General features: G+C 70.3%; 48 protein-coding genes. 20 read left to right on the top strand and 28 right to left on the bottom strand.

Going from position 1 to position 57,671, the window contains the following annotated elements; translation table 11 throughout:
- Positions 1–125: 125 nt before the first annotated feature.
- Positions 126–446: a ferredoxin gene (gene fdxA / locus ACIRQH_RS28925; protein ID WP_030573070.1), complete on the bottom strand. Its 321-nt coding sequence runs from the start codon at positions 444–446 to the stop codon at positions 126–128.
- Between the two features lie 110 nt (positions 447–556).
- On the opposite strand from fdxA, the gene ACIRQH_RS28920 reads away from it, so the two are divergent.
- The 5 genes from ACIRQH_RS28920 (at position 557) to ACIRQH_RS28900 (ending at position 6,250) form a co-directional block, all read left to right on the top strand.
- Positions 557–1,693 (top strand): GNAT family N-acetyltransferase, encoded by a 1,137-nt coding sequence (locus ACIRQH_RS28920; protein WP_404227549.1) that lies wholly within the window; start codon positions 557–559, stop codon positions 1,691–1,693.
- A 17-nt stretch (positions 1,694–1,710) separates the two neighbouring features.
- Positions 1,711–2,562, top strand: a complete 852-nt coding sequence (locus ACIRQH_RS28915) for a tetratricopeptide repeat protein (RefSeq protein WP_388866941.1) — start codon at positions 1,711–1,713, stop codon at positions 2,560–2,562.
- Between the two features lie 235 nt (positions 2,563–2,797).
- Complete coding sequence (locus tag ACIRQH_RS28910; RefSeq protein ID WP_356177560.1) at positions 2,798–3,208, top strand: hypothetical protein; 411 nt, start codon at positions 2,798–2,800, stop codon at positions 3,206–3,208.
- 55 nt (positions 3,209–3,263) lie between these two features.
- Complete coding sequence (locus ACIRQH_RS28905; protein ID WP_388866945.1) at positions 3,264–3,971, top strand: ABC transporter ATP-binding protein; 708 nt, start codon at positions 3,264–3,266, stop codon at positions 3,969–3,971.
- The gene (locus ACIRQH_RS28900) at positions 3,968–6,250 is read left to right on the top strand and encodes an FtsX-like permease family protein (RefSeq protein ID WP_404227545.1); all 2,283 of its coding nucleotides are present in this window, start codon (positions 3,968–3,970) and stop codon (positions 6,248–6,250) included. The genes ACIRQH_RS28905 and ACIRQH_RS28900 overlap by 4 nt, the downstream gene beginning before the upstream one ends.
- Before the next feature lie 21 nt (positions 6,251–6,271).
- Here ACIRQH_RS28900 and ACIRQH_RS28895 read toward each other — a convergent pair whose 3' ends face one another.
- From ACIRQH_RS28895 to ACIRQH_RS28855, 9 genes are all read right to left on the bottom strand, one after another.
- Positions 6,272–6,886 (bottom strand): response regulator transcription factor, encoded by a 615-nt coding sequence (locus tag ACIRQH_RS28895; protein WP_358815580.1) that lies wholly within the window; start codon positions 6,884–6,886, stop codon positions 6,272–6,274.
- Complete coding sequence (locus ACIRQH_RS28890; RefSeq protein ID WP_358815775.1) at positions 6,883–8,106, bottom strand: sensor histidine kinase; 1,224 nt, start codon at positions 8,104–8,106, stop codon at positions 6,883–6,885. Before ACIRQH_RS28890 ends, ACIRQH_RS28895 begins: the two co-directional genes overlap by 4 nt.
- Before the next feature lie 5 nt (positions 8,107–8,111).
- Complete coding sequence (locus ACIRQH_RS28885) at positions 8,112–8,852, bottom strand: ABC transporter permease (protein WP_358815579.1); 741 nt, start codon at positions 8,850–8,852, stop codon at positions 8,112–8,114.
- Positions 8,849–9,802 carry an ABC transporter ATP-binding protein gene (locus ACIRQH_RS28880; protein ID WP_388866951.1) on the bottom strand — a complete coding sequence of 318 codons (954 nt, stop codon included), beginning with the start codon at positions 9,800–9,802 and terminating at the stop codon, positions 8,849–8,851. Before ACIRQH_RS28880 ends, ACIRQH_RS28885 begins: the two co-directional genes overlap by 4 nt.
- A 279-nt stretch (positions 9,803–10,081) precedes the next feature.
- Positions 10,082–12,307, bottom strand: coding sequence for a hypothetical protein (locus ACIRQH_RS28875; RefSeq protein ID WP_404227541.1), 2,226 nt, complete (start codon positions 12,305–12,307; stop codon positions 10,082–10,084).
- Between the two features lie 160 nt (positions 12,308–12,467).
- Positions 12,468–12,893, bottom strand: a complete 426-nt coding sequence (locus ACIRQH_RS28870; RefSeq protein ID WP_358815576.1) for a DUF6113 family protein — start codon at positions 12,891–12,893, stop codon at positions 12,468–12,470.
- 46 nt (positions 12,894–12,939) lie between these two features.
- The gene (mshB, locus tag ACIRQH_RS28865) at positions 12,940–13,851 is read right to left on the bottom strand and encodes an N-acetyl-1-D-myo-inositol-2-amino-2-deoxy-alpha-D-glucopyranoside deacetylase (protein WP_404227538.1); all 912 of its coding nucleotides are present in this window, start codon (positions 13,849–13,851) and stop codon (positions 12,940–12,942) included.
- Positions 13,852–14,009: 158 nt separating this feature from the next.
- Complete coding sequence (locus ACIRQH_RS28860; protein ID WP_404227535.1) at positions 14,010–14,996, bottom strand: helix-turn-helix domain-containing protein; 987 nt, start codon at positions 14,994–14,996, stop codon at positions 14,010–14,012.
- A gap of 200 nt (positions 14,997–15,196) precedes the next feature.
- A complete protein-coding gene (locus tag ACIRQH_RS28855; protein ID WP_388866964.1) occupies positions 15,197–15,682 on the bottom strand; it encodes an ATP-binding protein in 486 nt (161 codons plus the stop codon).
- 155 nt (positions 15,683–15,837) lie between these two features.
- Here ACIRQH_RS28855 and ACIRQH_RS28850 point away from each other — a divergent pair, with 155 nt between their 5' ends.
- Positions 15,838–16,713, top strand: a complete 876-nt coding sequence (locus tag ACIRQH_RS28850; RefSeq protein ID WP_358815572.1) for a helix-turn-helix transcriptional regulator — start codon at positions 15,838–15,840, stop codon at positions 16,711–16,713.
- Complete coding sequence (locus tag ACIRQH_RS28845) at positions 16,710–16,934, top strand: DUF397 domain-containing protein (protein WP_404227531.1); 225 nt, start codon at positions 16,710–16,712, stop codon at positions 16,932–16,934. Before ACIRQH_RS28850 ends, ACIRQH_RS28845 begins: the two co-directional genes overlap by 4 nt.
- On the opposite strand, the gene ACIRQH_RS28840 is transcribed toward ACIRQH_RS28845, so the two are convergent.
- Positions 16,924–17,118, bottom strand: coding sequence for a hypothetical protein (locus tag ACIRQH_RS28840; protein ID WP_081219228.1), 195 nt, complete (start codon positions 17,116–17,118; stop codon positions 16,924–16,926). The genes ACIRQH_RS28845 and ACIRQH_RS28840 overlap by 11 nt on opposite strands.
- 207 nt (positions 17,119–17,325) lie before the next feature.
- Here ACIRQH_RS28840 and ACIRQH_RS28835 point away from each other — a divergent pair, with 207 nt between their 5' ends.
- The gene (locus ACIRQH_RS28835) at positions 17,326–19,455 is read left to right on the top strand and encodes a prolyl oligopeptidase family serine peptidase (protein WP_404227528.1); all 2,130 of its coding nucleotides are present in this window, start codon (positions 17,326–17,328) and stop codon (positions 19,453–19,455) included.
- 164 nt (positions 19,456–19,619) lie between these two features.
- Here the strand turns inward: ACIRQH_RS28835 and ACIRQH_RS28830 are convergent, their stop codons facing one another.
- From ACIRQH_RS28830 to ACIRQH_RS28810, 5 genes are read right to left on the bottom strand one after another with little or no spacing between them, the layout of a single operon-like run.
- Positions 19,620–20,681 (bottom strand): dipeptide ABC transporter ATP-binding protein, encoded by a 1,062-nt coding sequence (locus ACIRQH_RS28830; protein ID WP_358815569.1) that lies wholly within the window; start codon positions 20,679–20,681, stop codon positions 19,620–19,622.
- Positions 20,662–21,648: an ABC transporter ATP-binding protein gene (locus tag ACIRQH_RS28825; protein WP_358815568.1), complete on the bottom strand. Its 987-nt coding sequence runs from the start codon at positions 21,646–21,648 to the stop codon at positions 20,662–20,664. The genes ACIRQH_RS28830 and ACIRQH_RS28825 overlap by 20 nt, the downstream gene beginning before the upstream one ends.
- A 5-nt stretch (positions 21,649–21,653) precedes the next feature.
- Positions 21,654–22,673: an ABC transporter permease gene (locus tag ACIRQH_RS28820; protein WP_388866979.1), complete on the bottom strand. Its 1,020-nt coding sequence runs from the start codon at positions 22,671–22,673 to the stop codon at positions 21,654–21,656.
- Complete coding sequence (locus ACIRQH_RS28815; RefSeq protein WP_358815567.1) at positions 22,666–23,589, bottom strand: ABC transporter permease; 924 nt, start codon at positions 23,587–23,589, stop codon at positions 22,666–22,668. The genes ACIRQH_RS28820 and ACIRQH_RS28815 overlap by 8 nt, the downstream gene beginning before the upstream one ends.
- Positions 23,590–23,643: 54 nt before the next feature.
- On the bottom strand, positions 23,644–25,275 hold the full coding sequence (locus ACIRQH_RS28810; protein WP_388866982.1) for an ABC transporter substrate-binding protein: 1,632 nt from the start codon (positions 25,273–25,275) through the stop codon (positions 23,644–23,646).
- Positions 25,276–25,834: 559 nt separating this feature from the next.
- Here ACIRQH_RS28810 and ACIRQH_RS28805 point away from each other — a divergent pair.
- The 5 genes from ACIRQH_RS28805 to ACIRQH_RS28785 all read left to right on the top strand — a co-directional run bounded on the left by ACIRQH_RS28805 (position 25,835) and on the right by ACIRQH_RS28785 (position 31,954).
- Positions 25,835–26,863 (top strand): ABC transporter permease, encoded by a 1,029-nt coding sequence (locus ACIRQH_RS28805; protein WP_358822604.1) that lies wholly within the window; start codon positions 25,835–25,837, stop codon positions 26,861–26,863.
- Between the two features lie 81 nt (positions 26,864–26,944).
- Positions 26,945–28,702, top strand: coding sequence for an ABC transporter substrate-binding protein (locus tag ACIRQH_RS28800; protein WP_388866986.1), 1,758 nt, complete (start codon positions 26,945–26,947; stop codon positions 28,700–28,702).
- A 102-nt stretch (positions 28,703–28,804) separates the two neighbouring features.
- On the top strand, positions 28,805–29,785 hold the full coding sequence (locus tag ACIRQH_RS28795) for an ABC transporter permease (protein ID WP_358822606.1): 981 nt from the start codon (positions 28,805–28,807) through the stop codon (positions 29,783–29,785).
- A 58-nt stretch (positions 29,786–29,843) separates the two neighbouring features.
- A complete protein-coding gene (locus ACIRQH_RS28790; RefSeq protein ID WP_358822607.1) occupies positions 29,844–30,881 on the top strand; it encodes an ABC transporter ATP-binding protein in 1,038 nt (345 codons plus the stop codon).
- A gap of 26 nt (positions 30,882–30,907) precedes the next feature.
- Positions 30,908–31,954, top strand: coding sequence for an ABC transporter ATP-binding protein (locus ACIRQH_RS28785; protein ID WP_388866990.1), 1,047 nt, complete (start codon positions 30,908–30,910; stop codon positions 31,952–31,954).
- A 168-nt stretch (positions 31,955–32,122) separates the two neighbouring features.
- Here ACIRQH_RS28785 and ACIRQH_RS28780 read toward each other — a convergent pair whose 3' ends face one another.
- Entirely contained in the window at positions 32,123–32,515 is a 393-nt protein-coding gene (locus ACIRQH_RS28780) for a VOC family protein (RefSeq protein WP_358822609.1), read from the bottom strand.
- A 3-nt stretch (positions 32,516–32,518) separates the two neighbouring features.
- Entirely contained in the window at positions 32,519–33,037 is a 519-nt protein-coding gene (locus tag ACIRQH_RS28775) for a DinB family protein (protein WP_358822610.1), read from the bottom strand.
- A gap of 104 nt (positions 33,038–33,141) precedes the next feature.
- On the opposite strand from ACIRQH_RS28775, the gene ACIRQH_RS28770 reads away from it, so the two are divergent.
- Positions 33,142–34,182, top strand: a complete 1,041-nt coding sequence (locus tag ACIRQH_RS28770) for an amidohydrolase family protein (protein WP_388866994.1) — start codon at positions 33,142–33,144, stop codon at positions 34,180–34,182.
- A 222-nt stretch (positions 34,183–34,404) separates the two neighbouring features.
- Positions 34,405–35,139 (top strand): methyltransferase domain-containing protein, encoded by a 735-nt coding sequence (locus ACIRQH_RS28765; RefSeq protein WP_358822613.1) that lies wholly within the window; start codon positions 34,405–34,407, stop codon positions 35,137–35,139.
- A gap of 88 nt (positions 35,140–35,227) precedes the next feature.
- Here ACIRQH_RS28765 and ACIRQH_RS28760 read toward each other — a convergent pair whose 3' ends face one another.
- The 7 genes from ACIRQH_RS28760 to ACIRQH_RS28730 all read right to left on the bottom strand — a co-directional run bounded on the left by ACIRQH_RS28760 (position 35,228) and on the right by ACIRQH_RS28730 (position 46,761).
- Positions 35,228–36,385: an ABC transporter ATP-binding protein gene (locus tag ACIRQH_RS28760; RefSeq protein ID WP_404227519.1), complete on the bottom strand. Its 1,158-nt coding sequence runs from the start codon at positions 36,383–36,385 to the stop codon at positions 35,228–35,230.
- Between the two features lie 13 nt (positions 36,386–36,398).
- A complete protein-coding gene (locus tag ACIRQH_RS28755; protein ID WP_358822639.1) occupies positions 36,399–37,460 on the bottom strand; it encodes an ABC transporter ATP-binding protein in 1,062 nt (353 codons plus the stop codon).
- A gap of 9 nt (positions 37,461–37,469) precedes the next feature.
- Positions 37,470–38,450 carry an ABC transporter permease gene (locus ACIRQH_RS28750; RefSeq protein ID WP_358822640.1) on the bottom strand — a complete coding sequence of 327 codons (981 nt, stop codon included), beginning with the start codon at positions 38,448–38,450 and terminating at the stop codon, positions 37,470–37,472.
- A 94-nt stretch (positions 38,451–38,544) separates the two neighbouring features.
- On the bottom strand, positions 38,545–40,353 hold the full coding sequence (locus tag ACIRQH_RS28745; RefSeq protein ID WP_358822641.1) for an ABC transporter substrate-binding protein: 1,809 nt from the start codon (positions 40,351–40,353) through the stop codon (positions 38,545–38,547).
- A 149-nt stretch (positions 40,354–40,502) separates the two neighbouring features.
- On the bottom strand, positions 40,503–41,537 hold the full coding sequence (locus ACIRQH_RS28740) for an ABC transporter permease (RefSeq protein ID WP_388867000.1): 1,035 nt from the start codon (positions 41,535–41,537) through the stop codon (positions 40,503–40,505).
- Between the two features lie 842 nt (positions 41,538–42,379).
- Positions 42,380–44,287, bottom strand: a complete 1,908-nt coding sequence (gene typA / locus ACIRQH_RS28735) for a translational GTPase TypA (protein WP_358822643.1) — start codon at positions 44,285–44,287, stop codon at positions 42,380–42,382.
- Between the two features lie 179 nt (positions 44,288–44,466).
- A complete protein-coding gene (locus ACIRQH_RS28730; RefSeq protein ID WP_404227514.1) occupies positions 44,467–46,761 on the bottom strand; it encodes an ABC transporter family substrate-binding protein in 2,295 nt (764 codons plus the stop codon).
- Between the two features lie 485 nt (positions 46,762–47,246).
- Here ACIRQH_RS28730 and ACIRQH_RS28725 point away from each other — a divergent pair, with 485 nt between their 5' ends.
- Genes ACIRQH_RS28725 through ACIRQH_RS28710 form a run of 4 tightly spaced genes read left to right on the top strand, consistent with a single transcriptional unit; the run spans position 47,247 to position 51,167 of the window.
- Positions 47,247–47,570: a hypothetical protein gene (locus ACIRQH_RS28725; RefSeq protein WP_358822085.1), complete on the top strand. Its 324-nt coding sequence runs from the start codon at positions 47,247–47,249 to the stop codon at positions 47,568–47,570.
- 46 nt (positions 47,571–47,616) lie between these two features.
- Entirely contained in the window at positions 47,617–48,438 is an 822-nt protein-coding gene (locus ACIRQH_RS28720) for a hypothetical protein (protein ID WP_404227511.1), read from the top strand.
- An 18-nt stretch (positions 48,439–48,456) separates the two neighbouring features.
- Positions 48,457–50,400: a fumarate reductase/succinate dehydrogenase flavoprotein subunit gene (locus tag ACIRQH_RS28715; protein WP_404227508.1), complete on the top strand. Its 1,944-nt coding sequence runs from the start codon at positions 48,457–48,459 to the stop codon at positions 50,398–50,400.
- A complete protein-coding gene (locus ACIRQH_RS28710) occupies positions 50,397–51,167 on the top strand; it encodes a succinate dehydrogenase/fumarate reductase iron-sulfur subunit (RefSeq protein ID WP_358822082.1) in 771 nt (256 codons plus the stop codon). The genes ACIRQH_RS28715 and ACIRQH_RS28710 overlap by 4 nt, the downstream gene beginning before the upstream one ends.
- Before the next feature lie 90 nt (positions 51,168–51,257).
- Here the strand turns inward: ACIRQH_RS28710 and ACIRQH_RS28705 are convergent, their stop codons facing one another.
- Both ACIRQH_RS28705 and ACIRQH_RS28700 read right to left on the bottom strand, forming a co-directional pair.
- Positions 51,258–51,554, bottom strand: a complete 297-nt coding sequence (locus ACIRQH_RS28705; RefSeq protein ID WP_404227505.1) for a hypothetical protein — start codon at positions 51,552–51,554, stop codon at positions 51,258–51,260.
- Between the two features lie 93 nt (positions 51,555–51,647).
- On the bottom strand, positions 51,648–52,961 hold the full coding sequence (locus ACIRQH_RS28700) for a hypothetical protein (protein ID WP_404227502.1): 1,314 nt from the start codon (positions 52,959–52,961) through the stop codon (positions 51,648–51,650).
- A gap of 105 nt (positions 52,962–53,066) precedes the next feature.
- On the opposite strand from ACIRQH_RS28700, the gene ACIRQH_RS28695 reads away from it, so the two are divergent.
- A complete protein-coding gene (locus tag ACIRQH_RS28695) occupies positions 53,067–54,683 on the top strand; it encodes a hypothetical protein (protein WP_404227499.1) in 1,617 nt (538 codons plus the stop codon).
- Between the two features lie 48 nt (positions 54,684–54,731).
- Here ACIRQH_RS28695 and ACIRQH_RS28690 read toward each other — a convergent pair whose 3' ends face one another.
- On the bottom strand, positions 54,732–57,410 hold the full coding sequence (locus tag ACIRQH_RS28690) for a SpoIIE family protein phosphatase (protein WP_388867021.1): 2,679 nt from the start codon (positions 57,408–57,410) through the stop codon (positions 54,732–54,734).
- Positions 57,411–57,671 lie beyond the last annotated feature (261 nt).

The following is a 57,671-nucleotide window of genomic DNA, read 5'->3' as shown; positions in this document are numbered from 1 at the left end:
CGTACGGGCCGGAACGGCAAATGCCTCGGTCCCGTACGGCGATCGGAGCGATCGGGGCCGTACGGGACCGAGGCGGCGCTCCTCGAGCTACCGCCGGGGATACCCCGGCGGTCCGCTCACCGGTGCTACTGGTTCTGCGGCGGAAGGGCTGCGATGAAGGCGTGGTCGCGCTCGATCAGGCCGAGCTTGCTGGCGCCGCCGGGCGACCCGAGCTCGTCGAAGAACTCGACGTTCGCCTTGTAGTAGTCCTTCCACTCCTCCGGAGTGTCGTCCTCGTAGAAGATCGCCTCGACCGGGCACACCGGCTCACAGGCTCCACAGTCGACGCATTCGTCCGGGTGGATGTACAAGGACCGGGAGCCCTCGTAGATGCAGTCGACCGGGCACTCCTCGATGCACGCCTTGTCCTTGACGTCGACACAAGGCTGCGCGATGACGTAGGTCACGCTGTCGTTCCTCCTCGATAGGGCGCTGGCGGGCCTGCGTAGGCTCCGCCGCCTGGCGCGCGGGAGCGCGGCGTCGTCGATGCCCGCCCCTAGTATCTCCGTTCTTGGGCATGATCCGAACAGGAGGGGTGGACCGACCTGTGGAAATCTCTGCTTCCGGCCGACTCGAGGTCCGTATCACCGCTGCTGACGTGGGGAAACGCGTCTCCGTGCGCCGCATGACCGACGATGGAGACACGGTGGAGAAGTTCACCGATACGGTCGGTGTTCTCACATCATGGGACGACGGTGTGCTGCTGATCACACGACGGACCGGTGAGCGGGTCCGGATCGCGGAGTCGATGCTGGTCGCGGGCAAGGTCGTCCCGTCCGCTCCGGCTCGTCGGCGCGGTCCGGCCGCGTCGTACGAGGAGCTGGCGCGGGTCGCCGCCCGGGCCTGGCGCCCCGTGGAGAGCGAGCGGCTCGGCGACTGGGAGCTGCGCGCTGCCGCCGGGTTCACCCGGCGCGCCAACTCCGTGCTGCCGCTGGGCGACCCGGGCGTGCCGCTGGACGACGCGCTGACCCTGGTCCGGGACTGGTACGGCGACCGTGGCCTCCCGGCCTACATCCAGACCAGTACCGGTGCCGAGGGCACGCAGGAGCTGCTGTGCGCGGAGCTGGAGGCGCGCGGCTGGTCGAACGAGGTGACCGCCGAACTATGGATCGGCGCCCTCGCGCCGCTCGCCGAGCGCGAGGCCCCCGAGGTGACGCTCTCCCGGACGGCGGACGCGTCGTGGCTCGGCCGCTACCAGCGCAGGGGAGTGGGCGAGGTGGCCCTGCGGGTGCTGGGCAGCGGGCCCTCGGTGTGGTTCGCGACGGTTCCGGGTGCGCAGGGTGAGCCGCCGGCCGCGATCGGGCGGTGCGTGGTGGACGGCCGCTGGGCGGGTTTCGCGGCCGTGGAAGTGGACCCGGCACACCGGCGCCGGGGCCTCGCCGGCGCCGTGATGTCCGCCCTGGCCGACCGCGCCCTGACCGAAGGCGCGTCGGCGGCCTGGCTCCAGGTGGAGACGGACAACACGGCGGCCCGCGCCCTGTACGCCGGCCTGGGTTTCGCCGCCCACCACGCGTACCACCACTACCGGTGGACGCCGGGCGAGGAAGCCGCGGAGGGCGCGGGCGTGGCCGGAGTGGAGCGGGACACCTCCGAGGGCGCGACCGCCACGGCGGCGGACACGTCCGGCGGTGCCGAGATGTATCGATCGGCGTGAAGGGGCACGAACCCGCTATGTCTTCCCCGCAGCCCCCGGAGATGGAGCGCGCCGACGAGGTGCGGCGTCGGTTCGCCGAGGAGGCGCGGGCCGAGCGTCCCGATCTCGCGCTGCTCTGCCTGCTGGTGGGAGCCGCCGCGGACGGCACGCTCGACGAGGCGGCGATCGACGCGGCGCAGATCGAACTGGACGACCTGGCGGGGCGATTGCCGTTCCGCCCGGGCGGCCCCCGCTCCTGGGCGGCCGCGCTGGCCGGACTGCTCGGCGGGCGCTGCGGTTTCCGGGGATCACCGGCCGCCTACCAGCGGCTGGAGTCGTCGCTGCTGCACACGGTGCTGCGACGGCGCCGCGGGCTGCCCATCCTGCTCTCCGTGGTGTGGATGGAGGTCGCCCGCCGGGCCGGCGCGCCGGTCTACGGGGTCGCGCTGCCCGGCCATTTCGTGGTGGGCTTCGGACCGCCCGAGGAGCAGGTGCTCGCCGACCCCTTCGACGGCGGGCGGGTCCTGTCCGGGGCGGACGCGGAACTCCTCGTCGCGGGTGCGACCGGCGCTCCGCTGGATCCGTCGATGCTCTCCCCCGCCGACCCGCTCGACGTGGTCCTGCGCATCCTCAACAACATCCGCGCCTGGGCCACCGCCCGCCCGGAACGCTCCGACGTGGCCCTCTGGGCCGTCGAACTCTCCCTGCTGCTCCCGTCCCACCCGGCCCGGCTCCGCTACGAGCGCGCGCAACTCCTGGTCCAGAGGGGCGACTTCCTGACCGGTGCGGCCGAACTCGACGCCTACGCCGACGTGGTGTCGGCGGTCGACGAATCCGCTGCCACCCGCGTCCGCCAACAGGCCCTGGCCGCACGGGCGATGCTCAACTGACGGGCCCTGAGGGGACGGAGGAACCCCACCCCCGGTTGCCTCCGCAATGAACATCTTCCGGTCAAGCTCGGGCAAGATCCCAGAAAAGCAATCCCCGCGGCCGGGCCGATCACGCACACCAAATCACCAACAGCCGTACGTACACGGTGTTTTCACCCCGCGACCCCTTGTTACTCTCCGCCACGGCCCTGAACGCAACATGACCACCAGGGCCGACAAACAACGGGAGAATCAAGTGCGGAAGTTCGCAGTAGGGATCCTGGCGGCCGGCCTGTTCGCGGCCGGTGCCGGAACCGCGTTCGCAAGCTCGTGGCACGCCATTCCGAAGCTCACCACCGGTGGCGCCGAACTCAACTCCGGCCAGTACACGTTCTGGCCCGCCGGCACGAACCACGGCGCCTTCGAGTGGAAGGGCAACCTCAAGGACGCCGACAACGGCGACGGGCACAACGTGTACACGCAGGTACGCGTCGAGGGCTACAGCTGGAGCCGGTACAACGGCAAGCAGAAGAAGACCGTCCCGCAGGACTACCTGAACTGGAGCGGTGACGAGCGCTACACGTCCGACGCGTACATACGTGTCTGCCGTGACCGGGGCTCTCTGCACCCCGACAACTGCTCCGTGACCAAGCACTACCGACGGTAGGCCGCAGGCCGCACGACCGAGGGCCCAGGGGTGCACACCTGGGCCCGTTCGCTTCTTGGGGGAAGCCATCAGCAGTCCGGAAGTCCATGCCCCGGAGATCCTCTCGGCCAGGGGAGTCGACCTCTCCTACGGTGCTCAGCCCGCCGTGCGGGACGCGTATCTCTCCGTGGCGCGCGGAGAGGTCGCCGCCATCACCGGGCAGAGCGGTTCGGGGAAGTCCTCGCTCCTGTACTGCCTGGCGGGCGTGCTGCCCGTCGCCCGGGGCCAGGTGCGGTTCGAGGGGCGCCCGCTCGGCGGGCTGAGCGACGACGAGATCAGCACGCTGCGCCGCGAACGCTTCGGATTCGTCTTCCAGTACGGCGAGTTGCTTCCCGAGCTGACCATCGAGGAGAACACCGCCCTGCCCCTGCGGCTGGCGGGACAGCGCAAGGGTCCCGCCCTCGCCGCCGCCGGTGAGGTCCTCGGCAGGCTCGGACTCGGCGGACTGCGCGAGCGCCGGCCGTCGCAGGTGTCCGGCGGACAGAGCCAGCGCGTCGCCGTGGCCCGGGCCCTGGTCCACCGCCCGGCCGTCGTCTTCGCCGACGAACCCACCGGCTCGCTCGACAGCGCCAACGCCTCGGCCGTGCTGGAGGAGTTCCTCGGTCTGGCCCGCTCGCAGGGCACCGCGGTCGTCCTCGTCACCCACGATCCGGCGGTGGCCGCGCAGGCCGACCGGCGCTACTCGATGACCGACGGAGTCCTGTCCCCGGGGGAGCCGCTGTGAAGGAGTTCCTGCTCGGGCTGCGCCTGCTGCTCGGTGCCGGACGCGGCAACCGTGTCCGCTTCCTGCTGATGGCCGCGGGCGGCTCCCTCGGGGTGTGCTGTCTCGCGCTGGTGCTGACCATCCCGGCGATCCTGGACGCGCACGACGGACGGGCCGCCGCCAGGGAGCCCACCACGTCCTCACGCGCCCCTTCCGCGCGGTCGAGTCTGGTCCTGGAGCGCTCGGACCCGCACGGTTCGAAGGCCTTCACCCGCGTCTTCGTCGCCCGCGGCACGGACGCCGCAGCCCTCCCGCCCGGCCTGCGCGAACTCCCGGGCCCGGGCGAGGTGTTCGTCTCCCCCCGGGTCCACGCCCTGCTGCGGGAGGAGCCCGCCCTCAACGGGCTGCTGCCGGGCCGCGAGAAGGGCCTGATCGGCGCCGCCGGCCTGACCAACCCGGACGAGCTGTACGCGTACGTCGGCACGACCCGTGCCCAACTCGGCGGCAAGGCGCGCGTTCTGACGGGATTCGGCTACGGCTACGCGCCGATCCCCGCCGTCGATCCCTCCACGCTGACCATTCTGCGCTTCGCCCTCGCCACCATCGTCCTGCTGCCCCTGGGTGTCTTCCTCTCGGTCTGCGCGCGGCTCTCCGCGGCCAGCCGCACCCGGCGTCTGGCCGCCCTGCGCCTGCTCGGACTGAGCGTGAAGGGCACACAGCGGGTGAACGCCGCCGAGACGGTCATCGCCTCGCTGCTCGGCGCCGTGCTGGGCCTGGGCGAGTACGTGCTCCTCAACCAGGTGATGTCACGAACCGGGCTGCCGGAGCTGCGGTGGTACCCCGCGGACGGCGCCCTCTCGCCGACGACCGTCGGCGTCTGCCTGATCGGCTGTCCGGCGCTCGCCTGGTTCGTGGGACGGGCGAGCGCACGCAGCGCGGCGACCAACCCGCTCGCCGTCCGCCGTACCGCGCTGCCCAAGGCGCCCTCGCGATGGGGCGCTCTCCTGCTGGTCACCGGCCTCGGCATCGTGACCGGCTACTGCGCGACCGGCCTGACGACCCACCCGGCTTCGAGCGACGGCCCGGCCGCGCTCCTCGTCCCGGCCGGTGTGCTGCTGACCGGCGCCGGGCTGGTCCTGACCCTGCCGTTGCTCTCGTACACGCTCGCCCGGAAGGTCGCCGGCGCCACGCAGTCGCTCACCCTGAACCTGGCGATGCGCCGCAACGAGGTGGAACCGGGCAGCACCATGCGCGTGGTCACGGGACTCGTGCTCCTCGTGTACGCCGCCTCGCTGGCCCAGGGCATCCTGATCGAGGAGAACCAGGTCACCCGGCCCGACAGCCCCACCCAGGACTACTCCATCGCCCTGTCGGGGCTCACCTCCCGCCAGCAGAGGGACCTCGCGGACGTGCCGGGTGTCCGGGCCCACGCCCTGACGATGGATTCGTGGGTGTCGCTCAAGGGCGGCTCGCAGGTGGAGCCGCAGGTCACCGCGCTCGTCGCCACCTGCGCCCAACTTCGGCAGTTCGTCGAGCACTCCGCGGGCTGCGTGGACGGCAAGGTCCTGCGGCTCGTCGACCCGAACACCGCCGCGGACCCGGGGGTGCGCCCCGGCGCCGCCTTCCCCTTCAGGATCCGGAGGGACGGACAGCGCGCCACGCTGTCCCTCACGCTGCCGTCCGACCGCATCGTCTACGGCGCCTACGACCCCTCGGCGGTCGGTGGCGCCGCCGTGCTGGTCCCGCCCTCGCAAGTGCCCGCAGCGGCACGCCCGGAGTCGGCCCGCTACGTCCTCACGGGCAGCTCCGATCCGGATGCCGTCCGCCGGGTGCTCGACGGGATCGGCGCGGCCGCCCCGACCGCCGACGTCGACCCCATCGGCGTCAACATCGACGGACTCCAGCAGATCGGCGTCATCGAGACCCTGCTCGGACTCGGCATGGTGATGGGGCTGGTCATCGGCATCGCCGCGTTCCTGGTCTCCGTCACGGACCGTGCCGTCGAACGCCGGGCGCACGTGACGGCCCTGACCCTGATCGGGGCACGGGCCAGAACGCTGCGGGCCGTCCAGTGCGCCCAGGTCGTCCTGCCGCTCGCTATCGGGCTCGCCCTGGCACTCGTCGCGGGCAGGCTCGCGGAGTCGAGCTATCTCGTCACCGGCGGCGGCGAGGTCTTCTGGGACACGGCCGGCCTGCCCCTGCTCGTGCTCGCCGCACTCGGTGTGGTGGGGGCCGCGGCCTTGGGGACGCTGCCCCTCGTGGGCCGGGACATCAAACCGGAGCTGATCAGGCGCGATTGACGGCCCAGCGCGTCGCCGCCCTCAAAGCCACCCCTTCTCCCGAGCCGTCCGTACCGCTTCCGCGCGGTTGCGGACCGCGAGTTTCTGAATGGCTGTGGAGAGGTAGTTGCGGACCGTGCCCTGGGAGAGGTGGAGGGCGGTGGCGAGTTCGGCGTTGGTGGACCCGTCGGCCGCGGCGCGGAGGATCTCGCGTTCGCGGTCGGTGAGCGGATTGGCGCCGCCGGCGAGTGCGGCGGCGGCCAGGGTGGGGTCGATGACGCGCTCGCCGGCGAGCACCTTGCGTACGGCCGCGGCGAGTTGGGCGGCCGGGGCGTCCTTGACGAGGAAGGCGTCGGCGCCGGACTCCATGGCGCTGCGGAGATAGCCGGGACGGCCGAAGGTCGTGAGGATGAGCAGCTTGATGCCGGGGAGTTCCCGGTGGACCTCCGCCGCCGCCTCGATGCCCGTCATGCCCGGCATCTCGATGTCGAGGAGCGCCACGTCCACGTCGTGGGCGCGGGCGGCCGCCAGCACCTCGTCACCGCGGGCCACCTGGGCGACCACCTCGATGTCCGGCTCCAGTCCCAACAGGGCGGCCAGCGCCTCGCGGACCATCGACTGGTCCTCGGCGAGCAGGACCTTGATCGTGCGGCTCATGCACCGGATCCTACGGTGTCGTCCGCCGGGCCCAAAGGGGCCCGATCGCCGGTGAGGGGGACGCGGGCGACCAGCCGGAACCCGTGCCGGGTGCGGCCCGCCTCCAGTGACCCCGCCTCCTTCTCCAGGCGTTCGGTCAGCCCCGTCAGGCCGTTGCCGGGGGTGCCGCCGGCGGAACCGCCCGAGCCGTCGTCCTCCACCGACAGTTCGAGGACGGGACCGTCCAGGGTCTGGCGGCGCATGAGCTCCACCGTGCAGCGCCGGGCACCGCTGTGCCGTACGACGTTGGTGACGGCCTCGCGCAGCGTCCAGGCGAGCGCGGACTCGCTCTCCGTGGGCACACCGTGCAGGTCGGGTTCGGCCGGCAGGTCGGCGACGACGCCCGCGGCGGTCAACGCGACCTGTGCTCCGGCGAGTTCACCGGCGAGCCGGGGCCGCCGGTAACCGGTGACCGCCTCGCGGACGTCGACCAGGGCCTGGCGGCTCACCTGCTCGATGTCGGCGACCTGCTGGGCCGCCTTGTCGGGGTGGTCGGGCAGCATCCGCCCGGCCAGTTCGCTCTTCAGCGTGATCAGCGACAGCGAGTGGCCGAGCAGGTCGTGCAGGTCCCTGGCGAGCCTCAGGCGCTCCTCGTTCGCGGCGAGTTGGGCGACGGTTGCGCGCGCCCGCCGCAGTTCCACCGTGGTGCGCACCAGTTGGCGTACACCGGTCATCGCGTAGCCGATCAGGACCACCAGGAGGACGAGGTTTCGCGCGTCCTCCTCGCCGCCGTGCAGGCCGACGAGGAGCATCACCACGGCGGTGAGCGGGATCGTCCAGTACGAGACGCGGAGCGGGAACGCCGTCCCGCAGGCCACCGAGACGTACACGAACAGGCCGAGCCACGGCGGGCCGAGAGTGAAGCAGAGGACGGTGGCGAGCGCGCCGAGGGCGAGGACCATGAGGGCCACGCTCAGGGTGCCGGCGGAGGCCTTGCCCATGTTCCGGAAGACCAGGGTCAGATAGATCGCGACGAAGGCGGCCAGGCCCACCCAGCCGGCCACGACGGCCGGTGTGGTGTGGTCGCCGGAGACGAGGTCGTGGACCGGTGAGCTGAGGAACACCAGCCAGATGACGATCCACACCGACTTCCGCAGGGCCTCGCGGATGTCGCGGGGGGACTCCCCCATCCGCATCAGCCGGTCCGATCGGGCCTGGTCGGGCAGCGGGTCTTCCGTCATGGCACTCACGCCTTCAGCGTGTCCTTCCGGTACAGCCACGCCGCGCCGCCCGCGAAGAGGGCGAAGAAGGCGACGAGGATGGCGATGTCCTTCGCGTGCGGGGCGTCACCGAGTTCGATGGCCTGCCCCAGGGCAGCGTACGCGTGCGTGGGCAGCCACTTCGCGATGTTCTGCAGCCAGTCCGGGAAGGTCGTCGAGGGGATCCACAGGCCGCCGAGCATCGACAGGCCGAAGTAGACGATCATCGTGATGGGGCGGACCGCGTCACCGCTGGCCACGTATCCGATGGCCACGCCGAGCGCGGCGAACACGAAGCTGCCGGCCCAGATCACGCCGGTGAGCGCGAGCCACTGCCAGGCGTCCAGGCGTACGTCCTTCACCGCGGCGGCGACCACGAAGACGATGACGATCGACGGCAGGCTGATCACGGCGGCGCTCGCGGTCTTGGCGAGGACGTAGCCGCGGCCGGGCAGCGTGGTGAGCCTCAACTGCCGTACCCAGCCGCTCTCGCGCTCCTTGGCGATGCGCTCGCTGTTGCCCATGAGCACGGCGGTCAGGGCGCCGAAGGAGGCCATGGAGACCATGAAGAAGGTCGGCAGGGTGAGGCCGGTGCCGTCCACCTTGGTCGTGCTGTCGGCGTTGCCCGCGATCAGCAGGAACAGGGCCGAGGGGTAGATGACCGAGAAGAACAGGAACTTGCGGTTGCGCAGGGCGCGGGTGATCTCCAGCTTGATGAGACTGTTCACTTGGAGGTCGCCTCCTCGGCGGCGGTGCGGTTGGCCTCTTCGGCCGCGGTGATGGCGACGAAGGCCTGTTCGAGACCGAGTCCGGCGACTTCGAGGTTGCGGGGGAAGACACCGAGCCCGTAGAGGGCGTGGACGGTCGCGTCGGCGTCGGCGGACTGGATGCGGACGGTCTGCCCGGACACGTCGATCGAGGTGAGGAAGGGCAGCGCGCGCAGCGGGGTCTCGTCGATGGGGCCCTCCAGGTCGAAGGCGACCCGGCGGGCGCCCGCCCTGGCCTTGATCTCGGCGGCGGTGCCGTCGGCCAGCAGCCGTCCCCGGTGGAGCACGAGGACGCGGTCCGCGATGGCGTCGGCCTCCTCCAGGTAGTGCGTGGCGAAGAGGACCGTGCGGCCCTGGTCGGCCTGCTCGCGCATGGTGGCCCAGAAGGCCTGGCGGGCGGTGACGTCCATGCCGGTGGTCGGCTCGTCGAGAACGATCAGGTCGCTGTCGCCGGCCGTGGCGAGGGCGAAGCGGACGCGCTGTTCCTGGCCGCCCGAGAGCTTGTTGACCTTGCGGGCGGCGATCTGGGTGATGCCGGCGCGGGCGAGGACGTCGGTGACGCGACAGGGCCGGGGGTGCAGGTCGCAGGCGAGCTTGACCAGTTCACCGACCGTGACCTCGTCCATCAGGCCGCCGCTCTGCAGCATGGCGCCCACGCGGCCGGCGACGATCGCCTCGCGCGGGCTGGTGCCGAATACCCGGACCGTGCCGCTGTCGGCGTTCTTCAGGCCGAGCAGCAGGTCCAGCGTGGTCGACTTGCCCGCGCCGTTCGGACCGAGCAGGGCGACCGTCTCGCCCGGGTGCAGGTCGAGCGTCAGGGCGTCCACGGCCCGGACGTCGCCGTAGCTCTTGGTGACCGATTCGAACCCGACCACCGAGGTCGTGGCCGCCGCAGTCGCAGTGATTGTCATGTGATCCATCGTGGCGGCGTAGGGGGTCCCGGCGGCAGTGCGGTGTGTCCTCGGTCCCGGATGACAGATGTCATGTCGCCGCCCCGCGGATCGCCGCGGGCCAGGACGTCCGACCACGGACCGCCACGCCGCCACTCCGCGGGGAAGGGCAGCCGAAGCCCGCATCGCCCCGTGACGTGCGGGAGGGCACCGGGCCGGTGGGATTCCGGCCGGGTGCCCTCGATGCGCGAGGCGCGCCGCTGACGGGCGCTGCGCGGTGCTGCTCGGCGCCGGGCGGCGCTAGCTGGGGTCGGTGGGGATGGTCACGATGCGGTCCGCGGTCGTCTTCCCGAGCAGTGCCCGGCCGACGGCCGAGGCCACCTCCTGGGGGCTGATGGCCTTCTTGCTGCCGTCGCCCTTGGTGACCGTGACGCCGTCGAAGGCGCCGCCGTACAGCGATTTGAGCGCCTTGAGGTCGTAGCGCTCGACGAGTTTGCCGTCGACCGGCTGGACGCTCAGGAACTTCCAGATGGATTTCTCCGGGCTGAAGGAGATGGCGTGGGCGGCGTCCGTGCGGACGGTGATGTTCGCCGACATCGCCGGCGTCGCGAACGACGCCATCTTCTGGTCCACCGCGTCCTTCGACACCGTCGGCTGACGGGTCGTCGTGGCCACCTTCACGGGGGTGGTCGCGTCGGTCTCCACCTGGGCGCGGTACGCGTCCTCGACGGCCTGTATCGAGGGCGCGATGTCGATGCCCTTGCCGACCTTGCCGTAGACGGGAACGGCCTTGCCTGGCTGGAACTTGATCGTGCCGTCGCTCGCCGAACCGGAGCCGCTCGCGGCGCGCTCCAGGGCCGCCTGGAGCTTCTCCTCGTCGACCGGCATGTCCGGCTCCACCACGCGCCGGCGGCCGAACAGCGAGCCGATCACGGAGACCGGGTTGTAGTCGCTGCCCGCGGCGGCGCGGACGGTGGCCTGGGCGTCGAGCTGGAGTCCGGCCTGGTCGGGCTTGAGGGAGACCGTGTCCCCGTCGACGGACAGCTTGAGCGCCTTGTTCGTACGGTCCCCGAACGCGTCGTCGAGCTTCCTGACCGCGTCGTCGCGGGTGCCGCCGCCGATGTCGACGCCGAGCACGGTGGTGCCCTTGGGCACGTCCGAGTGGTTCATGAGCAGGCCCGCGCCATAGGCGCCGCCGGCCAGGACCACGACGAGGGCGCCGAGGAGCGCCGGCTTGTTGCGGCCCTTCTTCTTCTTCGCCGGCCTCGCCGCGGCGGGCGGCTGCTGGACCGGCTCGGGCAGCTTCGGCGGGGTGTGCGGCAGCGGCCCGTCGGGGTGCGAACCGGGCCCGAACGGCGAGTTCTGGCCGGGGTTGATGACGGGGATGCCGCTGGTCAGGGTGTGCCCGGAGACGTTGTCCACGGGAGCGCCGTAGCCGCCGGGGCCCGGGTCGGGTGCCGGCTTCTGCGGGGTGAGGATCGCGGTGTCGTCGCTGAGACCGCCGCTCAGGCCGCCGCCCGGATATCCCTGGCCCGCGCCCGGGTTCGGGTTGCCGGGGCCCGGCGCCGCGGCCAGGCTGCCGGGAGCGACGCCCGGGCCGGCCGGGGGCAGCAGCGGGCCGTCACCGGTGACCGGACCGCCGGTCGCGCCGGACGGGCCGCCCTCGGAGAAGTAGGGGAGGTCGTCGCGGCGCGGTTCGCCGGGACCACTCGGGCCACCGGGTCCACCGTGCGAACCGATGGCCGGGAACGAGCCCGTGTCCCGCAGGGCGCCGGAGACGTCGAAGGACCCCGTGCCGCCGCCGTGGCCGGGAGCCACGGGTCCGGCACCGGTGGCACCGGGCAGCCCGGCGCCGTTGGTGCCGCCGCCGTTCGGGCCGCCGGGGCGGACCCCGCCGGTGATGCCCAGCGGACCGGCGCCGCCGGACGGCGCGGGCCGTCCGGTGCCGGGCCGGTTGCCCGAAGGTCCGCCCTGGCCCGCGGGACCGGCAGCGCCTGCGGGCCCGGCGGGAGCCGAACCGCCGGGCAGTCCCGCCCCGTTGGTCGACCCGCCGCCCTGGCCGCCCTTGGGGGCGCCGGACTTGCGGGGGGCGAACCAGTCGCTGGTCTTCTCCTCGGGCCCACCGGGCTGGTCCCCGGGCTGTGCCGCCGCGGGGGCGGGCACGGACGGGGCCGCGGTGGTGGTGGCCGCCGCGGAGGCGCCCGTGGGCGCGCTCACGCCGCGGGAGGGCTGTGCCGCACCGGTGTTCGCGCCGTCGCCGCCCTGGGCGGGCACGTCGGAGTCCGCGACGGGTGTGCGGACGACCACGGGCGGGATGGGCCGCGATCCGGGGATGTTGATCCGGATCCGGGTCGTCAGGGTGGTCTCGGTCTTGCGCTCCTCCGGCGGCTTGCCGGCGGCCGAACGGCCCGCGTCGGCACCGCTCTCGGAAGCCGCGGGGGTCCCGTACGGCGGCGTCCCCGACGGGTACGCGGCTCCACCGCGCCCGTTGGGCCCGGAGGACGAACTGTCAGTTTCACGACTCAAGGCAGGTTCTCCCGGTTGGCTCCGCCGCCCGTTTCCTCGACCTCATCTCGGGCAGCTCGGCGGCGCGCACCACCATACTGGCCGTGTACGCCGCGCAAACCTCGCCCGATGGGGAAACTCGCACGGGACCCGCACCTGACCGATACGGCGAAGTAGTACGTCACTTGCCAAGTCGGGCGCCGGAGCCGCCCGGTTGCCGCCCCTGACCCAGGGTGGCGCACATCACAGCGACGGCCATCCCTCCGAGGAGGAACAGGTAGGAACCGATCCCGGCGCCGAAGAGGAAGTCCCCTTCGGGACGACTTGCGGTGAGCAGGACGACGGCGAGCACCCAGCCGGCCGCGGGCGCGACGGCCCCCGCCCGGGTTCCGGTGGCCCGGGATCCGCCGAGGAAGAGTCCGGCGCCGCCCGCCAGCGCGAGCAGCAGCCCGAGCGGGAACCAGCCGGGCTGTACCAGCGCCCCGGCGGCCCCGACGACCGCGCCGAGCAGGAAGAGCCCCACGTAGGCGGCGATGCGGCCGCCCGAGGGCCGTGTCAGTGGCTGCGCGAGCATGCTTCCGCCGCCGCGCTGTCCCGTCGTACTCATCACAGATCCGTCCCTTGCCCGGTCGTGCTCGTCGCTCGTGCGTCCCTCACCGGTCGGCCCTCCCGGCCCCCGCGATGTCCTCGATCCCCTCGAAGAGGTCCGTCTCCCGCGCGGCGGGGCGCGGCGCGTTCACCAACTCGTAGTACTCGGTGGTGAAGAGGGGCTGGGCCAGATCGTTCGAGAGGGCGAACCACGGGCCGTCCACGGTGATCTGGGTGGTGTGTGCCCGCATGGCGGCGATCTTGGCGGCGGCGAACGCGGTTCCGTCGATCTCGGTGGTGACGGTCGCCTCGTCGACCACGCCCGGTACGTCGTCGACGGCGGCGGCCCGCTCGAACGGCAGCTCGGGGAGCGCCGCGCGCAGCCGGGTGAAGGCCTCCTCGACGACCGGTCGCGGCATGCGGTTCCAGTAGGTCTTGGTGATCCGCCAGGCGTCGCCGAGGTCGGGGCGGTGGGCGGGGTCGGCGGCCAGTTCGGCTGCGCGGGTGGCGACGCGGTGGGCCTGGATGTGGTCGGGGTGCCCGTATCCCCCGTCCGGGTCGTAGGTGACGAGCACCTGGGGGCGCACCTCGCGGACGACCGCCACGAGGCTGTCCGCGGCCTCGTCCAGGTCGGCGGACCAGAAGGCGCCGGGGCGGTCGTTCTGCTCGACGCCCATCATCCCGGAGTCGCGGAACCGCCCGGGGGCGCCGAGGAAGCGGTGGTCGTGGACGCCCAGCTGCTTCATGGCGGCGCTCAGCTCACCCGTACGGAACGGGCCGAGTCCGCCCTCGCGGTCGGCGGCGAGATGGGCGAGTCCGGGCGGGATGACCTCGCCCTCCTCGCCGAGGGTGCAGGTCACCAGCGTCACATGGGCGCCCTCGGCCGCGTAGCGGGCCATGGTCGCGCCATTGTTGATCGACTCGTCGTCCGGGTGCGCGTGCACCAGGAGCAGACGCCGGTCGGGCAGTTCCGTCATGGGGCCAGCCTACGAGGCAACGGCCGGGGCGGGCTCGGGCAGGCCTGGGAGCGACGAGGAGCTCGTGCCCGTGTCGGCCCGAGTGCCCACGGCGTCCTCCGGAGGGTGCCTCGGGGCGGCCTGGGGTACGAGCGGGACATCGAGGCCGCTACGTGTCGTCAGGCGGCGCTCCGGAAACCCGGCCGGCAGTCCCGGCAGCGGCCCGGTCCCGGCGCCCGGAACGCCCGCTCGCAGCCGTCGCAGGTCTGGAGGGGATGGCGGATGTCCGGTGAGGATGCGGAGGTGCGGAACGGCGGGGGTGGGGGCAGCTGGACCGTGAGCCGGTGAGCCAGGAGCGCTGCCGGGCGCCTGAGCCCTTCGGACGGCAGGTCCCGGGTCAGCGCGAGCCTTACGGCACCGGGGCTGACGTCGCGCTCCAGCCAGGCGGCGACGCCAGGGGCGAGGTGCGCCGTGTCGCGCGCGGAGAGCAGGAGGCGGGGTTCGTGGTGGTGGAGGCCGGCGAGCAGGTCGGTGGCCGCCTGGAGGAGGGCGGGGACGGGCCGGGCCGGGTGGGGCACCTCGGGAAGAACCCTGCCGGGCGCACGCCGTTCGGGCGGCTCCCGCCGTTCTCGCCGCTCGCGCGGGTCCGGAGTCGCCGCCGGACCCGGAGGGGCGGGGTGCTGTTCCGGCTCACCCTCGCCCTCGTGCCCGGCCCCCGCGTCGCCCCGGATCGTGGCCCCGGCCGCCCCACTCCGGATCGGGAGCTCGACCGCACCTCCTCGTCCTGGCTGGTTGCAGGAGACCGTGCGGGTGACGATCCGGCCGCCGGGGACGCGTTCGCGGGTGCGACGGAGGTAGCCGTGGGCTTCGAGTTCGCGCAGCGCGGCGGCGATCCGGGTCGCGCCCTCGGGGAAGCGGCGGGTGAGGGACCTGATGTCGACGGGGTGACCGGCCGGGAGCGACTGGATGTGGGCGCCCAGCCCGATCGCGAGCCCGGACAGGTTCGGGTGCTGCGTGAGGTGGTTGCCGATCACCGTGAAACGGTCGGTGTGGCGGGTGTTGTCGTGGATGACGCCACCGGCCCGCACCGGACGTCCCTTCGCATGCCTGTTGGTGGCAACACGGGACTGGGCGCGCGGGGGCGCGCTAAGGTTTTTGGTGTCCATCAGGAAGGGCCTAACTTCCTCGGTGGTCAGGCCCTCGCCTCGGGATTGCACTCCCCGGCGAGGGCCGTCGCATGTCTGCGGTGGTGTTGCGCCGAGCGTAGGGCAGCCAACGGCCCCCGGATCCAGCCGAGTCGGTGATGTTCACTCGCGCGAGTGAGTTTGCGCCGGGGACGGGAGGGGTGGGGCTTGGCCGGGTCCTTTCACTCGTGAGTTCCTTGGGAAAGACCTCCCCCGGCACCGCAGCACGGGCGGCCGGATTCCGGTGGCAGGTCGATCTCCGCCCATACCGTCTTGCGCGGGGGCGGCCCCGGTACGGCACCCCAGCGGTCGGCCAGGGCGTCGACGAGGACGAGCCCACGGCCGGACTCCGCATCGCCCACCGGGTTCTGGATGCGCGGGACGCGGTCGCCCCGGGTGTCGGCGACCTCGATCCGCAGGGTGGCGCCGACGACGTACAGCGTGAGCCGGAAGTCGCGGCCCGGGACCCTGCCGTGCGTCGCCGCGTTGGCCGCCAGCTCGGCGACGACGTGCGGCGCCCTGTCCAAGGGGATTCCCCAGTCCCGGAGTTGCTCCGTGGCCAGCAGCCGGGCGAGACGGGCTCCCCGCGGTGTCGGCGACAGGAGGACGCTGGAGTTCCTGATGGGCGCCGTGAGCCGGGCCTCGGGGTCGGCGATTTCTTGATTCACGTCACTCAGCGTGGCGGCGTCCACCTACCGTGAACAGTGACGACGCCGGTACGTACGGTGACTGTCCGGAGGTTGTCCGGTGGTGTCCGGGCTGTCCGGAACCGTCGTGCGGGTAGGTCGCGTTGCGGTTCGGCGGTACGGCGGAGGGGTGCGGGATGTCGGTGGACGACGGCGTGAGGCGGCTCAAGAGCGAGGCGGACGAGCCGGGGTGGGAGGTGGACCCTGACGACGACTGGGGCGTCGCGGTGGTCGCGACCGTCGGACGCCAGCTGAAGCTGCGACGCGAGGCGGTGGGGATGCGGGCCGCGGAGTTCGGTGAGGCCGTGGGGTACGGCGAGGACATGGTGTACAAGATCGAGGCGGGCAAGCGGATCCCCCGCCCCGAGTACCTGGACAGGGCCGACGAGGTGCTGGCGGCAGGCGGGTTGCTCTCGGCCATGCGAGAGGACGTCGCGAAGGTCAGGTATCCGAGGAAGGTTCGGGAGCTGGCGAAGATGGAGGCGCAAGCAGTCGAACTTGGGGCTTACGTGGGGCTCAGCCTCCACGGCCTGCTCCAGACGCCGAGCCATGCGCGGGCTTTGTTCGAAGCATGGCAGCCCGCGTACACGCCCGAGGAAGCCGACCGGATGGTCGCCGCTCGTATTGCCCGTACGTCGATCTTCGAACGGCTGCCTGCGCCGGCCCTCTGCTTCGTGCAGGAGGAGGCGACGCTCCGCCGTCCGGTCGGAGGCACAATGGTGTGGCGTCAGCAGCTCGAACATCTGCTGGAGGTGGGCCAGTTGCGCAATGTCACGCTCCAGGTGATGCCGACGAGCGCCGACGCCCACCCCGGACTGAGCGGGAAGATCGAGGTGCTGAAGTTCGCGGACGGCACAGCGGTCGGCCGCTCCGACGGCGCGTACAACGGCCGACCCATCTCCGATCCGAAGCAGCTGCGGATCCTTGAGTTGCGGTATGGCACCATCCGGGCCCAGGCGCTCACGCCACGGGAGTCGCTGGCCTTCATCGAGCAAGTGCTGGGAGAAACATGATCCGCACCACCTCAGCCCAGGACATTTCCGAACTGGCGTGGTTCAAAAGCAGTTACAGCGACGGACCTGACGGCAACTCCTGCGTCGAGGTGGCCACCACCCCCGGCGTCGTCCACGTCCGCGACTCCAAGGACGCCGCCGGCCCCCGGCTCACCTTGGCGCAGGGAGCCTGGGCCGACTTCGTCTCGTACGCGTCCGAGGACCGGCCGGTCAGAACTTGATGCTTCCGATCATCCCCGCGATGTTGGTCGTCAGGTCGTTGATCGTCGGAGCGATCGTCGACGAGGCGAGGTAGAACCCGAGCAGGACACACACCAAGGCGTGGACGGCCTTCAGTCCTGACTTCTTCACCAGGATGAAGACGATGATCGCCAGCAGCACCACCGCCGAAATCGAAAGTGCCACGGCGGCTCACCTCCAAAGTTCCCAGGGACCAGGGGGTTGTACGGGTGACACACAGATCCCCGTACGAGGCTCGTACGGGGTCGGGTACGTCGTTCCAGCAGCCAGCAGGTTCTTACCCACGCAGCGCTAGTGATCATAACTATCCGTACGCGCGCATCGATCGGCGCACGGCCGCACAAGGGGGCGCATGGCCAATATGGTCGGGGGATGACGAACGAGCCTCTGTCCTTCCCGCGCCGGTCCGCCCGGACGCAGCGGTTCACCTCCGGAGCACCACGGGCGTTCACCGTGGCGCCGGACGGTTCCCGCGTGGTGTTCCTGCGGTCTTCCACCGGCACGGACCGGGCGAACCAGCTGTGGGTCCTCGACGTGGCGGAGAGCCGGGAGCGGTCCGCCGCCGACCCGGCGGTGCTCCTCCGGGGCGCCACCGAGCGGCTCCCGGCGGCGGAGCGGGCGCGCCGGGAACGCAGCCGCGAGGGCGGTGCGGGCATCGTCGGATATGCCACGGACATGGCCGTCGAGCTGGCCTCCTTCACCCTTTCGGGGCGGCTGTTCACCGCGGAACTGCGGGCCGGGACGGCGCGGGAGCTCCGGGTCCCCGGTCCGGTGATCGACCCGCGGCCGTCGCCCGACGGGCGACTCGTGGCGTACGTCGCCGGGGGCGCCCTGCGGGTCGTCGGGGCCGGGGGCGAGGACGACCGGGCGCTCGCGGAGCCGGAGCCCACGGAGGGAACGGGGTCGGTTTCGTACGGTCTGGCGGAGTTCATCGCGGCCGAGGAGATGGGGCGTTCGCGCGGTTTCTGGTGGTCGCCCGAGAGCGATCGGCTGCTGGTCGCACGGGTCGACGACTCGCCCGTGCAACGCTGGTGGATCTCCGATCCAGCACGTCCGGAGAGCGAACCGCAGCGGGTCGCGTACCCGTCGGCGGGCAGCGCCAACGCGGAGGTACGGCTCTTCGTCGTCGGGGTGGACGGGGCCCGCAAGGAGGTCTCCTGGGACCGGGCCCGGTACCCGTATCTGGCGCATGCGCACTGGTCAGCGGCGGGTGCGCCGTTGATCCTCGTACAGGCGCGGGACCAGCGCAGCCAGCTGTTCCTGGCCGTGGATCCGGACTCCGGCTCGACCCGGATGGTGCACGCCGACGAAGATCCAATTTGGCTTGATCTTTTCCCCGGTGTGCCGTGCTGGAGCCCCGGCGGACAGCTCGTACGGATCGCCGACGAGGGGGGCGCGCGAGTCCTGGCGTTCGGCGAACGGCCGCTGACCGGGGCGCAGTTGCACGTCCGTGCGGTGCTCGACGTGTCGGCGGACGACGTGCTGGTCGCGGCGTCGGCGGGCGAGGCGGCGGCCCTGCCTGAGACCGGCGAGGTGCACGTGTACCGCGTGAACGAGCTGGGCGTGGAGCGCCTCTCGCAGGAGCCCGGCGTGCACTCGGCGGTTCGCGCCGGGGGCGTGACCGTGCTCGTGTCGTCGGTGCTCGACCGGCCGGGCGCCCAGGTGCAGGTGCTGCGCGGCGGCAAGAAAGCGACGACCGTCACCTCGCACGCCGAACATCCCGGTTTGTCCCCGCGCGTGACACTCACACAGGGGGGCGCACAGAAAATCCCATGCGCCCTGCTTATGCCGAACGACTACGACGGCGACAATCCCCTGCCCGTCCTGCTGGATCCCTACGGCGGCCCGCACGGCCCCCGGGTGCTGGCCGCGCACAACGCGTACCTCACCTCGCAGTGGTTCGCCGACCAGGGGTTCGCGGTGGTCGTGGCGGACGGCCGCGGCACCCCCGGGCGCTCCCCCGCCTGGGAGAAGGCGATCCGCGACGACTTCACGGTCACGCTCGACGACCAGGTCGAGGCGCTGCACGCGCTCGCGGAGCGGTTCCCGCTGGACCTGTCGCGGGTCGCGATCCGCGGCTGGTCGTACGGCGGCTGGCTCGCGGGGCTCGCCGTGCTGCGCCGCCCGGACGTCTTCCACGCGGGCATCGCGGGCGCGCCCGTCACGGACTGGCGGCTGTACGACACCCACTACACCGAGCGGTACCTCGGCGATCCGGCCACGAACGCCGCCGCCTACGCGGGGAGTTCGCTCGTGACCGACGAGGGTCTGTCCACGCCCGCCGAGCCGCACCGGCCGCTGATGATCGTGCACGGGCTCGCGGACGACAACGTGGTGGCGGCGCACACCCTGCGGCTGTCCTCCGCCCTGCTGGCCGCCGGCCGCCCGCACGAGGTGCTGCCCCTGTCGGGCGTCACCCACATGACGCCCCAGGAGACGGTGGCGGAGAACCTGCTCCTTCTCCAGGTGGACTTCCTCAAGCGCGCTCTCGCCCTGACCTGAGCGGAACGCTCCGAGAACGGCAACGAGCCGGGGTGACATGGCGCACCCCGGCTCGTTTACGGCACCCGCACGGCCGTACGGTGTTCACCTTGGCGTGTCCGTATATCGGTACCGCTTCCGTCAAGTTGCCTGCGTGTTAACGACGTTCGCTCACATTTGTGCGGTTATGCCACCCCGCCGGGGGGCTCCTCCGGCGGGACGACCTGCTTCTCCTCGGCGAAGTGGCAGGCGGAGTCGTGGGCGGCCGGACTGTCGCCGATCCGGAACTCGGCCGGCACCGCGAGCAGCGGCACCTCCAGCGCGCAGCGCTCCTGCGCCTTCCAGCAGCGGGTGCGGAACCGGCAGCCCGACGGGATGTTCGCGGGCGACGGGACGTCCCCGGCGAGGATGATCCGCTCCCGGTGCTCCCGGGCCTCGGGGTCCGGCAGGGGTACGGCGGACAGCAGCGCCTGCGTGTAGGGGTGCGTCGGATGGTCGTAGATCTCGACGTCCCTGCCGGTCTCCACGATCCGCCCGAGGTACATCACCCCGACCCGGTCGGAGATGTGCCGCACGATCGACAGGTCGTGCGCGATGAAGACGTAGCTGAGGTCGAACTCGTCCTGGAGCTTCTCCATCAGGTTGATGACCTGGGCCTGCACGGAGACGTCGAGCGCGGAGACGGGTTCGTCGGCCACGATGATCTCGGGCCGCAGCGCGAGGCCGCGGGCGATGCCGATGCGCTGCCGCTGGCCGCCGGAGAACTGGTGCGGATAGCGGTTGATGTACTCGGGGTTGAGTCCGACCACGTCCAGCAGGTCCTGGACCCGCTTCCTGCGGTCGCCCTTGGGCGCGACCTCGGGATGGATGTCGTACGGCTCGCCGATGATGTCGCCGACGGTCATCCGCGGGTTGAGGGAGGTGTACGGGTCCTGGAAGACCATCTGGATGTTGCGGCGTACGGCCTTCAGCGCCTTGCCGGACATCCGGGTGATGTCCTCGCCCTTGTACTTGATCGTCCCCTCGGTCGGCTTCTCCAGGTTGACGAGCATCTTGGCGACGGTCGACTTGCCGCAGCCCGACTCACCGACGATGCCGAGGGTCTCGCCGCGGGCGAGGTGGAAGTCGACGCCGTCGACGGCCTTGACCGCGCCGACCTGCTTCCTGAACAGGATTCCCTGGGTGAGCGGGTAGTGCTTGACCAGCCCGCTGACCTCCAGCAGGGGTTCAGTGGCTGTCTGTGCCATCGAGGCATTCCCTCCAGAAGAAGCAGGCGCTCCCGCGGTCCGCGTCGACCTCCGCGAGCGGCGGCACCTCGGTGCGGCAGATGTCCTGGGCCATCGGACAGCGCGGGTTGAAGGCGCAGCCCGGCGGGATGTGCATCAGGTTGGGCGGCAGTCCCTTGATCGCGTAGAGCTCGGACCCCTTCTGGTCGAGGCGCGGGATCGAGTCCAGCAGCCCCTTCGTGTAGGGGTGGGCGGGCGCTTTGTAGATGTCGTGGACCGGCGCCGTCTCGACGATCCGCCCCGCGTACATCACCGCGATCCGGTCGGCGACGTCGGCGACCACGCCGAGGTCGTGGGTGATGAGGATGAGCCCCATGTTGAGTTCGCGCTGGAGCTCGGCGAGCAGGTCCATCACCTGCGCCTGCACGGTGACGTCGAGCGCGGTGGTCGGCTCGTCGGCGATGATCAGGGCCGGCTCCAGGGCCAGCGCCATGGCGATCATGATGCGCTGGCGCATACCGCCGGAGAACTGGTGCGGGTAGTCGCGCACCCGCTCGGCGGCGGCCGGGATACGCACCCGCTCCATCAGCTCGATCGCCTTGGTGCGGGCCTGCTTGCGGGACATCCCGCGGTGCACGGTGAACATCTCGCCCAGCTGGTCGCCGACGCTGAGCACGGGGTTCAGGGACGACAGCGCGTCCTGGAAGATCATCGCCATCTCGGCGCCCCGCACCTTGCGCCGCTCCTCCTCCTTGAGCTTCAGCAGGTCGCGGCCCTGGAAGAGGATCTCGCCGCCGGTGATCCTTCCCGGCGGGATGTCGAGGATGCCCATCACGGCCTGGGCCGTCACCGACTTGCCGGAGCCGGACTCGCCGAGGACGGCGAGCGTCTCGCCCTCGTCGACGCTGTAGTTGACCCCGTTGACGGCCTTGGCGACTCCGTCCCGTGTCCGGAACTCCACGTGCAGGTCGCGCACTTCGAGCAGCACGGCGGTCACCTCAGCTTCGGGTCGAGGGCGTCGCGCACCGCGTCGCCGAGCATGATGAACGCGAGCACGGTGATCGCGAGGGCGCCGGCCGGCCACAGCAGCATGTGCGGGGCCTGGCGGATGTACGCGGAGGCCGAGGAGATGTCGATCCCCCAGCTGACCGTGGGGGGCTTCAGACCGACGCCCAGGTAGGACAGGGTCGCCTCCAGGGAGATGTACGTACCGAGCGCGATGGTCGCCACGACGATGACGGGGGCGACCGCGTTCGGGGTGATGTGCCGCAGCATCAGCCGGGAGTTGGAGGCGCCGAGGGCGCGGGCCGCCTGGACGTAGTCGTTCTGCTTGGTGGTGATGACGGAGCCGCGGGCGATCCGGGAGATCTGCGGCCAGCCGAGCAGCACCATGAACCCGACGACCGGCCAGATCGTGTTGCTGGTCACCACCGACAGCAGGACCAGGCCGCCGAGGACGACGGGGATCGCGAAGAAGATGTCGGTGATCCGGGACAGGATCGAGTCGCTCACTCCGCCGTAGAAGCCGGCGAGGCCGCCCAGAAGCGAGCCGAGGAGCGCGACCCCGAGCGTGGCGAGCACACCCACGCTGATCGAGACCCGGGTGCCGTACACGGTCCGTGTGTAGACGTCGCAGCCCTGTCCGTCGTAGCCGAAGGGGTGTCCGGGCTGGGATCCCTCCTGGGCCTTGGCGAGATTGCACTGGAGCGGGCTCTGGGAGGTGATCAGCGAGGGCCAGATCGAGATGACGACCAGGAAGACGATGACGAGTCCGGAGATGATGAAGACCGGGTTGCGGCGCAGGTCGTGCCAGGCGTCGGACCACAGGGACCGCGGCTTCTCCCTCGGCCCCGTGCCCTCCGGGCCGCCCGGGGTCCTCTCCAGCGTCTCCGCCTCGCTCGACCCGAGATCCATCGGGCCGCCGAAGCCGGTCGGGGCGATGGCGAGGTCCTCCGGCGGCGGGCCTTCGGGGCCGTGGTGCGGCTCTTCCTCGTACGGCGGCTGCTCAGGCATAGCGGATCCTCGGGTCGAGTACGGCGTACAGGAGGTCGACGAGGAGGTTGGCGACCAGGAAGATCAGGACGAGGATCGTCACGAAGCCGACTACGGTCTGGGTGTTCTGACGCACGATCCCCTGGTAGAGCTGGTAGCCGACACCGTGGATGTTGAAGATTCGCTCGGTGACGATCGCGCCGCCCATCAGCGCGCCGATGTCGGTGCCGATGAAGGTGACCACGGGGATGAGCGAGTTGCGCAGCAGGTGCCGGATGGTCACCCGGCGCCGTGGCAGGCCCTTGGCGACGGCCGTACGGACGTAGTCGGACCGCCTGTTCTCCGCGATGGAGGTCCGGGTCAGCCGGGTCACGTAGGCGAGGGAGACCGAGGCCAGCACCAGACCCGGCACGATCAGCTCGCTGAACGTGGCGTCGGTGGACACCGATGGTTCGATCCAGTGCCACTCGACGCCGAGCAGGAGCTGGAGCACCAGACCGGTGACGAAGACCGGCACCGAGATGACGACGAGGGTGAGCAGCAGGACCAGGGTGTCGACGGGCCGGCCGCGGCGCAGACCGGTGACGACACCGAGCGTGATGCCGATGACGATCTCGAAGAAGATGGCGACGATCGTCAGCCGGATGGTGATCGGGAAGGCGGATCCCAGCAGCTCGGTGACCGGCTGTCCGTTGAACGCGGTGCCGAAGTCACCGGTGAAGATGTTGCCGAGGTAGGTGAGGTACTGCTGCCACAGGGGCTTGTCGAGACCGAAGTCCTTGCGCAGCTGGGCGGCCGTGGCGGGGTCGCACTGCCGGTCACCGCACAGGCCCGCGATGGGGTCGCCCATCACGTTGACCATCAGGAAGATGAGCAGTGTGGCGCCGATGAAGACCGGGATCATCTGCAGCAGACGCCGGACGACGTACCGTCCCATGAGTGCTCCGGAGGTAGTGGGGCGGGCCCGCGCGGCGGGCCCGCCCCGGGCGGCTCAGTTGACGGTGATCTCGTTGTAGACCGGGACGCTGAACTGGTTCAGGGCCACGTTCGAGACCTTGTCCGAGTAGCCGGCGCTGCCGTTCTGGTACCAGAGCGGGATGGCGGCCATGTTGTCCCGCACGACGCCCTCGGCCTGCTGGAAGAGCTTGACGGCCTTGCCGGTGTCGGTCTCCGCGTTCGCCTGGTTGACGAGCTTGTCGAAGTCCTTGTTGGTCCACTGGCCGTCGTTGGAGGAGGCGTTCGTGTAGTACAGCGGCTGGAGGAAGTTCTGGATCAGCGGGTAGTCCATCTGCCAGCCGGCCCGGAACGGACCGGGCATCTTGTGCTGCCCGATCTGGTTGCGGAAGTCGGCGAAGGTTCCGATCGGGTTGCCGACGCACGCCTTGTCGTTGCCGAGGGCGTTGTTGATGGAGTTGCAGACGGCGTCGACCCATTCCTTGTGGGAGCCGGTGTCCGCGTTGTAGCTGATCTTGACCTGGCCGCCGGGCAGGCCGCCGCCCTCCTGGACCAGCTTCTTGGCCTCGGTCGGGTTGTAGTCGCAGGAGTCGCCGCACAGGCCCTTCTGGAAGCCGCCCTTCTCGCCGAGCACCGGCGAGGTCCAGTCGCTGGCGGGGGTGCGGGTCTTCTGGAAGATCGTGTCGGTGATCTGCTGGCGGTCGATCGCCATGGACAGTCCCTGACGGACCTTCTTCGCGCCGCTGGTGTTCCACTTCGCGTCGTAGAACGGGAAGGCGAGCGTCTGGATGATGCCGGCCGGGGTGTTGATGTACCGGCCGCTGAGGTCGTTCTTGGCGTTCTTGAGCTGGGCGGCGGGCACGTCGTCGACGAGGTCGAGGTTGCCGGCCAGCAGGTCGTTGTAGGCGGTGTTGTTGTCCGTGTAGACCTTGAGGGTGACGCCGCCGTTCGCGGCCTTGTCGTCACCGGAGTAGTCGTCCCACTTCACCAGGGACATCTGCGAGCCCTTGGTGTACGAGCCGATGGTGTAGGGGCCGTTGCCGACCGGCTTCTTCACCCAGGCCGCGTGGTCGTCGAAGAACGCCTTGGGCAGCGGCGAGTAGGCCGCGTAGCCGAGGGTGTCCGGGAAGGTCGAGAACTTCTGGTTGAGCTTGACGGTGAAGGTGTCCGTGCCGGTGACCTTCAGCCCGGAGAGGGTGTCCGTGCTCTGGCTGCCCGAGTCGGGGTGGACCTTGTCGTAGCCGTCGATGTACCCGAAGAAGTACGCGTTCTTCTGGTTGTTCTTCAGGCTGGCGCCGTAGTTCCAGGCGTCCACGAAGGACTGCGCGGTGACGGCCTCTCCGTTGCTGAACTTCCAGCCGTCCTTGATCGTGATCGTGAAGTTCTGCGAATCCGAGGTGTCGATCTTGTCGGCGAGCATGTCCTCGGCGGCGCCGGTCTTGGCGTTGTACCGCTTCAGCCCGCGGAAGATCATGTCGAGGACCTTGCCGCCCTGCACCTCGTTGGTGTTGGCGGGTTCCAGCGGGTTCTGCGGGTCGCCCCAGGAGGCACTGACCGTGCCGGAGCCGTCGCCGCCGCCGCTGTCACTCCCTCCGCCCCCGCAGGCGGTCGCCGCGAGGGCTACCGCCACCGCACATGCGGCCCATCTGGCGTGCGTGGCTCCACGCATGGAGTGCCTCCTCAAGAGTGCGCTGTGCCGCCGGCGCCGGGGTCGGGCGTTCGGCTCCGGTGCGTCGTGCCTTTACGGCCCAATATCTGTCCATATGAGCCGTATCGCACATTCACTCCACCCTTCCGGGTGGCGAAGTGGTCCAGATGGATCGCCGGGCATCGATCCGGGAGGGGGCGCTCCGGACGAGGCGTCAGAGGATCACGTAAAGGATCTTGAAGGTCCGGCCAAAGGATCTTGAAGATCCGCGCAATGGATCTGCGCGGTTCGATGCGGAACCGTTCATTTGCGCGCACCACATGTACGCATTCCGAGACTCCACCGTCCGGTTATCGAACTCATTGACCGTTTCGCGCAGTTGGTCCGAATCTGGACACAGTACGGCCACAGTGCGCTACACGCGTAGTTACGCTTGGGTCATGCGGAGGTCAAGAAAGTAAAGAGAAACCCAAGGCGACCGAGATTTTATTGACCTTGCATGAATTGCGTTGAAAAAGTCCGGCGTAGCCCGTAGGGAGCGCCCTGCGGATGCCGTTGACCCCATCGGGCATGGAGCACCATGACACTCCCCACTCCTTCCGCGGCCGCATCGCTTGAGGTGACCGACGAGATCGGATCGATCCCGGATTCGTCCATGAACCCCAAGGGCTCGGAGAGTCGCTCCCCGGGACGACTCGCCTGGAAGCGGTTCAAGCGTGACCGCACCGGTGTCATATCCGCGTACATCGTGATCTTTTTCTTTGCGATCGCGATTCTGGCCCCGCTCATAGCCAAGCTGTACGGGAAGAACCCGTACACGACCTATGCGAGCGACCGTCCGGAACTCCTCGACGCCTTCTCCTACCCGGCCGGCGCCAACGGCGGGATGAGCTCGGAGTTCTGGTTCGGCATCGAGCCGCAGCTCGGCCGGGACGTCTTCACCTTCCTGCTCTACGGCATCCGCACCTCCCTGGGCATCGCCGTCGCGGCGACCCTGGTGACCACGATCGTCGGCGTGATCGTCGGTGTCACCGCGGGCTACCTCGGCGGCCGCACCGACTACTTCGTCGGCCGGGTCATCGACATCCTGCTGTCGTTCCCCTCGACCCTGTTCTTCATCGCCTTCATGCCGGTGGTCTACGGACTGTTCGTCGCACCCGACGACAACATCCCCACCTCGCTGCGGGCCATCTCCCTGATCGTGGTCCTCTCCGGCTTCGGCTGGGCCTCCATCGCGCGTCTGCTGCGCGGCCAGGTCCTCGGCCTGCGTGAACGCGAGTACATCGAGGCCGCCAAGGTCACCGGCGCCTCCTCGCGGCGGATCGTGTTCAAGGAACTGCTGCCGAACCTGTGGACTCCGATCATCATCCAGTCCACCCTGATGCTTCCGGCGTACGTCACCGCGGAGGCGGGCCTGGCCTTCCTCGGCGTCGGCATCATCGACCCGACCCCGGACTGGGGCGTCATGATCCAGCGCGGCGCCCAGTTCTACACCGAGGACCTCACCTTCATGCTCTTCCCGGGCCTGTCCATGGTGATCTTCGTCCTCGCCTTCAACCTGCTCGGCGATTCGGTGCGCGACGCGCTCGACCCGAAGTCCAAGCGGTAGCCACCACAGCTCCACCCGGCCGGTTCAGTGTCGTGCGGCCGGATCATCCGTCTCGATCGTCCCTATAAGGCAGGATTCTCCATGTCTTTCTCCCGTAGAAACTTCCTGATCGCCACCGGCGTGGTCGCGGCCTCGTCGTCCGTGCTGACGGCCTGTGGCGGCGGCAGCGACAACAAGTCGAGCCGCAAGGCCCCGTCGGTCAGCGGCTCCAAGACCCAGGAGATCCTGGTCGGCACGAAGGCCGACTCCACCGGCCCCGCGCCGGAGGTCCAGGGAGCGGTCAAGGGCGGGACGATCTACTCGCTCGACCAGTTCGACATGGACCACATGGACCCGGCCCAGATCTACGTCTCGACCGAGGGCGCCATCACCCGTCCGATCCTGCGTGGCCTCACCGGCTACAAGATCGACGACAAGGGCGGCGCGACGCTGGTCGGCGACGCCGCCACGGACGCCGGCACCACGAAGGACGGCGGCAAGACCTGGACCTTCACGCTGAAGGACGGCGTGAAGTGGGAGGACGGCTCGGACATCTCCGGGGACGACCTCCGCCACACCTTCGAGCGCCTCTTCGCCTCCTTCGTCACCGAGGGTCCCCGCTACGTCCAGCAGTTCCTGGTCGGCGGCGACAAGTACAAGGGCCCCTACAGCGGCAAGAAGCTCGACTCCATCGAGGTCGACGGCAAGACCATCACGTTCCACCTGAACGAGGCCCGTGCCGACTTCAACTTCACGCTCGCCATGCCCGGCTACGGCCTGGTGAGCAAGAAGCACGACACGAAGGAGAAGTACGACAAGCGTCCCTTCTCCTCCGGCCCGTACAAGATCGGCAGCCGTAGCATCGGCAAGTCGCTCACCTACGTGCGCAACGAGCACTGGGACCCGAAGACGGACTCGATCCGGAACAACTACCCGGAGCAGTACATCTTCCAGTTCGGCTTCCAGCCCCTGGCCGCGACGGACCGCTTCATCGCGGACTCCGGCAAGGACCAGCACGCGATGGCCATCTTCAACGAGGTCGCGGCCGAGCGCATCGCCCAGGTGCTCACCAACGCCAAGCTGAAGAAGCGCGTCCTCACCGAGGTCGACACGGTCACCTACTACTGGCCGATCAACACCACCCGCATCACGGACGTCAAGGTCCGTCAGGCCATCAACTGGGCCTGGCCGCACCAGCAGCTCCAGACGATCCGCGGTGGCGCCTCCACCAGCGAGCTGGCCACCACGGTCCTCTCGCCCGTGACCCCGGGTTACCAGAAGTTCGACCTGTACGGCGTGACCAAGAAGCCCGGTGGCGACGCGGCCAAGGCCAAGGCGCTCCTGAAGGAGGCCGGCAAGGTCGGCCAGAAGCTGGTCATCGCCTACCAGCAGTCGGACAACGCCCAGAAGCAGGCTGTCGCGATCAAGAACGCTCTGGAGGCCGCCGGCTTCCAGGTCGTCAACAAGCAGATCGACAAGTCGACCTTCTACACCCAGATCGGCAAGATCGACAACGACTTCGACCTGTTCGCGGCGGGCTGGAGCCCGGACTGGCCGAACGGCTACTCCGTCTTCTACCCCTGCTGGAGCGGCAAGAACATCGGCGACGGCCGCAGCAACTACGCCCAGCTGAACGACCCGAGCATCAACAAGGCCATCGACGCCGCCGCCAAGATCACGGACACCGCGGCCGCGAACAAGGCCTGGGGCGACGTGGACCGCCAGATCATGGAGACCTCCGCCGTGGTCCCGGACTACCACTCGATCCGCAACTGGATGTACGGATCCAAGGTCGGAAACGTCATCTACGACAGCGGCAACACCTGCATCGCGCTCACCAAGCTCTACGCGATGAAGTAAGCCGTACGACCCAGGGGGGCGGCCGTTCGCCCGGCCGCCCCCTCAGGCCCACCCCCCTTCACGCCCCCGGCGACGGCGCCCCGTCCGGAAAGTCACGCCCCCATGTCCCGCTTTCTCATCCGCCGAGTCCTCGGCGCACTGGTCATCCTGCTGATCATCAGTGCCATCACCTTCGGCCTCTTCTACGCCATCCCGCGTGACCCGGCGATGATGTCCTGCGGCAAGAACTGCACGCCCGACATGCTCGCGCAGATCCGGCACAACCTGGGCATCGATCACCCGATCCCGGTGCAGTACTGGGACTGGCTCAAGGGCGTGTTCGTCGGCCGTGACTACGGCAGCTTCGGCAACTGCGACGCCCCGTGCCTCGGGTACTCCTTCGCCAACCGCGAGCCGGTCCTCGGCACGATCCTGGACCGCCTGCCGACGACCCTCTCCCTGGCGTTCGGCGCGGCCGTCGTCTTCCTGATCTTCGGTATCGGCGCGGGCATGCTGGCCGCCGTCAAGCAGGGCAAGTTCCTGGACAAGTTCGCCAGCTCCGCCTCGCTCTTCGGCTCCTCGCTCCAGATCTACTTCGTCGGCTACGTCGCGATGTTCTTCCTGGTCTCCAAGGTGCACCTGTTCTCGCAGCCCTCGTACACGCCGCTCACCGAGGACCCGGTCAGCTGGTTCTCCGGGATGCTGCTGCCGTGGCTGACGCTGGCGATCATCTTCACCGCCAACTACACGCGTATGACCCGCTCGCAGCTCGTCGAGCAGCTCAGTGAGGACTACGTCCGCACCGCCCGCGCCAAGGGCCTCTCCCGTGCGAACGTCTTCTTCCGGTTCGCCTGGCGCGGTGCGATGGGCCCCATCGTCACGGTCTTCGGCATCGACCTGGGCACCCTGATCGGTGGCGCGATCATCACCGAGTCGGTCTTCAGCATCCAGGGCATCGGCCGCCTCGCGGTGGACTCCGTGAGCAAGAGCGACCTGCCCATGCTGCTCGGTGTCACCGTCCTTTCCGCCGGCGCGATCGTGTTCTTCAACATCATCGTCGACGCCGTGTACGCCCTCATCGACCCGCGGATCCGGCTCGCCTGACCCCGGGCACCCCGCCCCCGACAGCAACCCCGGCATCACCCCCCTCAGGAGCGTCCCCGTGACGAGCACCGATCAGCAGCCCTTCCTGTCCGTCAGGGATCTGAAGGTTCACTTCTCCACCGAAGACGGCGTCGTCAAGGCCGTCGACGGTCTCACCTTCGACCTGGCCAAGGGCAAGACGCTCGGCATCGTGGGCGAGTCGGGCTCCGGCAAGTCCGTCACGAACCTGACGATCCTCGGCCTGCACGACCGCGACCGCACCGCCATCGACGGCGAGATCCTGCTCGACGGCAAGGAGCTGCTGACCGCCTCCGAGCGGGAGATGGAGCGGCTGCGCGGCAACAAGATGTCGATGATCTTCCAGGACGCGCTGGCCTCGCTGTCGCCGTACCACACCATCGGCAAGCAGATCGGCGAGACGTACCGCAAGCACACCGGTGCCTCCAAGAAGGAGGCCCGGGACCGGGCGATCGAGATGCTGCGCCGTGTGGGCATCCCGCAGCCGGACATGCGCGTGGACGACTACCCGCACCAGTTCTCCGGCGGTATGCGCCAGCGCGCGATGATCGCCATGGCGCTGGTCTGCGACCCCGAGCTGCTCATCGCGGACGAGCCGACCACCGCGCTCGACGTGACCGTGCAGGCGCAGATCATGGACCTGCTCAAGGACCTCCAGCAGGAGTTCGGCACCGCGATCATCTTCATCACCCACGACCTCGGTGTCATCGCCGACATCGCGGACGACGTGCTCGTGATGTACGGCGGCCGGTGCGTGGAGCGCGGGACCAAGAAGGAGGTGCTGCGGGCGCCGCAGCACCCGTACACCTGGGGTCTGCTGGGCTCGATGCCGAGCCTGGACGGACCGGTCGACGTACCGCTGTCGCCGATCCCCGGTTCGCCGCCGTCGCTGCTGAACCCGCCGTCCGGCTGCCGCTTCCACCCGCGGTGCACCTTCAAGGAGAAGGTCGAGGGCGCGCTCTGCTCCACCGAGCAGCCGCTGCTCCAGGTCACGGACGGGCGCGGTGCCGCCTGCCACCTCACGGCGGACCAGCGCCAGGAATACTTCGCCGACCTCGCCGCGACACGGTCGCACTGACGTAACTGAGACGGGACTTCACGATCATGAGCAACACGAACCCCCTCCTGGACGTCACCGGGCTGACCAAGCACTTCCCGGTGATGGGCGGCTTCCCCTTCAAGCGGAAGATCGGCGCGGTGCAGGCCGTCGACGGTCTCGACTTCCAGGTGGCCGAGAGCGAGAGCCTCGGCCTGGTCGGCGAGTCGGGCTGCGGGAAGTCGACGACGGGCCGGCTGATCACCCGGCTCCTCGAGCCCACCGGCGGCCGGATCAGCTACCGCGGCCAGGACATCACGCACGCCAACCGCAAGCAGCTGGCGCCGATCCGCTCCGAGATCCAGATGATCTTCCAGGACCCGTACGCCTCGCTGAACCCGCGGCAGACGGTCGGCAAGATCATCTCGGGTCCGATGGAGGTCAACGGGATCAACCCGAAGGGCGGCCAGGAGAACCGCGTCCGCGAACTCCTGGAGACGGTCGGTCTCAACCCCGAGCACTACAACCGCTTCCCGCACGAGTTCTCCGGCGGCCAGCGCCAGCGCATCGGTGTCGCCCGCGCGCTCGCCCTGGAGCCGAAGCTGATCGTCGCGGACGAACCGGTCTCCGCGCTCGACGTCTCCATCCAGGCGCAGGTCGTCAACCTCCTCCAGGAACTGCAGAAGGACCTGGGGATCGCGTTCCTGTTCATCGCCCACGACCTCGCGATCGTGCGGCACTTCTCGCAGCGCGTCGCCGTCATGTACCTCGGCAAGATCGTCGAGATCGCCAACCGCGAGGACCTGTACGACAACCCGCGTCACCCGTACACCCGCGCGCTGATGTCGGCCGTGCCCGAGGCGACCGCGGACGACGTCCCGGCCCGCGAGCGCATCCTGCTCAAGGGTGACGTGCCCTCGCCGCTCAACCCGCCGTCGGGCTGCCGGTTCCGCACCCGCTGCTGGAAGGCCACGGACAAGTGCGCGACGGAGGCTCCGCCGCTGGTGCAGATCTCGGGCAGCAACGCCGGTCACCTGACGGCGTGCCACTACCCGGAGACGGCGGAGACCGTGCCGGCCCCGCGTTTCTCCAAGGACCCCGAGGCGGCGGTCTGACACACCCCAACTCGTCAGCCGCCCCCTTTCGGAACTGACCTTCACCGGCCCATTGACCCGAGCCCACGAACGTCGTGTTCCAGGGGAACGAAGGCCCGCGCCCTCCAGGGTGCGGGCCTTCTTCGCGGACCGGGGCCCCGTGGGCCTCCCGGTGGCGTGGAGCGGACCTCAGCCCAGCTCCCCCCGCTCCACGCAGAACTCGTTCCCCTCCGGATCCGCGAGGACCACCCAGCCGCCGCCGTCCGGGCGGGTGTGGTCGGCGATCCTGAGGGCGCCGAGGGCTACGGCACGCTCGACCTCGGCGGTGCGGGTCCGACCGTGCGGCTGGAGGTCGAGGTGGACGCGGTTCTTGGCCGTCTTGCCCTCCTCGACGTGGACGAACAGCAGGGTCGGACCGCCGGACGCGTCGGTGATGACCGCCTCGGGATCGCCCGGCTTGTCGTCGTCGGCGAGCGGCCGGCCGAGCAACTCGCTCCAGAACAGCCCGAGATCGTACGGGTCACCGGTGCAGTCGAAGGTGATGGTGCGGATGGTCGGGTTCAACGCCCCTGTCTCTCCCATGATCTAGTCCCCGGTCCGGCCGTCGGCCAGTTCGCGCAGGATGTCGATGTGCCCGTTGTGGCGGGACGTCTCCTCCACGAGGTGGAGCAGGATCCAGCGGAGGTCGACGTGCCGGCCGTCGCGGATCGTCCGCTCGGCCTTCGCGTCGAGATCGTGCTTGGCGACCAACTCGCGGTATCGCGCGCTCTGTTCCTCGTACGCGTCGAGGATCTCGGCCAGCGGGATGCCGACGGCCATGCTCATCTCGCGGTCGGGTTCCTCGTCCGTCCAGGGCCCCTCGTCCTCCTCTCCGAGGAAGACGACCTGGAACCAGGAGTACTCCACCCAGCGCAGGTGGTTCACGACCCCGCTGAGGGTCATCAGCGGGGACCCGGGCAGCGGCGCCTTGCGGGCGTCCTCCTCGGAGAGTCCCTCGCACTTGGCGCGGGCGGTGGCGCGGGCGTAGTCGAGGAAGGTGGTCAGCTGGGTGCGCTCGTCCCAGGCCGCGGGCGTGTCCGTACGTGTCTGCGAAGTCGAAGTCATCGGGGTGAAGCATCCCGGTCGGGCCGGGCGATGTCGACCGATTAACCGGGCGCCGGGCGAGCGCACTTGCCGGGCTCCCGCGCCCCCGGTCAGACTGTCGCGCCATGGCCTACCACCTGCGCGGAACGGTCCTGCCCGACGGCGCCGTCCGCGACCTCTGGACACTCGGCGACCGGATCACCTTCCAGCGCCCCTCCGTTCCCGCGGAGACCGTCGCCGACGGCGGGTTCCTGCTGCCCGGCCTCGTCGACGTCCACACGCATCCCGGCGGCTCCGCCGCCGACGAGGCGCACTTCGACCCCGAGGTGTTCGCCGAGCAGATCGCCGCGCACCGGGACGCGGGGGTCACGGCTCTGCGCTTTCCCGGGCTGCTGGACGAGATCCCCGAGGGACTGCGCGAGGACCCCGGCTCGCCCCGGATGATCACGGCGGGGCGCTGGCTGGCCTGGGCCGGGCTCTCCCGCAGCGCCGCGTTCCACACGGTGACGGACGACCTGGTCGCCGCGGCGGTGGCCGAGGCGAAGGCGCACGACGGCTGGTGCAAGCTGATGGGCGACTGGGACTTCGAGGCCCCGCCGGTGCCGTACGAGCTGCTGCGGGCGGTGGTGGAGGGGGTGCACGCGGCCGGCGGGCGGGTCGCGGCGCACTGTCAGTCCGCCGCGGGCGTCCTGGGCGCGGCCCGCGCCGGGGTCGACTCGATCGAGCACGGCATGGGGATGCCGGAGGAGTGCGTGGAGCTGATGGCGGGGCACGGCAGCGCCTACGTCCCGACGCTCACCGCCTTCGCGCGCAGTGCCACCCGGATCAAGGACAACTCCCGGGGCCGGCTCTGGCACGAGGGGCACCGCACGATGATCCGCCGGGTCCGTGAGGCCCACGACGCCGGGGTCACCGTTCTCGCGGGCACGGACTCGGCGCCCCACGGCAACGTCGCCTCCGAGGTCGGGCATCTCATCGGGGCAGGCCTTCCTGCCGGGGCGGCCGTCGGCGCGGCCAGCTGGACCGCCCGCGCCTTCCTCGGCCTCCCGGGCCTGACCGAGAACGCCCCGGCGGACATCACGGTCTACCCCACGGACCCCCGCACGACCCCGCTCACCCTCCACCACCCCACCCGCATCATGCTCCGCGGCCGGATCATCCGCTGACCCCCCGCACCACCAGCTCGACCTCGAAGCCGTCGGTGTCCTCCAGATACGCGGCACAGTGACCGACCCCGCCCGCGTGCGGGTGCCGCTCCGGAAAGAGCAGGGCCCATCCGAAGGCGGGTGCTTCACCACTCCAACCTTGCTAAATCTTCACCTGGTTGATCGCTGGATTCCTTGGTGATCACTGTTTCGGACGGACCCGTTGGCTGAGAGACTGCTGCGATGGCTGATCGTTCGTTCAGTGACGTGTCGCTCGCCGCCCTGTACGACCAGCTCAATCCATGGGGGGCCGGCGACGACTTCTATCTGGACCTGGTGATGTCCGCGCGGTCCGTGCTCGATGTCGGGTGCGGGACGGGGCGGCTGTTGGCGAAGGCCCGGGAGGCCGGGCACGGGGGGCGGTTGTGCGGGCTCGATCCCGCCGCGGCGATGCTGGTGCAGGCGCGCCGGCGGGCCGCCGCCGAGTGGGTGCTCGGGGATCTCGGATCGGTGCGCTGGGAGCGGGAGTTCGACCTCGTGATGATGACGGGGCACGCGTTCCAGGTGCTTCTCGGCGACGACGAGGTGGGCACCGCCCTGGCCGCCGTACGGGAGGCTCTCGGTGACGGGGGCCGGTTCGTGTTCGAGACGCGCAATCCCGCCGCGCGGGCGTGGGAGACGTGGACGCCCGACCGGGCGCGCGAGGTGAGTGACGGATGCGGGGGCGTCGTACGGGTCAGTCACCGGGTGGATGGACCGGTGCTCGGGGACCGGGTGACGTTCAGCGAGACGTTCGAGCACCCGGACTGGGAGCGGCCCCGGGTCAGTCGCAGCACCCTGCGGTTCCTCGGGGCGGACGCGCTGCGCGGGTTACTCGGGGACGCCGGGTTCGTCGTGCGGGAGCAGTACGGGGACTGGGGCCGGGAGCCGCTGTCCCCCCACTCCCCCGAGATCATCACCGTCGCCTGCGCCGGCTGAGACGAAGGAAGGGGCGGGCCCGGCCGTGAGGCCGGGCCCGCCCGCGCACCACGAGGGGTGCGTCCCGCTCCGTGTGCCCCCTGTCGCGCTACTCGGCGCCGTCCTGGTCGTCCCGCTCCAGCGCGGCCAGCGCGGGGTCGAGGATGATGTCCTCCGCCCGCGCGGCGACCGACGGCTCCTCCGGGAAGTGGCAGGCCGTCAGGTGGCCGTCGGAGTTGCCTCCCAGCTGGACGAGCGGCGGCTCCTCCGACGCGCACTTGTCCTGCGCCTTCCAGCAGCGGGTGCGGAAACGGCAGCCGGAGGGCGGGGAGATGGGTGACGGCACGTCGCCCGCCAGCCGGATCCGCTCGCGCCGGGCCTCGCCCGTCCCGACCAGTTCGACCTCGGGGACCGCGGACAGCAGGGCGTGTGTGTAGGGGTGCCGGGGCCGGGTGTAGATCGATTCCCGGTCGCCGACCTCGATCACCTTGCCGAGGTACATGACGGCGACGCGCTGCGAGAAGTGCCGCACCACCGCGAGGTCGTGGGCGATGAACAGGAACGCGATCCCCAGTTCCTTCTGGACCTCCTGGAGGAGGTTGACGACCTGCGCCTGGATGGAGACGTCCAGGGCGGAGACCGGTTCGTCCGCGACGATCAGCTTCGGCTCCAGGGCGAGCGCGCGGGCGACACCGATGCGCTGGCGCTGACCGCCGGAGAACTCGTGCGGGAAGCGGTTGTAGTGCTCGGGGTTGAGACCGACCGTCTCCAGCAGCTCGCGGACCCGCTTCTCCCGGCCCCCCTTGGGGTTGATCCCGTTGACCTCCATCGGACCCGAGATGATCTTGCCGACCGTCTGCCGCGGGTTCAGCGACGAATACGGGTCCTGGAAGATCATCTGGATCTCGGAGCGGACCGGCGCCAGCTGTCTGCGGCTGGCGTGGCTGATGTCCTGGCCGCGGTAGGTGATCCGGCCGGCGGTGGGTTCGAGGAGCCGGGTGATCAGCCGGCCCGTCGTCGACTTCCCGCAGCCCGACTCGCCGACGAGGCCGAAGCTCTCGCCCACGTGCACGGTCAGGTCGATCCCGTCCACGGCCTGCACGGCGCCGATGGTGCGCCGGATCGGGAAGCCGCCCTTGACCGGGAAGTGCTTGACCAGTTTCTCGACCACCAGCAGCGGCTCGTCGGAACCGCCGTCCGTGGCCGTGCGCGGAGCGGGCAGCGTGGCATCACCCGTCGGGACGTCCTTCGCGACGTCTTCCTTCATGATGCTGTTCTCCCTAACGCAGCCGGGGCTGGATCTGCTCGATGAAAATGGCCTGCTTCTGCTGGGCCGTGAGGTGGCAGGCGCCGCCCCGGCCCGCGGGCAGCAGCGGAAGTTCGTCCACGCAGCGTGTGCCCCCCACCTCGCCCCGGAAGGTGCACCGGGGGTGGAACCGGCACCCGGACGGCGGCCTCAGCAGGGAGGGGGGCGCGCCGGGGATGGGCGCCAGCGGCGCGCCGAGGTCCGAGTCGAGGCGCGGCATCGAGTTCAACAGGCCCCAGGTGTAGGGGTGCTGGGGTGAGCGGAGCACCTCGCTCACGGAGCCGCGTTCCACCGCCCCGCCCGCGTACATCACCATGATGTCGTCGGCCATGTCGGCGATGACGCCCAGGTCGTGCGTGATGAAGATGATCGCCGAGCCGAACTCCTGCTGGAGGTCCTTCAGGAGGTCGAGGATCTGCGCCTGCACGGTCACGTCGAGGGCGGTGGTCGGCTCGTCCGCGATCAGCAGGTCGGGGTCGCAGACCAGCGCCATGGCGATCATCGCGCGCTGGCGCATACCGCCGGAGAACTGGTGCGGGTAGTCCTTCGCCCGCTCCCTGGGGTTCGGGATGCCGACCTTGCCGAGCATCTCCACGGCCCGGTCCCAGGCGGCCTTCTTCGACGCCCCGGTGTGCTTCATGAACGGCTCGGCGATCTGCCGGCCCACCGTGTAGTACGGGGACAGCGCCGTCAGCGGGTCCTGGAAGATCATGGCGGCCTTGTTGCCGCGCACCTTCTCCAACTCCGACTCGCGGGCGGTGATCAGTTCCTGCCCGTCGAGCACGATCTCGCCCTCGATGGTGGTGAACATCGGGTTGTGCAGGCCGAGGACGGTCAGGTTGGTGACCGACTTGCCGGAGCCCGACTCCCCCACGATGCCGAGGGTCTTGCCCCGTTCGAGGTCGAAGGAGAGCCCGTCGACGGCCTTGACGACACCGTCCTCGGTCTTGAACCGGACGTACAGGTCACGCACCGAGAGGAAGGCACCCGAGTCCGCCGGTACGCCGGCGCCCGATTCCTTGGTCAGAGTGGTCACGGAATGCTCCTAGGACAGCCGCACGCGCGGGTCGATGAAGGCGTAGCAGGCATCCACGATGATGTTGAACAGCAGGATCATGGCGGCGGAGAAGAGCATCACGCCCAGCAGCAGCGGAAGGTCGCTGAAGAAGACCGCCTGGACGGCGAGTTGGCCGAGACCCGGCAGGCCGAACGTGTACTCGGTGATGATCGCGCCGCCGAGCAGCGAGCCGAGGTCGATGCCGAAGATGGTCACGATGGGGATGAGGGAACCGCGCCAGGCGTAGCGGAAGAAGACGTACTTCCGTGACATGCCCTTCGCGCGCGCGGTGCGGACGTGCTCCTCCTGGAGCTGTTCGATCATCGACGAGCGCGCCATACGCGTGTATTGCGAGGCGAAGATCGTGGAGAGGATCACCCAGGGGATGAGCAGTCCGCTGAACCAGGTCACGGGATTGGCGGTGAAGTCGTTGTAGGCGGGCTTGGAGAAAAGGTGGGTCTGGTAGACGAGGGCCGCCAGCGCCAGCGGGCCGAGGAAGTAGATCTGCATCGAGCTGAGGATCATCGCCCCGGCCGTCACCGTCTTGTCGAAGAGCGTGCCCCGCTTCCAGGCGGAGAACATGCCCGTGCCGAGACCGACGAACAGGAAGATGACGGCGGCGCCCAGCGTCAGCGAGACGGTGGTGGGCAGCCGGTCCATGAGCGTGCCCCAGACCTGCTCGTTGGTGTGGTACGAGTACCCGAAGCAGGGCGCGGGGCACGGCCCTTGGGTGAAGTCACTGCTGCCCAGCACGAGGTTGTGCAAGAAGATCCAGTACTGCTCGGGGATCGACTTGTCGAGCCCGAGCACGTGATGGATGTTCTCGAGGTTGGCAGGCGTGCATGTCTTGCCGCACATCAGCAGCCCAGGGTCCCTCGGCATCCCGAAGAACAGCAGGAACGCGACGATACTCAGCAGAAACAGGATGACGACGGCGCCGAGTGAGCGGCGAATGAGGAAGCGCAGCATGACAGGGGCAGCTCTCAGACGTCAGCGGGCCCGGCGGGGCCCGGTGCGTGCGCTCGTCGAGCGGCAGGCGCACCGGGCCCCGTCAGAGCGACGGTTACTTGACGAACAGGCGACGCGGGTCGACGCCACCGATCACGTCGTCGTAGACCAGGCCGCCGACCTTGGAACCGGCGATCTGGGTCTGCTTGTAGTACGCGGTCGGGACGACGTTGACGACGTCCTTGACCAGGTACTGGTCGACCTTCTCCCACGCGGCCGCGGCCTTGACCGGGTCGGTGATCTTGTTGATGCGGTCGATGTCGGCGTTGACCTTGGGGTCGTTGACCTGCGAGTAGTTCTGCGCACCGTCGGCGATACCGCGGCCGTCGTACAGCGGCGGGATCACGGTCGAGGCGGACGGCCAGTCGGCACCCCACGCGGTGTGGAAGATGTCGTAGTTGTTGTCCAGCTTGCTGACCTGGTCGTAGTACGTCTCGGCCGGGATCTCCTGGCGCTGGACGTCGAAGCCGGCCTTCTTCAGACCCGCGGCCATGGCGGTGGAGTACTGCTGGCCCTCGGGGGTGTTGATGTAGCCGAAGGTCAGCTTCATGCCCACCTTGCCCGCTTCCTTCAGCAGGGCCTTGGCCTTGTCCGGGTCACCGGCCGGCTTCTTGCGCTTGCCGAACGGGTCGAAGGAGGCGTCGTAGCCGCTGACGGTCGGGCTGATGAGGCCGCCGGCGACCTCCATCGCGTCGTTGCCGCCGAAGGCACGCACGAACGGCGTGATCGGCAGGGCGTAGGCGATGGCCTCGCGGATCTTCTTGTCCTTGAGGGCCGGGTGGCTCAGGTTGATGTTCATCTGACCGACGTACGGCTGGAAGCCGGAGACGGTGCGGGTCTTCATCTTCGCGTCCGTGAGGACCTTGGACAGGTTGCCCGCGTCGACCTGGTTGTTGAAGCTGATGCCGGCCTGGTCGGCGCCGGAGTCGGCCAGCAGCGTCTTGGTGGACGCCTCGTACTGCTGGTTGAACGTGAAGTTGAACTTGTCCACGTACTGGTGACGGATCGGGTCGGTCTTCGGGTCCCAGTTGGTGTTCTTCACGAGGACCATCGACTTGCCGGACTTGAACGACTGGATCTTGTACGGTCCGGCCGCCACCGGCGCCCGGTCGTACTTCTCCTTGGTGTCACCCTTCGCGGAGACGATCGCGTAGCCCGCCATCGCGAGGGCGTACGGAAGGTCGGCGTGCGGCGACTTGAACTTGAAGACGATGGTCTTGTCGTCCGGCGTCTGCAGGATGCTGTCCGGCAGGTGCTTGCCCTTGTAGGGGCCGTCCTTCAGCAGCTTGCGGTAGTCCGCGCCCGGGCTGTCCGCGAGCCACTGCTGGATGTAGGGCGGGCCCTGGTTGATGAACGGCGCGAAGAGGCGCTCCATGGTCTGGCGGACGTCCTTGGACGTGATCGCCGTGCCGTCCTGGAACTTGATGCCGTCCTTGAGCGTGAACTTCCAGGTCTTGCCGCCGTCCGTCGTGGTGCCGGAGTCGGTGGCGAGGTCGCCGACGACCTCGTGCTTGGAACCGTCGTCGCTCGTGGCCTTGTAGCCGGTCAGGCCGCGGTGGAGCAGCGTCGCGAGGGAGCCCTCGTCGGACACGTAGATCTGACCCGGGTCAAGGTGCGCGTAACTGTCACGCTGGAGGACCTCCATCGTGCCGCCGGTCTTGGCGCCGGGAACCTCGGCCGCGGGGCCGGTGGAGTCGGCGGCGTCGCCGAACTTGATCGACGCCTGCTGCCGCTGCGCGTTCTCCTTGTCCTTCTTGTTGTCGTCCTTGCTGTCGCTGCCGCCCTTGCTGCAACCGGTGAGCACGAGAGCTCCCGCCGCGAGCACGGAGATCGCGGCGTATGCGTGGCGTCCGCCCCTACTCATCACTCAGATTCCTACCCATCTGTGTATCACCAGTGCGAACAAGTGCACCTGCGGTGCTGGTGAGTCGCTTTGGTCGACCAGTGAAGTGCCGTTGATGTGCTGTGGAAGTGCCGTTCGAAATCGGGGCGAAGGCGCCCACAACTCTGTGGTCAGCGAGCCGTCTTGGGATCGAAGGCGTCCCTGACCGAATCCCCGAGCAGGTTGAACGCGACGACGAAGATGATCATCGAGACGCCCGGGAAGAACATGTAGGTGATGTCGTTCTGCAGGACGAGTTCCGTCGAGGCCTTGGAGAACATCTGTCCCCAGTCGGGCGTCGGTTCGACGATGCCGACACCGAGGAACGACAGGCCCGCTTCGATCGTCACGAAGTTCGGGAGCAGGTAGGTGGCCTGCACCAGAAGCGGTGTCACCACGTTGGGCAGCACCTCCTTGCGGATGATCCGCCAGGGGTGCGCGCCGCTCACCTTGGCCGCCTCGATGAACTCCCGTTCTCGCAGGGCGAGTGCGGTGCCCCGCAGAATGCGGGCGAGACTCATCCAGCCGAGCACCCACTGGACCGCGATCAGCGCGACCACGCGGACGTAGGTGGGTGTCTCGTCGCGGGGGCTCACGAAGAGCGAGACCACGACGGGCATGCTCGCGATGAAGAAGAGCTGCGAGGGGAAGGCCAGCAGGAAGTCGATGACGCGGCTGATGCCGTAGTCGACCTTGCCGCCGATGTAGCCGGCGGTGACCCCCAGGAGGATGCCGGTGATCACGACCGCGATCGTCACCGCCACGGAGATCATCAGCGAGGTCCGGATGCCGAAGATCAGCTTGGTGAAGACGTCGTAGCCGTTGCCCGGCTCCAGACCGAACCAGAACTCGCTGCTGATACCGCCGTTGGGCTGGACCGGCACGCCCGCGCTGTCGAAGAGCTCGGGACGCTCGTCCGCGTACACCGTGTAAGGATTCTTGCCGTACATCTTGCCGATCAGCGGCGCGAGGATGGCGATCAGGAAGTAGAACCCCACGACATAGGCGGAGATGACCCCCGAGCGGTCCCGCTTGAAGCGGATCCACATCAACTGGCCGGGAGACCGGCCGACGAGCTGATCGGCCTCGGGTTGCGCGGCCGCCACCTGCCCGTCGCCCACGGCGACCGGTCCAGCGCCGTCCTCAGTCTCGATAGGACTCGTCACAATTCGCCCATTCCGCAAGTGTGGGTGTGCCGTACCCGGACGCGGCCGGTCCGCCGGAGCGGAGGAGGCTGCGCCGAGTCGGCGGCCGTCACCTGGTGTGCCAGGCCGCCGTTCGGTTGAGAAGAGACGTCAATTACCCGGCGGTCGACCGGAACTCCCAGTCGGACGCGCGTAGTTGGAACCACATCGGGGTCCGCCGCCAAGGACGGAAAACCGGGTGGTGCTCAGCGACGCACCGGGCCGGGCCTGCGCCCGGGCCGCGGCGTCAGCGCACGCGGGCACAGAGTCGTGATCGGAACTCCGCCTCGTCGCGGACCGCGGGGGGCGATGTGACCCACATGGTGCTGATGACACCGCACATGGGTACCTCCTCATGACTCAACCGGTGCACGGACAGGAGGGGCACTGCTGACCTCCGACACCCCTGACGGAGGATCAAGCACCCCACTGTGCTCGTGAGTCGGCACTGTCCCCACAGCGCATGACCCATTGACCCGAGCGTTACGCGGCTAACTATCTGACATGAGCCAGATAACCGACCACAGCCTTTAGGTCTCGGTTCCATCACAGCTACCGCGTACATCTTCCAAAATCTGGACAAAATGATCCGCCGGAGAAGCCCCCGAAACGGACGTGTTACATGCGTATCGGTCGAGGGGCTCCGCATTTCGGACATGGTGAGGCGGAAAACGGGTTGCAAAAAGCCCGGGTGCCCCCACGCTTGGGGACACCCGGGCTCGGTCGCCGGTGGATCGGCCCGTCACTCCGGGCGGATCAGCCCGGCCCGGCCGGCCGGCTCAGTGACGGCGCGGCGGGTCGGACAGGGCGCTACGGCCGGTGGATCAGCCGTGCTTGGCGCGGCTCGCGCTGCGGCCGCGCTCCTTCTGGTCCAGGACGACCTTGCGGATGCGAACGGCCTCCGGAGTCACCTCGACGCACTCGTCGTCGCGGCAGAACTCGAGGGACTGCTCCAGCGAGAGCTTGCGCGGCGGAACGATCGCCTCGAACGAGTCGGCCGCTGCCGACCGCATGTTCGTGAGCTTCTTCTCCTTGGTGATGTTCACGTCCATGTCGTCGGCGCGCGAGTTCTCGCCGACGATCATGCCCTCGTACACCTCGGTGCCGGGGTCGGTGAAGAGCACACCGCGCTCCTGGAGATTCGTCATCGCGAACGCGGTGACGGCGCCGGAGCGGTCGGCGACGAGCGAGCCGTTGTTACGGGTCGTCAGGGTGCCGAACCAGGGCTCGTGGCCCTCGTGGATGGAGTGGGCGATGCCCGTGCCGCGCGTGCCGGTCAGGAACTCCGTACGGAAGCCGATGAGGCCGCGGGACGGGACGACGAACTCCAGACGGACCCAGCCGGAGCCGTGGTTCGACATGTTGTCCATCCGGCCCTTGCGGACGCCCATGAGCTGCGTGACCGCGCCCATGTGCTCCTCGGGGACGTCGATCGTCATGCGCTCGACCGGCTCGTGGACCTTGCCGTCGACGATCTGGGTGACGACCTGCGGCTTGCCGATGGTCAGCTCGAAGCCCTCGCGGCGCATCTGCTCGACCAGGATGGCGAGCGCGAGCTCACCACGGCCCTGGACCTCCCACGCGTCCGGACGCTCGGTGTCGAGCACGCGCAGCGAGACGTTACCGACCAGCTCGCGGTCGAGGCGGTCCTTGACCTGGCGGGCGGTGACCTTGCGGTCCTTGACCGCGGCCTTGGCGTCCGCGCCCTTGCCGGTGGCACCGCGGCCGACCATCGGAGAGGTGTTCGTACCGATGGTCATGGAGATCGCCGGCTCGTCGACCGTGATCAGCGGCAGCGCGATCGGGTTCTCGGGGTCGGCGAGGGTCTCGCCGATCATGATGTCCGGGATACCGGCGACGGCACAGATGTCACCGGGGCCCGCCTTCTCGGCGGGCTTGCGGGTGAGCGCCTCGGTCATCAGCAGCTCGGTGATGCGGACGTTCGCCATCGTGCCGTCGCGCTTGATCCACGTGACGTTCTGGCCCTTGCGCAGCTCGCCCTGCTCGACACGGAGCAGCGCGATACGGCCGAGGAAGTTGTCGGCGTCCAGGTTGGTGACGTGGGCCTGCAGCGGCGCGGTCTCGTCGTAGGACGGGGCCGGGACCGACTCGAGGATCGTCGTGAAGAACGGCTCCAGGCTGTCGCTGTCGGCCGGGACGGTGCCGTCCTCCGGCTTGGTCAGCGAGGCCACGCCGTCACGCGCACACGCGTAGACGATCGGGAACTCGATCTGGTCCTCGTCGGCGTCCAGGTCGAGGAAGAGGTCGTACGCCTCGTTCACGACCTCGTCGATGCGCGCGTCCGGGCGGTCCGTCTTGTTGATGCACAGGATGACGGGCAGCCGGGCGTGGAGCGCCTTGCGCAGCACGAAACGCGTCTGGGGCAGCGGGCCCTCGGAGGCGTCGACGAGGAGGACGACCGCGTCCACCATCGACAGGCCGCGCTCGACCTCACCACCGAAGTCGGCGTGGCCGGGGGTGTCGATGATGTTGATCGTGATGGCGTCGCCGCCGGCCTTGGGGTGGTACTTGACCGCGGTGTTCTTCGCCAGGATCGTGATGCCCTTCTCACGTTCCAGGTCGTTCGAGTCCATCATGCGGTCGTCGAGCGACTCGGCGGCGTGCGCGGCGAAGGCACCGGCCTGCTTGAGCATGGCGTCGACCAGGGTGGTCTTGCCGTGGTCGACGTGGGCGACGATGGCGACGTTGCGGATGTCGTGGCGCGTGGCCATATTGAGGCGCTTCTCCCGGAGTGAGTGGACGGCCTCCGCGTCGCGGGGCCTGCCGGGCTGAACACGCCTCGGCCTTACCCCATGGTACGTGGCCCTGGCGGAGGCAACCTCCGCAGGGCCACGGGGGGCGGTTCCGCGCGGGCCCGCCACATGGCGGGCCCGCGCGGTTCATCCGCAGGTCATCCGGTCTTCGAGGGGCTCGCCACGGGGTGGGCGCCCTTCTTCAGGAAGCCCATGTCCTCGTACACCGGGGTCTGGAAACCGAAGGCTCCGGCGTTGGCGAGACCGGTGCGGACGGCGGTCAGCTGGGGACGCTGGTAGAGGGGGATGGAACCGGCCGCGGCCCAGATGCGGGAGTCGGCCTTGCGGACCAGGGAGCGCTCCTCGTCCTCGTTCAGCGTCGACAATGCCTGGTCGAACAGCTGATCCACCTGGTCGGTGCCGACGCGCGTGTAGTTCTGCTCCACGCTCAGCGAGCCGTCTGCCGCCGGGACGGGCTTGGAGTAGATCGGGCGGGCGTCGGTGGCCGGGTAGGCGGATGCCGGCCAGGAGTACAGCGCCAGGTCGTACTGGCCCGAGGCGATGTGGTCCTTGAAGTAGCTCGCGTCGGACACCTTGGAGATGTCCGTGCGGATGCCGATGCGCTGGAGCATCTGCGCGATCTTGTCGGCGACGGCGCGCAGCGACTCGGAGCCCTGACCGGAGGGCAGGACGAAGCGGAGGGTCAGCGGCTTGCCGTCCTTGGCGAGCGCGCCCGACGCGGCCCCCGCGGGAGCGGCTGTGCCCTTCGGCGCGTACGCGCCCGGGGCCCCGCCCTGCTTGGCGTACTGCTTGCCGGCCTGCTGCTCGTCCGCCTGGATGCCGGACTGCGCGCTGGTCCGCCCGTGTGCGCCGGTGTGGTCCTTGGGGTCCTTGCGCAGCTCCCGCTCGGCCTCGGACGGCTTGTTGTCCTCGCCGACGATGTACGTCCCGTCGTCGCCCGGGCTGTCGTCCGTGTCGGCCTTCCTGCCCTTGGACCCGGCGGCCTTCTCCGTCTTCTTCTGCTCGGTGACCGGCCCGCCGGGCACCCATCCGGCGTCCGCGAGGAGCGCACGCGCCTCGGCGGTGTCCTGGCCGCCGAGCGCGCCGCTGTTGTCGGAGTACGCCGCCTGCCCGACGAGGGCGAGGTGGCTGCCGACCGGCTCGACGGGCAGGCCCAGCGGCTTCAGGACCACCTTGGCCAGTTCCTTGCGGTCCAGGGCGCGGGCCACGGCGCGGCGGACCCGCTCGTCGGCGAGGGGGCCCTCGGAACCGTTGAGGGCGAGCTGGGTGTAGGCGGGTTCGAGGGACTTGCGCACCACGAAGGCGCTCAGCGCGGCCTGCTGGTCGGCGGCCTTCGCCTTGCTCCCCTTGGCGCCGCCGGTGTCCGCCTCGTCGCCGTCCGCGGACTCGTCACTCTTGCTCTTGCCGTCGTCCCGGGCCTTCTCGTCCTTCTCGTCCTTGCTCTTTCCGGTCTTCTCCCCGGAGCCGTCCTTCTCGCTCGTGCCCCGCTCGGCCCCCGGCGTGTGCGTGCCGGTCGTGCCGGTGGCGGACGCGCCCTTCAGCGGGCCGGACCTGCCGCGGGCGGCGGTGATGCGCTCCGCGTCCACGGGGTCGATCTCGGCCATGTCGAGTTCGTCGGCGGCGAGCGCGGCGGCCCGCTTGTCGCGGGCCACGGCGACCAGGTCGATCTCGGAGAGCTTGGTGGGGCTGCCCCACCAGCGCGGGTTGCGGGTGAGCTGGACCTCACCGCCCTTGACGTCGACCTTCTTCACCGCGAAGGGCCCGGCGGAGACCTTGAGCTTGCGGCGGGCTCCGTCGTTGAAGGAGTCCGCGGTGCCCATGACGCTCTTCGGGTACAGCGGCGAGAACAGTGACTTCCAGTCGGCGTAGGGCCGCGCGAAGGTGACGCGGACCTCCAGGTTGTTCTTGCCCCGCTCGATCTTCTCGATGCGGTCGTAGCCCGCGTTGCGGGCCGTCCAGTACGCGGAGTCCTTGCCGGACAGGGCGCGCCACTGGGCGGCGAAGTCGGCGGCGCCGATCTCGCGCCCGTCGCTCCAGACGGCCTGCTGGTCGAGCTTGTACAGCACCACCTGCTTGGGCTCGGTGCCGACGACCTTGGCCGACTCCAGGTAGTCGGGGTTGATCTGCGGCCGCCCGTTCGCGTCGAGGCGGTACATCGAGGGCAGGACGGCGCCGGCGACCCGGGAGGTGGCCGCGTCCGCGTCCGCCTGGAACGCGTTCAGCGTCTCCGGGACCGCGTCCACCGCCCAGCGCAGGGTGCCGCCGTCGGCGACCTGGTCTCGGGACGCGGGAGCGATGTCCTGCGCGGCCGCCGGCCTGTCCGCCTCGTCGTCCGCGCTGCACGCGGAGAGGGCGGGTACCGCGAGCACGCCCGCGGTGAGGAATGCGGCCGAGCGCATCACCGCGCGCAGTCCGACGCCGTCGTGGGACATCACTGCAACCTCCGGGGGACGCTCCGCTGTCTGGGGCACGTACTGCTTCTGATCACCATTGGGCTTATTTGGAGCTGATCAGATCTATGCGCCCACTGAAGGCCAGGGAGGGCGGCCGGAAGGGGCGACACGGCGGCAGGGACGCGGAACCCCACCCGTGCGGCGCAATCCAGGGCCCGGCGCCATGGGTCCGGCCCGCCCGCGGGGTCCGCGGGGAACCCCATACGCCGGTGAGCGTCCTCGGCGCGGGGGCGCGCGGTCCCGGCGCGGAGGCGTGCAGTCCCGGCGCGGGAGCGTGCAGTCCCGGCGCGGGGGCGTGCGATACCGGCGCGCGGGCGGGGGCAGCGGTGCGCACGGCGTGATCCGGAGCGTATGAGCCGCCAATCCGTGCACACGCCTTCACACGGGCGTGTGTGACGCGCAACACTCGCAGGCGCATGAACGTTGCCGCCTGGGGCCGCTGGGCCCGGAAGTGAGGGCAAGTCATGTCCGTGCACGACGACCTGACATCGGTCCAGCGCTGCCTCGACGACCTGCAGCGGTCGGTGCGACGCCTGGAACAGCACATGGGCACCGGCCTGGAGATGCGCCGCGTCCGCGCCGACGCCGACCATCTGCGCGAGAGCGTCGCGCTGCTGCGCGAGGCGAGCGCGGGCCCCTCCGGGCTCCCGGCCGTACCCGGACCGGCGGGACCCGCGTCCGGGCTGCGGCCCGACCTGGTGCGGATCCCGGACACCCCGTACGACAGCTCGCTGTGGACCGACTCCGACGACGAGGGTCTCGGCTCGTCCCACGGTCCCACCCACTGAGCGCCCTCGACACCGGCGCGCCCCCGAACCCGACCGGAGTGCGAAGTTGGCCACTGGTACGGAACCCCATCTGAACAGCGGCGGTGTACGCGCCGGCACGCGCGCCGCGATCGCCGCACCGCATCTGCGGACCGACCGCTGGTGGCTGGCGCCCGCCGTCACCGCGGCCGGGCTGCTGGCCTTCATCGTGTACTCGACGTGGAGGGCCTTCGCGGACACGGACTACTACGCGGCGCCGTACGTCTCGCCGTTCTACTCGCCGTGCCTGGCGGAGCGGTGCAGGACCATGCACGCCGGGCCGAACGCGGACCTCTTCGGGAGCTGGTGGGGCATCTCGCCCGCGATCATCATCCTGGTCTTCCCGCTCGGGTTCCGGCTGACCTGCTACTACTACCGCAAGGCCTACTACCGGGGCTTCTGGGCCAGCCCGCCGGCCTGCGCGGTCGCCGAGCCGCACAAGAAGTACTCCGGCGAGACCCGCTTCCCGCTGATCCTGCAGAACATCCACCGGTACTTCTTCTACGCGGCCCTCGTCGTCGCCGGCATCCTCACGTACGACACCGTGCTGTCCTTCCGCGACGAGCACTACGCCTGGGGCCACATGGGGCTCGGCACGCTGGTGTTCCTCCTGAACATCACGCTGATCTGGGCGTACACCCTGTCCTGCCACTCCTGCCGGCACATCGTCGGCGGGAAGCTGAAGCACTTCTCCAAACATCCCGTGCGCTATCGGATGTGGCAGTGGGTCGGAAAGCTGAATGCCCGTCACATGCTGTTGGCCTGGGCCTCGTTGATGAGTGTGGCGCTCGCCGACTTCTACGTGTACCTCGTCGCCTCCGGTGTCTTCGACGATCCGCGCTTCTTCTAGATTGGGTGGAGCCCCCTGATGTCCGTGGTCGACCGACAGGAGTGGGACGTCGTCGTGGTCGGTGCCGGTGGCGCCGGACTGCGAGCCGCCATCGAGGCTCGTGAACGCGGCGCCCGCACGGCGGTGATCTGCAAGTCGCTGTTCGGCAAGGCGCACACAGTGATGGCCGAGGGCGGCATCGCGGCCGCCATGGGCAACGTGAACTCCGGCGACAACTGGCAGGTCCACTTCCGCGACACCATGCGCGGCGGCAAGTTCCTCAACCAGTGGCGGATGGCCGAGCTGCACGCCCGCGAGGCACCCGACCGGGTCTGGGAGCTGGAGACCTGGGGCGCCCTCTTCGACCGCACGAAGGACGGGCGCATCTCGCAGCGCAACTTCGGCGGCCACGAGTACCCGCGCCTCGCGCACGTCGGCGACCGCACCGGGCTCGAACTGATCCGCACGCTCCAGCAGAAGATCGTGGCCCTCCAGCAGGAGGACATGCGGGAGACCGGCGACTACGAGTCCCGCCTGAAGATCTATCAGGAGTGCACCGTCACGCGGATCCTGAAGGACGGGCAACGGGTGTCCGGGACCTTCTGCTACGAACGTGAGTCGGGCCGCTTCTTCGTCCTCGAAGCGCCCTCCGTGGTGATCGCCACCGGCGGCATCGGCAAGTCCTTCAAGGTGACGTCCAACTCGTGGGAGTACACCGGCGACGGGCACGCGCTCGCGCTGCTCGCCGGGGCGCCGCTGCTCAACATGGAGTTCGTGCAGTTCCACCCGACCGGCATGGTCTGGCCGCCGTCCGTCAAGGGCATCCTCGTCACCGAGTCGGTCCGCGGCGACGGCGGGGTGCTGCGCAACTCCGACGGAAAACGCTTCATGTTCGACTACATCCCCGACGTCTTCAAGGAGAAGTACGCGCAGTCGGAGGAGGAGGGCGACCGCTGGTACGAGGACCCGGACCACAACCGGCGCCCACCGGAGCTGCTCCCCCGCGACGAGGTCGCGCGGGCCATCAACTCCGAGGTGAAGGAGGGTCGCGGATCGCCGCACGGCGGGGTCTTCCTCGACGTGTCGACCCGGATGCCCGCCGAGGTGATCCGGCGCCGACTCCCCTCCATGTATCACCAGTTCAAGGAACTGGCCGACGTCGACATCACCGCGGAGGCGATGGAGGTCGGACCCACCTGCCACTACGTGATGGGCGGCATCGCGGTCGACTCGGACACGGCGGCGGCGCGCGGTGTCCCCGGGCTGTTCGCGGCCGGCGAGGTCGCGGGCGGCATGCACGGCTCCAACCGGCTCGGCGGCAACTCCCTCTCCGACCTCCTGGTGTTCGGGCGGCGTGCGGGACTGCACGCCGCCGCGTACGCCGCCGGGCACACCGGCGGCCGTCCCCCCGTGGACGAGGTCCAGGTCGACACCGCCGCCGCGGAGGCGCTGCGGCCCTTCTCGGCGGAGGGCCCGGTACCCGGCGAGGACAGCGGCCGTCCACCGGAGAACCCGTACACCCTGCACCAGGAACTCCAGCAGACCATGAACGACCTGGTCGGCATCATCCGGCGCGAGGCCGAGATGGAACAGGCGCTGGAGAAGCTCGCCGACCTGCGGGTCCGGGCGCGCCGGGCCGGCGTCGAGGGACACCGGCAGTTCAACCCCGGCTGGCACCTCGCCCTCGACCTGCGCAACATGCTGCTCGTCAGCGAATGCGTGGCCCGGGCGGCACTGGAGCGCACGGAGTCCCGCGGCGGGCACACCCGTGAGGACCATCCGGCGATGGAGCGCGTCTGGCGCCGGGCCAACCTGCTGTGCAGGCTCGCCGACCCCACCGGCGGGCTGGCCGCCACCGATCCCGTACGCGGCCAGATCGATCTCACCCGCGAGAACACCGAACCCATCCGCCCCGACCTGCTCGCCCTCTTCGAGAAGGAGGAGCTGGTCAAGTACCTCGCCGAAGAGGAGCTCTACGAGTGAGCAGCTATGAGGCCCGCTTCAAGGTGTGGCGCGGGGACGTGAAGGGCGGCGGCCTGAAGGACTTCGAGGTCGAGGTCAACGACGGCGAGGTGGTGCTCGACATCATCCACCGCCTCCAGGCGACACAGGCCCCGGACCTCGCGGTGCGCTGGAACTGCAAGGCGGGCAAGTGCGGTTCGTGCTCGGCGGAGATCAACGGCCGGCCACGGCTGCTGTGCATGACACGGATGTCGGTGTTCACCCGGGAGGAGACGATCACCGTCACCCCGCTGCGCGCGTTCCCCGTCGTGCGGGACCTGGTGACCGACGTCGGCTTCAACTACGCCAAGGCGCGCGAGGTCCCGGCCTTCGTGCCGCCCGCGGACGTCGGGCCCGGGGAGTACCGGATGATGCAGGAGGATGTCGACCGCTCGCAGGAGTTCCGCAAGTGCATCGAGTGCTTCCTGTGCCAGGACACCTGCCATGTCGTGCGGGACCACGAGGAGAACAAACCGGCGTTCGCGGGTCCCCGCTTCCTGATGCGGGTGGCCGAACTGGACATGCATCCGCTGGACGCGGCGGCGGACTCCGGGCTGGACCGCAAACGCACGGCCCAGGACGAACACGGCCTCGGCTACTGCAACATCACCAAGTGCTGCACCGAGGTCTGCCCCGAGGGCATCAAGATCACGGACAACGCGCTGATCCCGCTGAAGGAACGCGCGGTCGACCGCAAGTACGACCCGTTGGTGTGGCTGGGCTCGAAGATCGGGCGACGGCAGGGCTGAGGCCCGGCGGACCGTTGCCAGGAGCGAGGAGCCGGTCGGGGCGGGGAGTGTTTCCCCGCCCCGGACAGCCACGCGTCACGTGACCGTACGTCAGTTGGTCCTGTTTCCGGGCGCTTTGGTGATGCGGCCCGGGTACTGTCCGAGCATCTGGAGTGCCTGGCCCACGACGAACAGGGCCACGCCGGTCATCGCGTAGGGCGTCATGTCGGCGTCGGGGCCGTGGAACGGGCCGAGGAACATGAACAGGGACATGCCCACGGAGCCGCTCAGCGCGCCCCAGCCCCACAGCCTCGGCCGGACGACCCGGCGGCGGAACCACGGCGGAACCCAGTACGTCGCGATCGCCGCGACCCCGAGTCCGGCGGCGACCAGCGCCGCCAGTGCCACGAAATATCCGTGCATCCGTCCCCCAGCCCCCGGTTCCCGCCCTGCCCCGGCCCGCGGGACTCCTCCGGATCATGGCACGCGTGGACGGGGAGGTCATCGCCCTGTGAGCCAGCCCTCGCGGTAGGCCGCCCAATCGGTCTCCGTGGCCGCGAAGTCGACGTAGAGGGCGACGCCGAAGTGTTCGCGGGTGCGGTCCGTGCGGGAGAGGCCGAGGCGGGTTCCGCGGACGGCCGCGGCGACCGTCTCGGCGTACGCGCTGTGACCCATCTTGTCCTCGTGGAAGAACGGCAGACCCATCAGGAGATCGGTCGACTTCGGGGTGACCTCCAGGGCGAGGGCGGTCTGCTGGGCCACGTAGCCGCCGTACAGGCTCTGGAGCGGCGTCGCGGTGTCGTACGACATGACGGCGATCTGGTCGACGCGGCGGGCGACCTGCCCGAAGTACGCCTGGGACCACCACTTGGGGTGTCCGGTGAGGGCGCCGGCCGCGGAGTGCAGGCCCGGGAGCGGGTCGATCTGGTGGGAGGCGACGGAGAGCGGGACGTGCCGGGCGCGGGTCAGGGCGTGCAGGCGGTCCAGGAGCGCGAGGTAGTGGGCGTCGCCCGAGTGGAGGGGCTCCAGGTCGAAGTGGACGCCGTCGAACCCGGCGTCCAGGATCCGGCCGGCCGAGCGCACGACGGCGTCGCGGGTGCCGGCCCGTCGCAGCCGCATGCCGTCCGGCGTCTCGGTCGCGAGTTCGTCGCCGAGCCAGGCCTGGACGCGGATGCCGGGCAGGCGCTCGTGCACACCGGCGATCAGCCGGCCCGCCGACGGATACGCCGTCGCGGGGAGTGAGCCGTCGTGCTCCAACGGCCCCGCGTGGACGTACAGGTCCCGTATCCCGGTGCCGCGCAGCCGCTCCGCCAGCGCGTCGAGGTCCGCGTCGCTCTTCCGCCCGTCCACCCAGGCGTGCCCGAGCCACAGCGCGTCCCGGTTCCGGGTCCTGGTGCCGTCGGCCGGATCACCGGCGTAGTTCACCCGCAGGGCGACTCCGGCGGCGAGGACGGGGAGCAGCAGGAGCAGCACCAGGCCGAGCGCGATCCGCTTGGGTATTCGCAGGCGGGGGTGGCGCCAGGCGCGGACGAGCCCGCCGTACCGAAGGGGCCTGCCCGGGCGCGGACCGGTGTCCTGGCCGGGGAGTGACGGTGTGGGTGACGGTGTCTCCCCCTCGGACCGCGCCTCTTCGGCGGGGTCCGCCTCGGCGAGGGACGGGGGTCCGGAGCACGGCGGCTCGGGTGTGGTGTGCGCGACCGGGTCGGGCAGCCCCTCCTGGGACCGCGCGACCGGGTCGGGCAGCCCCTCCTGGGACGCTGTCGCCCCGGCGCGTTCGCGCTGCCCGTCCGGCCCGGTGTCCCGTCCCGTGTCCATCCCCCGCACCCCTCCCGTACGCCCCCGTATCCCCCGTACCTTAGGCGCCCTCACCTCGGTGGATACGGGTCGCGGAGGTGGCCGGGCGGCCATACGCTCCCAAATGTGACGTCGTCCTCGAGTCGAAGCCGGTCGCCCCGGGCCCCGTCGCACATAGCCGTGCGGGTGGCGCACGCCGTGCTCGGGGCGCTGGTCGCGGTGGGGTGGCTGATGCTGCCACTTGCGCGCGGGGAGGGCGGCGGGAACGGGGAAGGCGTCGAGAACGGGGCCACGGTGACCGTCGCGCGGAGCGAGGGCGTCACCGCTCCGGCGGCCGACTCCTCCGACGCCGTCGGGGCGACGACCGGGGATCTGGTGCCGCCGCTCGTCGCGGCCGGCGCGGCGGGAGCACTGGCGGCCTACACGTACGGGCGGCGCAGACGGCGCGCGACGACACGGACGACACCCGGCGGCAACGGGCACCGACTCACACCCCTGCCGGAACTGGATCTCCAGGCACGGCAGTTGCTCGTCGAGATCGACGACTGCGTACGCGCCTCCGCCGAGGAGCTGGGCTTCGCGGCCGCCCGGGAACCGGCCGACGCCGTGACTCCCCACAGGGAGGCGCTGGCCTACGCGGAGGCCGAACTCCGGGCCGCCTTCCGGCTGCGGCGGCGGCTCGACGACGCGGGCACCGCACCGGACGGCGACGACCGCCGGGAGGCGCTGGAGGAGATCGTCTCCCGGTGCCGGGACGCGGGGCGGCGGCTGGACGCGGCGGCGCCGGGCTTCGACCAGCTCCGGGCGCTGGAGCGGGACACATCGGCGGCCGTGGAAGGTGCCGAGACCCGCTTCAGGGAGCTTGCCGCACGGACCCCCGCCACCGAGGCCGCGCTCGCCGGTCTGCACGAGCGGTACGCCCCCACGGCCTCGCTCCCGGTCACGGGTGACGTCGAACAGGCCAAGGACCGGCTGGTGTTCGCCACCCTGCGGCTCAACCAGGCCCGCCAGTGCGCTGACCGGGGCGAGGGCACGGAGGCGGCCGCCTCGCTGCGCGCGGCCGAGGCGGCGGTGGCGCAGGCCGGTGTCCTGCTGGACGGTGTGGACCGGCTCACGGCCGAACTGGCCACGACGGCAGCCCGGTTGCCCGTGGCGCTCGCGTCGACGGAGGCCGCTCTCGGCGCGGTCCACGGCCGTCGGCCGACCGCCTTGGGTACCGAGCCCTTCCCCGTCGGCGGCGACGCGCGGTCGGCCCGGGCCGAGGTGCTCCTGGCAGGCGTACGCCGAGAGATGACGTCCGGGCCCTACGATCCGCCGGACGCGCTGCGCCGGGTGGTGGAGGCGGGCGCGCTGCTCTCCGAGGCGGGCGAGGCCGAGGTTCCCGGCCTGCGCGACCACGCGCTGCTGTCCGCCCGCGGCGCGCTCACATCGGCAACGGGCTTCGTCGGCACGCACCGAGGAGCCGTCGGCAGCACGGCCCGTACGCGGCTGGCCGAGGCGGAACGCCTGCTCGGACCGGGTTCCTCCACCCTGGCGGAGACACGGCGGGCCGACGCACTCGCCCAGGAGGCACGCCGGCTCGCCGAACGGGACGTACGGGCGTACGGCACTCCCTCGGGCGGCGACGCGGGCGCCGGGACGGGCGGCGCGGTGCTCGGCGGGATTCTCCTCGGCGACGGCGAGGGCCCGGTGAGCTACGGCGGCCCGCGCACCCGGGGCCGCCGGTCGACGTCCCCCGGCTGATCCGACCGCCCGCACCGGTGGCGGCCGGATACCGGACGGGCGTCGGTCTCAGAACAGGCTCAGCAGCGCCTCGGCCGGATCGGTGAGGCTCGTCTCCCCGTCCGGCAGCGGGAGTTCGAACCAGACCGTCTTCCCGCGCGGGGTCCGGCGGGAACCCCACCCGGCGGAGAGGAGGCCGACCAACTGGAGGCCGCGTCCTCCCTCGTCGGTGTCGCGGGCGCGGCGGCGGCGCGGCTGGACGAGCCCCGCGTCCCAGACCTCGCAGACGAGGGTGCGGTCGAGCAGCAGCCGCAGCCGGATCTCGCCCTCGCCGTACCGCAGGGCGTTGGTGACCAGCTCGCTGACCAGCAACTCCGTCGTGTCGACGAGCGGTTCCAGGCCCCAGGCGACGAGCTGTGTGCGCGCGTACTCGCGGGCGCGGCCCACACTGCGCGGCTCGCGCGGCAGGGTCCAGTCGCCGACGGAGTCGGCGGGCAGCCCCTGGACGCGGGCCATCAGCAGGGCGATGTCGTCCTCGCCGTGGTGGGTGTCGAGGGTGTTGAGGACGTGGTCGCAGACGTCCTCCAGCGGGCTGGTGGGGTCGGTGAGCGCGCCGACGAACGCCTGCAGCCCCTCGTCGAGCGGGTGGTCGCGCGATTCGACCAGTCCATCCGTGTAGAGCGCCAGCAGCGCACCTTCGGGGAGTTCGACCTCCACCTCCTCGAAGGGCTCGCCGCCCACCCCGAGGGGCATGCCGGGCGGCACGTCGAGCATCAGCGCGTTCTCGCCGGGCTCGACCAGCACCGGCGGGAGGTGGCCCGCGTTGGCGAAGGTGCACCGGCGGGTCACGGAGTCGTAGACCGCGTACACGCAGGTGGCGAGGTACACCTCGGAGAGGTCGGCGTCGCGGGGCTGGCGGGCCGTGCGGGTCGCCTGCTGGACACCGCCGGGGGTACCGAGACCGCGGGCGATCTCGTCCAGCGCCGAGAGGACCTCGGCCGGTTCGAGATCGAGCAGCGCCAAGGTGCGTACGGCCGTCCGGAGTTCACCCATCGCCACCGCGGCGCGCAGACCGCGGCCCATCACGTCGCCCACCACGAGGGCCGTGCGGTGACCGGGGAGTTCGATGACGTCGAACCAGTCGCCGCCCACCTCGGTCGCCGCGTTGCCCGGCAGATAGCGGCACGCGATGTCGAGGCCGGAGGCCTCGGGGTCGCCCGGGGGCAGCAGCGACCGCTGCAGGATGAGGGCGCGTTCGTGCTCCCGGCGGTACAGGCGGGCGTTGTCGATACAGACGGCCGCGCGGGCCGCCAGTTCCACGGCCAGGGAGCGGTCACGTTCGCCGAACGGCTCGCTGCCCTTCGTCCGGGAGAACTGGGCGAGTCCCACGACCGTGTCGTGGGCGACCATCGGGACGGCGAGCGTCGACTGGATGAGGCCGCCGTCGTCCGCGGGGATGAACCGCGGCTTGGCGGTGCGCAGGGCGTCCGCGCAGGGCGAGTTGAAGGGGTAGTGATGGACGGCGCCCACGGCGACGGGTGCCTGGCCGCCGACGAACGGCGCGTCCGAGACCGCGCTGGCGAACGCGACCCGGCGCAGTTCCGCGCTGCCGTCCACGAGACCCGGCGGAGCCTCGTCACCGGCCAGCAGCCCCTGGTACAGATCGACCGTCGCGAGGTCGCAGAAGCCGGGGACCACGACGTCGAGGAGTTCGCGCGCGGTGGTCTCCAGGTCGAGGGAGTTGCCGATGCGGGCGCCTGCCTCGTTCAGGAGGGCGAGATTACGCCGCGCGGCGGCCGCTTCCCGGGCGGCCGCGCGACGGGAGGTGATGTCGGTTCCGAGCCAGGCGATACCGATCGGACGCCCGCTTCCGCCGTGTACGCGGTAGAGGTTGACGGACCAGTGGCGGCGCTCCTCGGAGCCGGGCACGTAGCCCGTGACGTGCATGTCCGTGATGGAGTCGCCGGTTTCGAGGACGCGGCGCAGGACGGCCGTGACGCGCTCGGCCTCCGGGTGCGGGAGGTAGTCGTGGACGGCCTTGCCGTGGTGGTCGTCGACGTCGCCGCCGAAGATCGAGGCGAACCGCTCGTTGGCCCGCCGGACCCGCAGGTCCGTGTCGATCAGCAGGAACCCGAACGGAGATTGACCGAAAATCGCCTGCGAAGCGGCGAGGTCCGTCTCGATGCTGCGCAGAGTACGGACGTCCACGACGATGCACACCGCGGCCCGCTCGCCGTCCTCGGTCCTGGTCGGCATCACATAGACCTCGGCGAGGCCCTCCACGGGCTCGGCCGTGCCCTCGGCGGCGGGCACCCGGAAGGGCACCACGCCGGTCCACTCACGGCCGTCCAGGATCTCCGCCATCTTGCGCTGACCGAACTCGCGCCGGTCGGCGGCGACGAACGCCTCGATGGGGTCCATGCCGACGGCCCGCTCCGCGGGGATCCCGAAGATCTGTTCGGCGCGCAGGCTCCACTGGTCCACCAGCCCGTCGGCGCCTATCGAGAAGGACGCGACCTTGATGTAGTCGTAGATCGAGCCGGGTGGACTGGTCTGCCACAGCGCGTCGCCCGGGGCCTCGCCGGCCGCCTCACCGACCGGACCGGCCGCCGCGCCGCCCGCCCTTTCGCCCGAGGTGTCACCCGCGTCGTCGCCGGGGGCCGTGCGCGCGGAATCGCTCGCCGCATCAGCCCTCGCGCCGCCCGACGGGTCCTCCGACTCCGTGGCCTTCGCTGGTATCTCGCTCACGCGAACCGTCCCCTCCAGCTCACCGCGTCCGGCACCGGTCACCGGGGGCGGCTGCCCGCAGTATCCAGCACTACGGCGCCGCACAACACGGTGTTCACGATCACAGCACGGTCCCGATGGTTTTTGGACCGGCCGCGACATACTCCCAGTCTTCTAACCAGGTGGCGCCCCGTCGAATCAAAGAATCCGACACCCGCCAGTGGCCTGAACCAGTCGAGCGCCGAGCGCACGCCCCGTCCCCCGGTCTCACGACCCGGCGCA

Origin of the sequence: Streptomyces sp. NPDC102279 (assembly GCF_044766365.1) — a bacterium.
Classification (GTDB): domain Bacteria; phylum Actinomycetota; class Actinomycetes; order Streptomycetales; family Streptomycetaceae; genus Streptomyces.
This window is presented reverse-complemented; position numbering and strand designations above follow the sequence as displayed.

What these genes read in the sequence shown, in the direction of transcription:
- ACIRQH_RS28920 (WP_404227549.1), top strand. Translation starts at nt 557, where the DNA reads ATGATCCGAACAGGAGGGGTGGACCGACCTGTGGAAATCTCTGCTTCC.
- ACIRQH_RS28915 (WP_388866941.1), top strand. Translation starts at nt 1,711, where the DNA reads ATGTCTTCCCCGCAGCCCCCGGAGATGGAGCGCGCCGACGAGGTGCGG.
- ACIRQH_RS28895 (WP_358815580.1), bottom strand. Translation starts at nt 6,886, where the DNA reads ATGAGCCGCACGATCAAGGTCCTGCTCGCCGAGGACCAGTCGATGGTC.
- ACIRQH_RS28890 (WP_358815775.1), bottom strand. Translation starts at nt 8,106, where the DNA reads ATGACGGAAGACCCGCTGCCCGACCAGGCCCGATCGGACCGGCTGATG.
- ACIRQH_RS28880 (WP_388866951.1), bottom strand. Translation starts at nt 9,802, where the DNA reads ATGACAATCACTGCGACTGCGGCGGCCACGACCTCGGTGGTCGGGTTC.
- ACIRQH_RS28870 (WP_358815576.1), bottom strand. Translation starts at nt 12,893, where the DNA reads ATGAGTACGACGGGACAGCGCGGCGGCGGAAGCATGCTCGCGCAGCCA.
- mshB (WP_404227538.1), bottom strand. Translation starts at nt 13,851, where the DNA reads ATGACGGAACTGCCCGACCGGCGTCTGCTCCTGGTGCACGCGCACCCG.
- ACIRQH_RS28860 (WP_404227535.1), bottom strand. Translation starts at nt 14,996, where the DNA reads ATGGACACCAAAAACCTTAGCGCGCCCCCGCGCGCCCAGTCCCGTGTT.
- ACIRQH_RS28850 (WP_358815572.1), top strand. Translation starts at nt 15,838, where the DNA reads ATGTCGGTGGACGACGGCGTGAGGCGGCTCAAGAGCGAGGCGGACGAG.
- ACIRQH_RS28845 (WP_404227531.1), top strand. Translation starts at nt 16,710, where the DNA reads ATGATCCGCACCACCTCAGCCCAGGACATTTCCGAACTGGCGTGGTTC.
- ACIRQH_RS28835 (WP_404227528.1), top strand. Translation starts at nt 17,326, where the DNA reads ATGACGAACGAGCCTCTGTCCTTCCCGCGCCGGTCCGCCCGGACGCAG.
- ACIRQH_RS28830 (WP_358815569.1), bottom strand. Translation starts at nt 20,681, where the DNA reads ATGGCACAGACAGCCACTGAACCCCTGCTGGAGGTCAGCGGGCTGGTC.
- ACIRQH_RS28820 (WP_388866979.1), bottom strand. Translation starts at nt 22,673, where the DNA reads ATGCCTGAGCAGCCGCCGTACGAGGAAGAGCCGCACCACGGCCCCGAA.
- ACIRQH_RS28815 (WP_358815567.1), bottom strand. Translation starts at nt 23,589, where the DNA reads ATGGGACGGTACGTCGTCCGGCGTCTGCTGCAGATGATCCCGGTCTTC.
- ACIRQH_RS28810 (WP_388866982.1), bottom strand. Translation starts at nt 25,275, where the DNA reads ATGCGTGGAGCCACGCACGCCAGATGGGCCGCATGTGCGGTGGCGGTA.
- ACIRQH_RS28805 (WP_358822604.1), top strand. Translation starts at nt 25,835, where the DNA reads ATGACACTCCCCACTCCTTCCGCGGCCGCATCGCTTGAGGTGACCGAC.
- ACIRQH_RS28800 (WP_388866986.1), top strand. Translation starts at nt 26,945, where the DNA reads ATGTCTTTCTCCCGTAGAAACTTCCTGATCGCCACCGGCGTGGTCGCG.
- ACIRQH_RS28795 (WP_358822606.1), top strand. Translation starts at nt 28,805, where the DNA reads ATGTCCCGCTTTCTCATCCGCCGAGTCCTCGGCGCACTGGTCATCCTG.
- ACIRQH_RS28785 (WP_388866990.1), top strand. Translation starts at nt 30,908, where the DNA reads ATGAGCAACACGAACCCCCTCCTGGACGTCACCGGGCTGACCAAGCAC.
- ACIRQH_RS28780 (WP_358822609.1), bottom strand. Translation starts at nt 32,515, where the DNA reads ATGGGAGAGACAGGGGCGTTGAACCCGACCATCCGCACCATCACCTTC.
- ACIRQH_RS28775 (WP_358822610.1), bottom strand. Translation starts at nt 33,037, where the DNA reads ATGACTTCGACTTCGCAGACACGTACGGACACGCCCGCGGCCTGGGAC.
- ACIRQH_RS28770 (WP_388866994.1), top strand. Translation starts at nt 33,142, where the DNA reads ATGGCCTACCACCTGCGCGGAACGGTCCTGCCCGACGGCGCCGTCCGC.
- ACIRQH_RS28765 (WP_358822613.1), top strand. Translation starts at nt 34,405, where the DNA reads ATGGCTGATCGTTCGTTCAGTGACGTGTCGCTCGCCGCCCTGTACGAC.
- ACIRQH_RS28760 (WP_404227519.1), bottom strand. Translation starts at nt 36,385, where the DNA reads ATGAAGGAAGACGTCGCGAAGGACGTCCCGACGGGTGATGCCACGCTG.
- ACIRQH_RS28750 (WP_358822640.1), bottom strand. Translation starts at nt 38,450, where the DNA reads ATGCTGCGCTTCCTCATTCGCCGCTCACTCGGCGCCGTCGTCATCCTG.
- ACIRQH_RS28745 (WP_358822641.1), bottom strand. Translation starts at nt 40,353, where the DNA reads ATGAGTAGGGGCGGACGCCACGCATACGCCGCGATCTCCGTGCTCGCG.
- typA (WP_358822643.1), bottom strand. Translation starts at nt 44,287, where the DNA reads ATGGCCACGCGCCACGACATCCGCAACGTCGCCATCGTCGCCCACGTC.
- ACIRQH_RS28730 (WP_404227514.1), bottom strand. Translation starts at nt 46,761, where the DNA reads ATGTCCCACGACGGCGTCGGACTGCGCGCGGTGATGCGCTCGGCCGCA.
- ACIRQH_RS28725 (WP_358822085.1), top strand. Translation starts at nt 47,247, where the DNA reads ATGTCCGTGCACGACGACCTGACATCGGTCCAGCGCTGCCTCGACGAC.
- ACIRQH_RS28715 (WP_404227508.1), top strand. Translation starts at nt 48,457, where the DNA reads ATGTCCGTGGTCGACCGACAGGAGTGGGACGTCGTCGTGGTCGGTGCC.
- ACIRQH_RS28700 (WP_404227502.1), bottom strand. Translation starts at nt 52,961, where the DNA reads ATGGACACGGGACGGGACACCGGGCCGGACGGGCAGCGCGAACGCGCC.